This window comes from Nostoc sp. (assembly GCF_036917375.1).
Lineage (GTDB): Bacteria > Cyanobacteriota > Cyanobacteriia > Cyanobacteriales > Nostocaceae > Nostoc.
In genome coordinates, this window is the sequence record NZ_JBALDN010000065.1 from 1 (window position 1) to 57671 (window position 57671).

Consider the following 57671-nt stretch of genomic DNA (forward strand, 5'->3'; position numbering starts at 1 on the left):
CCGCCTACCAAAAAGCGATTCAACTCAACCCTAACGATGCTTATGCTTACAACAATCTCGGCAATGCCCTAAAAGAGCAGAAGAAATTAGATGCAGCAGTTGCCGCCTTCCAAAAAGCAATTCAACTCAACCCTAACTATGCTAATGCTTACTACAATCTTGGCAATGCCCTAAAAGAGCAGAAGAAATTAGATGCAGCAGTTGCCGCCTTCCAAAAAGCAATTCAACTCAACCCCAACGATGCTGATGCTTATTACAATCTTGGCAATGCCCTAAAAGAGCAGAAGAAATTAGATGCAGCAGTTGCCGTCTTCCAAAAAGCGATTCAACTCAACCCCAACTATACTGATGCTTACACCAATCTCGGTATTGCCCTGAGTGACCAGAATAAGTTAGATGCAGCAGTTGCCGCCTTCCAAAAAGCAATTCAACTCAACCCCAGCTATGCCTCTGTTTACAACAATCTGGGTATTGTACTGAGACTCCAGAGAAAATTAGATGCCGCTATCGTTGCTTACCAAAAAGCCCTAACATTACCAGAAGATAATTCTGGAACTCCAGCCAGCGCTCACACTCTCGCTCACAATAATTTAGGTTTTACATTCCAAGAGCAAGGAAAACTTAAAGAAGCCATAAAACACTTTGACAAGTCAGAAGAACTTGACCCCAATTTTATATATGCCAGTAACAACAATAGAGAAGCAAGGCGCTTATTGAAAGAACAAGAGAATAACCTAGCCAAAGGCATAGAAGACGATCGCCAATGGCTGCCTAAGAATGATCCAACTGTATCCATAAAACGTTCTGTAGTTCTCATCACTGCGGAGTTTTTGAACAGCGATCGCCAAGGAACAGAGATCGGCACTGGTGTAATAATTAAACGAGAAGGCGATCGCACATTAATCCTTACTAATCGTCATGTAATTTTTGATGGCAATGAACAAGGTAAAAATATCCAAGTAGAATTTTTCAGTTCACCGCCATCCAACCGAGTGCGAATGCGGCGAGATGCCAAGCTGTTCAAAATGACCTCTGAAGAACAACTCGATTTAGCCGTTTTGGAAGTTATTGGTAAACTGCCAGAAGATATCCAGCCTTTATCTATCTCCTCAACTGCGATCGCCCCGAAAATGCCCATTCGGATTATCGGTCATTCTGCCCAAAGAGGTGAAGATAAATCTTGGTCTATGCAATCAGGACAAATCAACTATCAAAACCAGCGATTAGAAATATCTCAAGCTGCACTCAAACCTGGTTATTCTGGCAGTCCGGTAATTAATTCACAAAATCAACTTTTAGGTATCGTCTTTGCAAAAAAAGGCGAAGACCGGGATTTGGCTTATCCTATGTCTGAGATTCAAAAACAACTGCTTACCTGGAGCATTCCTTAAACAAACTATGAATTATAAAATTATTCTTACCAGCCTATTAATTCTCAGCATCAGCCATCTTCCTGCTGCTGCTTGCCCAGAAGGGAACCCTAAATCTACCGATTATATCCAGCGCAAACCACCCAATCGATGTGAAGGCATCAAAGAAGAACAATTAAGCGGCAATAGCTTGAGCCTGATTTCCATTGCTACCAGAAACTTAACCAGTTTTGGCAAAACCCTCACGGTGCAAATTCCCCGCATCAGTGGTGGTAAAAATCCTCAAGTAATAGTGAAATCTTTGGGAGATAATTATCACTATCAAATGGATGACTTGTTATTGTCTAATAATGGTTCGCGTTTCAGCTTTAGCTGGGATACTTACGTTCTCAGGCAAGCAAAAATACCAGCTAACAGCCTTCGCGCTGTGGCATCCTATAACCTTGATTCCCAGCCTGTGTATGTTCCAGTCATTCTAGGGCAAACTTCGGGTAAGTATGAATTTGTCTTTTATTCCCAAGACAGAGTGAGATTTACCAACTTTGAAATCCTCTCCAAAGGTCAACCAGCAATCTATAGCACTTCCCGTCCCAACCCGAAAAAGGGCGAAACTATTTTTACCTGGGATGGTCGCAATGCCCCATCTGGGCGCTATGAACTGCACTATGTTGCTAATATTGACCGAAGAGATGAACCTAGCGAGCGCATCGAAAGGCGAATTGTATTTGAACATAACCCAAATTGGTTAAAATAAATCATGGCATCTCGGCAAAAAGCCAAACAAAATTTTCCCAACTTTATCAAGATTCGCCAATGGTTAAATTTTCTAAAAAGAAATTTAACTGCTTTGTTTGTAATCAGTATTTCCGGGCTAAAGCGCTTACTACGGGCAATTTCAAACCATCAAAATTCATTTTTGGTACTACTGTTACTTTTATTTTTTACTTTCCTCACCTTTGCCGCTATTGTACCAGGCACTCATATATTTGAAGGTAATATCATTGCTCAAGAAATGAGTTTTGTCTATAACGGAGAAGATTCCAAACTCTTTCTTCAAAATATTGGCGGCATCAATAAACTTGAAAATCAAGGCAGACAAACCATAACTTTCACAGGAAATTTTCAAAGTGAAACTTGGCCAGAAATTAATAAATTAAACTCTTTAAAAATTCAACTTAAAGACGGCGAGAGTAGATGGATTATGGCGTCGGCTAATCCTCAAGATACCAGTGAAATCAGCCTTGATGAACTACGGCTACAACCAAATACAAAAGTAACTGGACTCAGTTATGACTTTTATCGTAATCAACTAGCTTTTTCTCTGCAACCTAACTCTAATTTAAACCAAAAAATTAACCCAAATACGTTAGACCTAGATTTAGGTGAACAACCAATCAAAGTTATACTAGAAGGTTACGAATTACTAGATTTTAAATTACCAAATCAGCCAGACACCCAAGTACCATTAGAGTTTATTGTCAACCCAAATAATAAAAAAATTAACTTAGAGATAATGCAAAAAACCAGTATTGATATTACTGTAGCTAAAACTCCCAAATATGAATCAGAACAATGGTTTAGAGGAAAGATAAAAACCGAAAATCTACAATTTATAGATGTAGATAGAACTGGTAAAGATGTCAGAGACGATTTAAAAATTTCTACTATTGTGGAAGGTAAAATCCGCATGGCAGAACAGGAACGAGATATTAAACAAAATCAGTTTCTTATGGGAGAAGACCCTAAGATTCCTCTAAACATTCAAGAAATACGCCATCTGCAAATTGTCCCTAAAAAAGGTATAGAAGCCCGCTTTTTTGGGAAAACTAAAGAGATTCAAATCGGTCTAGATCCAGATTTTCCAGTTTCCAGAATACAGGGTAGCTGGTTGGATGGCGTTTTACCTCGTGATGCAATTATTGCGCTGTTCTCTTTTGGGGCTGCTACAGTTGCAAATCTTTTATCTTGGTTATTTAGTAACGCTTCTAAATCATCGTCAAAAGCATAGCGATCGCGTTGATGAATAATGTGGGGTGAAGCGATCGTCAAAAATAGAATTTTGCGGTAATTCCTTAGGTGTTGGTAAGCGTAGGCGCAGCCCGCCGTAGGCATCGCATTCTCGCTCAATTAGCCAGAGAATATGGTTTGGAGCTATATTTACTAGTTGCTAGCAGTGCTACATCTGATAAATGGACTTTTGACTCAATTACTTCTTAAAAGTCCCATTTGCACAAACTCCTCCTTTTGGAAGACTTACCAAGATAGTTTGCAGCGGCGAAAGACGAATCTCGCAAATCTCATTTCCAAAGAGCAACTGGGACTTCGGGAGTTTTTGTTTCTCTACCTCTACTTTTACAGACTTGTTGATCCCCAAAGACGGACTTCCTCCAGACTCCTGTAGGCTGGGATAGCGGCTTGCCTTTACTGGCTCATTTCCAGAGGAGAATCCTAAATCCCCAATATTTGCTTCTTTGTTTGGAACAGCTAACAGCGAGATATCAATCAAAGGTAAGGTAATTTTTAGTGTCGTACCTTGATGAAGCCCCGCACTCTCAAGAGTAATGCTACCTCCCATGAGTTCAATTAAGTTTCGTGAAATCGCTAGTCCCAGTCCAGTACCTTCAAACTGACGTGTTGTAGTGCCATTCACCATTACAAAGGGGCGAAATAGTTTGTGCTGTTGAGTCGGATCAATGCCTATACCTGTATCTTTGACAGCTACTACCACCTGAGATTTACCATTACTAGATTGAATTTCTGTAGCAATGGTGATGCTTCCGGTGTCGGTGAACTTGGTGGCGTTGCCGATAACATTAATCAGCACTTGCTTCAGTTTTCCCGCGTCTGCCTTAATTGGTATCACTTTGGAAGCTAATTCACATTTCAATTGCAAGCCCTTTTGTTGGACATTAACTGATTGTAAATTAATCACTTCTAATAATAGTTGTCGAAGGTCAATAGGCGTGGAAACAACTGAAAGCTTACCTGCTTCGATTTTAGAAATGTCGAGTAAATCATTAATAATACCTAACAAGTGAATCGTTGTTTCATCGGCACGTTTAAGAAACTCCATTTCTTCTTCTCGGTCATCACATAAGCCTTCTTCAACCAGGCGAATACAGTTAATAATAATATTTAATGGGTTTCTCAATTCATGGGAAGTCGTAGCCAAAAACTGGCTTTTAATTTGGTTAGCGCTTTTTGCTTCTTTCCAAGCTATTTCTAATTCTTCCGATCCAGCTTTCAGCCGTTCTACCATTTGGTCTAATGCTTGGGCCAGTTGATTGAATTCTCGAATTTGAAAATTGTGCGGAACTGGTTGTGCGGCATGGTGAGAGTGAATATTGAGAGCATAGTCTCGCAATTCTTCTACAGGACGGGCCAAGTAAGGGGCTAAATATAGGGATGCTAACAAACTTGCGCCAATCAAACCAACTGTCAGAACGATAAGAATTAATTTGATTTCTTCTAAACCAAACAGCGCATTATCGACACTACTAACAGCTAAAACTATCCATTTTTGCTGTTGCTGTTGAGTAAGTGGATTTGCAATAACTGTATAGCCAGCGACTAATTCTTCTCCCTGTCTAAAAGACAAACTTATCGAATCGTTTTTTCCCGTAATTGCATTTTCAATTATGCTTTTGATTTGGGAAGCATGAGGGTGCTGATTAATATTAGTTCCTACCCAATCGGTGAACGGGTGTGCCAAAATTGTGCCATCTTCAGCAATCACTACCATAGCGCCCGTGAGCGATCCCGGCGGATTTCTGGTTTGTTGGTACAGTGCAGACTGAATACTTAAACTGTAAACTGAATTTTTTCGGCTATCGGAAACTGGTGCAGATAAAACTACTTGCAGTTGATTTTGTGGATTTCTTTTTCCAGTCGTTCCTGCCTTTGGTGGAAAGATTGCTTTAACATCAATTCCATCACTAGGCAAAGGTAATCTTAATTCTCCAATTTCTCGATCCCCGCAGCTACTGGCAATTATCTTGTGGTTTTGGAGATTTGTTAGTTGGATGCACTCAATACTGGCTGGAAGTTGATGCCTTAACTGCGTGAGAAATTCTTGCTCTTGTATAGGCGAACCCGACGGAATCACCGTTGTTTTGCTTACACTCTGCAAATTAGCTTTTAAGATTGCGATCGCATCACCAATTCTCTCCCCTTTGCTGATGGCGCTTTCGGTTAAATTTTGCCGTGCAGTTCTCAATATACTAGTACGTGCCTTATTCAAGGCAACAATTTCCCCTACAAGTAAAACTGGAACAAACAGCAGCAATATTCTCGTTACTAAAATTCGACGGAAGGAAGATTGGCGGGAATTAGTCATCAAGTGTCTCACTTTGCACCTGCAATCTACAACACCAAAGATATGCAATTAAACCAGCTAGATGAGACATTTTATTAAATTATCAGAATTTTATTTTCAATGTTTAAAAATAACAAATTGCTATAATTCAAAAAGAAACGTGGTATACCAAAACTCGTATATGCTAGATGTAGAAGCGATTTGTGTTGCATATCAATACAGTGGTTAAATGATAAAACAGTAGCTTGCAGGTATGGTTTTTTGGAAAATCTACACACGACTAAAGTAAATATTAAAACTATCAAATCAATTTAATGTTGCAACATCGTCCTCATACTACAGTTGTTTTAGCAATGAGTGCAGATGGCAAGATAGCAGATTTTAAGCGATCGCCTGCTCGGTTTGGTTCAAGGGTTGATAAAGCGCACTTAGAAAAACAAATTGCTGCCTCTGATGCCGTTTTGTTCGGTGCTAGGACTCTGGATGCTTATGGAACAACACTTACTGTAACCGATCCAACTCTAGTGCAACTCCGGGCGCAAGGAGGGAAGCCTCAGCAACCAGTTCATATAGTGATTACAAACTCTGCAAACCTTAATCCGGAAATTCACTTTTTTAAGCAACCAGTAAGACGCTGGCTACTCACTACAACAGCAGGAGAATTTTTGTGGAAAGAACGCTTACAGACGCTTCACTCAACTCTGGGAATCGGAGTACAAGAGTACCCTCCAGAATTTGAGAAGATTCTGGTTTTTGAAACACCAACACGAGAAATTGACATTCTCGCAGCCTTAAAGCAACTAGCCACTCTACATATAACACGCTTGGCGGTCTTGGGTGGAGGAGAATTAGTAGCTTCCTTGCTGGAACTAGATTTAATTGATGAATTATGGCTAACTGTCTGTCCGCTGATTTTAGGTGGTAATACTGCACCCACACCCGTCGAAGGGAAAGGATTTTTACCCAATTTGGCTCCCAAGTTACAACTTATAGAAGTTCAGACAGTTGAGCAAGAAGTGTTTTTACACTATCGCCTGCAACGACCAGCAGATTAGATTACGCTAAGTTAAGTTATTTATTGGGCATTGGGCATTGGGCATTGGGCATGGAGAAGAGACAAGGTAGACAAGGAAGAGGGGGGAGACAAGGGAGAGACTTGTTCAATAATTCCCCCTTGTCCCCCTTGTCCCCCTTGTCCCCCTTGTCCCCCTTGTCCCCCTTGTCCCCCGCTCCCTACTCCCTACTCCTCTAAGATGGTGGAACAACTTAAGCCTCGCTATTCTGTCGTTTGGACGAACAAAATTGCTGAAGTACCCCAAAATGCTTGGAATGCTTTGGCAATGCCACTCAAAACGCCATTTTTAGAATGGGAATGGCTGAATAATCTCGAAACTTCCCAGAGTGTTACGGCTAAAACTGGTTGGTTGCCAAATCACTTGACACTGTGGCGAGATAAAACGCTGATTGCTGCTGCGCCACTTTATCTTAAAGGACATAGTTCTGGTGAATTTGTTTTCGATCACCAATGGGCAGAGTTAGCCGATCGCATCGGAGTTCAATATTACCCAAAATTGCTGGGAATGACACCATTTACCCCAGCGGAGGGTTATCGCTTCTTAATCGCCCCAGGAGAAGATGAGGATGAAATCACAGGGCTGATGGTGCATGAAATTGACACTTTTTGCTCCAAAAATCGGATTTCTGGGTGTCATTTTCTCTACGTCGATCCCCAATGGCGTCCGATGCTGGAACGGCATGGCTTTACAACTTGGCTGCACCACAGCTATATCTGGGAAAATGCTGGCTTTAAAACTTTTGATGATTACTTGAAGGTGTTTAACGCTAATCAACGGCGCAATATCAAGCGGGAACGCAAAGCTGTGGAGAAAGCAGGTTTACGATTGCAACCACTAAGTGGCGATGAAATTCCTCAGTCTTTGTTTCCCTTGATGCACCAATTCTATGCTGACACCTGTGATAAGTTTGGCTGGTGGGGTAGCAAGTATCTTACACGGAGATTTTTTGAGCAGCTACACACCGATTATCGCCATCGAGTCTTGTTTGTTGCTGCATATAGCGAGGAAGATAATTCTCATCCTTTAGGAATGTCTTTTTGTTTATTTAAAGATGACAAACTCTATGGACGCTATTGGGGAAGTTTTCAAGAAATAGATTGCTTACATTTTGATGCTTGCTATTATGCGCCGATTGAGTGGGCGATCGCTAACAATATCCAAATTTTTGATCCTGGCGCGGGCGGGCGACACAAAAAACGGCGCGGTTTCCCCGCTATGCCTAATCACAGTCTGCACCGATTTTACAATAATCGTTTAGGACAAATTATCCGTCCCTATATTAAGGAAGTGAATCAACTCGAACAGCAGCAGATTGAGGCAATTAATGCAGAGTTGCCATTTAGTGAGAAAAATGCTTGAGGAAAAGGAAGTACTTTTATAGCAAAATTTGCCGAATAATTAAGCTTTATTCGGCAAATAGATCCAAATTTTCCTTATTTTCAAAATTGTGAAATTATAGTGTTGGCGATCGAGACGATATTTTTGCTACCATTCGTCAAAATTCACCGTCTTGAATGCCTTCTTGAATAATTTCTTCTTGTTGTCGCATTGCCGCCGCCCATTCTAATTGTCCTCTAGATTCTAAAATCGCAGCAGCTTTCTGTAAATCCTCAATCCCCTTTTGTGGTTGCCCTTCTAGAGCCAACGCATTACCCCGATAAAAATAAGCCTCAACGTAATTAGGATCGAGCTCAATTGCTCGCGTGTATTCAACAAGAGCCTCTTGATGCTGACCTTTGACATCAAACTCGCGTCCCCTTTGGAAAAATTCTTGTGCATTTGCCATAGATTCTGACTCTTGTCCTTGACTGGTTGAAATACACAAACCATTTAAATCTCTGATTTGCCCCGATGGACAAGCTGATTGTTCCTGAGCTTTTGCTACAGAGTCAAGAATTGCAGGGCAGACAATAATCGCAGAACATAAGCCAAATATAAGCGACAGACGTTTTATTCGTGATTTCATTGAATATTACTCTTCATCTTAATAGTTTATAGTTTATTGTTGTGCTAAGTAATCCATCCGTTCCACTTCATTAAGCATCAAATCCTCAATGCGTAAAGTTGTGCGTTGACCTGCACTTAAACCTTCCACCTCAATTAGACAGGGGATATAAGCATCCTGCTCGCGGATGAAGTTCATTGTAAATGCGTATGCACTTTGAATATCCTTGGCTTCAACTTGGCGAAGCTGAGACTGAAATTCAATTACGACTTCCTCTTCATAGGACAATTTTTCTACAGAGATACCATTACTGTAAAGCTGGTATTCAATAGTGCCACAAGTATCGCTAGCTGCGTAGTAAATAGCAGAAGTACCTAGTGATTCTGAAATACTGCGAGCATCTTCTTCTGTCAAGTAAATTCGTATCGACGATATATGAGGCTTATAAATTAAGCTCCAAGGATGCCCTCGTAACTGAAAAACAAAGATGCTTTCATTCTGAATGTCTATTTCGCGGTCATAGGCATTGTGTACCCAGATATTCATCTGCTTTAAGTTGCTAAACGTTTGTGCAACTGGTTCAACAGATGATCGAACAAGGACAAACAGAATATTCGCATCAATTGTTTCTACTCCTCTACGCTGTTCTAGAGAGATACCTTCGTCTCTGACAAAATATATCAACATTGCTTAAGATTCTTCTAAATTCTTCCAAAGGTTCCAGGACCACCATAACCTCTTGGGAACCTAAAACTTCTGAAATAAACACCTGGATTTATTAATGCTGCTTCGCCAAGTTGAAGATTACCAGACAGTGGAGCTACTTCGCAGGCTATAGAATGCCAAACTCCTATATCTCTGCTAGTAGCTTCAGCAATTGTTTTTCTACTAATTTTACGTACATCAGATGTAGTCATGAAAACAATTGCTGGGTTTTCACCAGCAGCACGTGCAGGATTTCCACCAAGAACATCTAGGAAACCAAGAATTTGATAATCTTGATAGCTTGGAGGCAATAACGTGCCCTTTACTGCCTTTGCCTCATAAAAGATAGCATCGGCGAAATTTTGGAAAAATGGAGGAAATGTCGTAATAACTGGAAGTGGAACTACCCCATCTGGTTGTACATTACCTATGCCTACTTTGTTTTCCCTTAGCGAGGATTTAAATTTTCTTCCGTTTTGAGGAATTGGATTACCTGGTTTAAGTGTACTCAGTGCAAACCGTTCAAATTTTACTCCAACTTCAGATAGTGGTATACCTTGATTGGTAGCAATTTGATCGAGTCTGCTTTTAGTCAATGGTGTTTGGCTGGAATTAGCGCAGGTTTGAGCTTGAACAGCAAATGGAGTCATAGTAACTGTAGCTCCTACCCCGATGAATAGCGCTATTTTTGGGATGTAATTCATGATTATAAGCTGAAGTAAGTAAGCCTTTAACAGGGCTTTTTAATTTCATTCAAAGGCAAGTATATAGTTTTTTTTTATAACAATTTACACAGCAAAATTACGCAATAAGCTTATTGCGTACTTGTAGATTTTCAGTATAATTTATGGCATTTTTAAGTAAAAGTATTCACAGAAATATTAAAGATATGAAGAAGACTAAGGAAGATAGGAATTACACTTGATATAGAGTGTAATAACCCTGAAGAAAGAAAATTTCTTTTTATAATGCTTATGGATTTAATAGTTGAAGATTTAGCCGCGATTGATGATAAACTTTCCCAGCGTCATATTGACCTCGATCCCGGTGGATATTTCATTATTTACTTGGATCGAGACGCGGGGTTAATTTATGCCAAGCATTTTACAAATGTGATTGACGATCGCGGTTTAGCTGTCGATCCCGAAACGGGAAAGGTAATTCCAGCACGAGAAAAGGTAGAACGAACTCATACAACAGTTTTTAGCGCCAGAACGGCAAAAGAACTTTGCGTGAAAATTTTTGAAGAAACTCAGCCTTCTCCTGTAACTCTATTAGATCATGCAGCTTATTTAGGTCGAGAATTTGTCCGGGCTGAGGTAGCTTTAGTTACAGGACAAGAGTATGTTCAAGATTAAAGTTAGGAGTGAGGAGTTAAAAGTTAAGAGTTAAAAATTCATAACTCCTAACTCCCAACTCCCAACTCCCAACTCCCAACTCTGCATTACCCATTAGAAGAGGGCTGATTAATCTGATAGATATAGTAAGTTGCCATTGGGATAACGGTGGCAGCAATTAACAACCCTACTACCCAAGCAGTAGCGTTACCTTGGTTGGTTTCTTCTGCTTTCTTGAAAGTGCCTCCAACCTGCACATTGTCAGTTATTTGGGGTGGCCCTGGATCGGCTTTGCCAGAGAGTACGGCGACAAGGCGATCGCTGGCATCGAGAAATGCCTGATTATATTTGTCACCATTGCGTAACGGCACACTTACTGTTTCAGTCGCTACACTCTCGGCAATAGAGTCAGTAAGCATTGGCTTGACTTCATCCCCAGTAATAATGGCGGTACCATTGGTAACTGTATCAAGAACCAATAAAGTTTGATTAGCTTGGGCTGCTTTTGTCGGAAACCATTTTTCAAACAGTTCTTTAGTAAAGCTTTCTGGTGTTTCACCGTAGTCAAGGCGGCGAACAGTAACAATTCTGACTTCCTTATCTGTTTGCTTTGCCAAATCCTTAAAAGCGCTGCTAATCTTGCCTTCATTCAGACGGCTGATGACTTCACCTTGATCCAAAACCCAGGTGTCATTCCCTGCTGTCAGGCTGGGTATTTGATACACACCTGTGGCTGAAGCAGGTGTGGCAAACAGCGAGGCTGCGAAAATAACTGTCACCAAAGGTAGAATTAGCCAAATGAGGTGTTTTTGACTGCTAAAAACTTGTTTGAGGAGCTGTTTCATCGTGTGATCCCTAAGACAGACTTGCACCAAAAATACTACAGAACCACTGCAAAAATCACCTCGTTCCCGATTTTCTTCAGTGTAAAATTTCTGATATTCCCAGCAAATATGTATATTGTACGGGATTTTTGATTACACAAACTTGTTCTGAGGGCGGTTGCAAGCATTAACCTGACGCTAAACCCCTTACTAGTCACAAGAAATACCGCCCATTTTGGGAATTAACCCAAATGCTGAGGGCGGAATTTGCAAACCATCTAGGAATCATATCGCATGATTCATATTTTGGTTCAACAACGCCATATTTTTTCATATCTGCAAGTAACTTTTTTTGACGTACTCATTAGATATCTGAGTGAAAAAGAATGCCAAGACGTTATCCTGCTACCTCTCTACAGGGGTTCTAGACAATGCATATTTAGTTTATATAGATGTCTATATGATGGTTGATATCTGCATTTTTCTGATATTTTTAGCTAAATCAATATCATATATACATGACTATACTTTTAACTAACGACGATGGCATTGATGCCCCTGGTATCCAAGCGCTGCTCAAAGCTGTAAACGGCAAAAATTCTATTATTGCTGCTCCTGCCGATCATCAGTCTGGCTGTGGACATCAAGTTACTACCACTCGTGCTATCAACCTCCAGCGGCGTTCTGAGACTGAGTATGCGATCGCAGGTACTCCCGCTGATTGTGTGAGAATTGCATTAACACAAATTCCCGCAGATGTCAATTTTGTACTTTCGGGTATCAACGCTGGGGGAAATTTGGGAGTCGATGCCTATATTTCTGGCACAGTTGCCGCCGTGCGAGAAGCCGCGATGCACGGTATTCCCGGAATTGCCATATCTCAGTATCGCAAAGCCAAGCAGAATTTTGATTGGGATCTGGCTGCCAAATTCACAGCTGAAGTTTTAGCGGATTTACTCAAGCGTCCCTTAGAACCAGGAAGCTTCTGGAATGTGAATCTACCGCATCTGCAACCAGGAGAACCACATCCTGAGATGGTATTTTGCCAAGCCTGTACCAAACCTTTGCCCGTGAACTATCGAATTGAAGGCGATAACTTTTATTATGTAGGAGAATATGGCAAACGCGATCGCACTCCTGGCAGCGATGTAGATGTATGCTTTTCTGGTAATATCGCCGTCACCCAGTTAAGAGTTTGACATCAGCCATCAGTTACTAGTTAGCTGTTACCAACTTTTAATGGATATTGAGAAGAGCTTGTAGGGCTATCAATTAATCTTATGGGTATGTGGTGCGATCGCGATCGAAATTTTCAAGGATTTGAAATCTGGTAAAGTTTCAGTGGTACTGAATACTAATTTCAAACAAAGGAGAAATAGATGCAGTTTCTCAAAATTGTTCTTGTCGCTCTCGTATTGATGGTGAACCTGCTAATTGCTCAACCCTCTTGGGCAGGCAAGGATTTCACTAAAGGGGCTGACTATGCTGAGGTAACTCAGGCGCTCAATCAACTTCTAACTGTAAAAAATACACCTGAGCAAGCTGGTTATACACCTGAGCAGTTCCAGCAGCGACTGGCACAATTGCAGCTTCAAAAATATGTCATAGAAACAGCTAGAAAGCGGGCACAGTGTCGCAATGAAACTGGAAAGACTTTGGCAGTCTATGCCAATAAACCAAAAAAAATTCCAACCCAACTCTACTTTCTGGGCGCAGGAACAATCACCGATGATGATTGGGATTGCGATGGCATTTACTTACCCGCAGGTTCTCAAGTGGTTTTAGGCCCAAATGCTCAACTACAACAACTGACTGAACCCATCGCCGTTAAGTTTGTCGATGGTACACAGTCTCTTGCTAGAACCAATCCAGCCACTGGTGCAATTGAATTGAATGTTGAACCTGCCAAAGTATTCAAGGCGGGTGAGAGTACCTGGTTACTCCCTAATTTTTCCCAAGCAGATATCGATACGCAAATTCCCACCCCACAACTCATTGACTAATCTCATCTAAATAATTCAACTTTTATGCGGTAAGGTATTAAGCCTTACGCCTTTCTTGCCAATCAACATAGAAAAAGAGAATTGCTTGGGAGAGGGGAGCCAAAACCCTAATTTCTCGTTGCTCCTCCCTTTCCCTGTGGGAGAGGGAGGTTCATCGAACTTACTTTAAATTAAGTACCTCCGGGCAAAGGCAGAGGTTTATGACGCTATGCTATACCGCCCAAGGCGGTTATTATTTCATACTTTCATCTAATCTATCCGAATATCTTCTTTTTTCTGATTTCAGATAGATATACTCTCGAATTTTTCCTTCCTCACTTCCGAGGGTGAATACAAAGTATCCTTCAGCCCAGAAACTTTCTTTGACGAAGTTCTCCAACCCCTACCATCTTCGATGGTGACCCCATCCGTGAAACCCTCCTCCAAATCCGAAGTGGAAGCCTCTTCCAAATCCGAAGTTGATGCCATAAGTAGGATAGGGCGACACATAGATGGGATAAGGGTTGTAGATGTAAACAGGAGAAGGCGCTACGGTGTAATCATCATCATCACAAATCTGAGTAGTATGTTGCACAATTGTTCTAGGTACAACATTCTCTTGCCCAGCATAAGGTAGATTCAAATAACCATCCTGAAAACCACGAGCGAATTCGCCTCCCGCACTCCGAGGTTTATAAGCTTCTCTGTTCCGAGCGCTTTGTTGTCCTTCTCGAAAACCATTTGTATAAGCATTGGGGTGGTTAGCCGCCGATTTGAGTACCCTATTATCAATAACAGGATGACAGTAAACAACCCTATCAGCTTTAGCGGCTTGGGGAAAAAGTAAAGACGTTGAGCCAGCTATTAAGCTGAATAAAGTAGCAACAACTATTTTCTTCACAGCTTTTAACCTCATCTATGCTTAATACTCTAAGCCCTTTAACTTTAATTATAAAACCTGAATTATCAGGTGAGATGAGCCAAAAATCATAAATCCTTTGTCAACACCCCTGCCTTTATGCTAGGGGATTCTAGCCTAAAGTCTTAGGAATACCACGGCGCAATAGAGCTTGGATATTGTTGTTTTGGAAATATAAGCGATCGCCTGACTGCATATCTCCTTCAACAGCAGGTTAAGTGTTGATTATTATTAGTCTTAATAGTTATTATTCTGGTTTACCGAACAGAGAAATTAGAGTAAACCGTAATTTTATTTTAAGTCTAATTAAGTGCGGTAATCATCCTTTTGTTAGGTGATAATAACCGAATTTACACAAGTTGGAACCATATTTATCATAAATACATAAGCACAAAGGCAAGTGCAAAAACGATTAAACAATAGCTGAATTTTTCCGAAAAAGAATTATGGTACTAGTTCGTTACAACCCCTGGCAAGAATTGAACGCTTTAGAACGTCACATCAACGGTTTATTGGGAGATACCAAAGTCCCATCTGCACGATTGGAAAAAGGCTTTATCAGAGTTCCGGCTGCTGAGTTGTATGAAACTGATGATGCGATTCATCTCAAGCTAGAGCTGCCAGGACTAGAAGCTAAAGACTTAGATATTCAAGTCACCCAAGACGCTGTTCATATTAGCGGTGAGCGTAAATCTGAAACTCAAACCCAAGACAAGGGTATTACCAAAAGTGAATTTTACTATGGCAAGTTCCAACGTGTAATTCCTCTATCTGCTAGAGTTCAAAATACCAATGTTACCGCAGATTATAAAGACGGTATCTTGAATTTGACACTGCCTAAAACCGAGCAAGAAACAAACAAAGTTGTCAAGGTTAATTTAGAACAACCTGCTGCATAAGTGCGAAACTACTCACCTTCAATAATTGATTGAGATAGCTAAAAGCCCAGTCATTTCTAACTAGGCTTTTAGCTATCTCTACTTTAAGGGGCTGCTCGGTGTCGCTTTGAGAGTTTCATCAAGACGATCCTTGATTTTTGATTTGTTTAGATGTAGCTTCCATAAAATCAATAAAAACTTTTATGAGCTTATGAATTCCCTCACTACCTCCTGCAATTAAACCTCCTGTCAGCAGTGCATCTAAACAACGGAAAATAATTACTTGTATGGGATTATCTAAATCAATAACTACAAGTGGTTCGATTGAGCGAATACCTATTGCGCTCATTAAAAGACCGAATAAAAGAGATGTCCATAGAGCAATTGTTCGTGTATCAGATTTATAGGCTGTTCTTTGACGCTCTTTTTCATTTATATCATCCATTTGTGGCTGGAAAATTTTTAATGAATTTTGTTGATTTTGTGTAAAATTTTGGATGATTTGCTGTTCTAAACTCATTCCTTCAGGTGGGAGTCCACTGATTTGATTTGATCCCAAATAAGGAAACTGTTGCTGTTGTCCTTCCATAAGTCTTATCTTCTCAGATATTAGAGCCTTTTCTTGCTGAATACTAATATCTAATTGTTCGACGAATGGCCCACGCCAAGTAGTTATAAAAACTTCTAAAGAACGCTCTAACAACAAAGAAATAAATAATTGTAATGTGAGTAACTGGACAATATCATTAACTCCAAATGGTTTTAAAACGAATGGTTTAGATGATAACCAAGTTGACAAAGTTACTACTAAAAAACTAATAATGATTAATACAATAAATAGAGGAGATTCGGGAGAAAGCTTTAGCAACGTATCTATACTCCTGTTTCGCGTCACAATATCTAACACAGCCTGGAGGTGAAAACTACACCTGCTGAGTAACTTAACAACGTTAATTTGATAGAACAGTAAATAATTTATGTTTTCTAAAAGTGTGATGAGTCACGCCGTTGTGAGAGCAGAAAGCATTCTAGTGCTACTGTGCATGGAAGACGCTAAACCAAGTAGCAACCGTAGCACCAACTAAAAACCCCTCCAAGGTGTTGGAGGGGTTAAAGTTATTTTTGCGAATGAGATGGTAATTGGGGGGAGACAGCAGTTTTTCCTGCTCGGTTACGCATTTTCTTGTCAAAGCAACCAGATGATAGTACAGCATTTTATAAATCCATTACGAACCTCTGCAAGTCTGTACTTAGTAAGATAAATCGTTAGTGCTGTCGTCTGATGTCAGCTGCGACTCGACAGCGTTTAGATAACCTTTATCATTTAAAGCTTTTTGTACTGGTAACTTTTTAGCGTTGACAGCAGTCTTAACCACATTTAATGCAGTCAGGTTTCCTGTTTGGTATTGAGATACCAAAGCGTTACTGCTAAGACTATCCTGTGCTTTCAGATTAATTTGATAAGCTACAAATGCAGCATCAAAGGGTTTGAGGTAGCTGACGTTAGATGAATTGTTAGAACTGATAGCTATAGGTTCGCCACTATTGGTAGTAGCTATTTGAGTGCCACCCATTCGAGGCAATAAAGCAATAGAAGTAACAATGAGTACAGAATCAATCAAGATAGAGAGTTTCATAGGATTATCCTTTGTTATAGGAAAGTGCAATTAGTGTTGTTGAGTAATAGAGTCTTATTTTTTAGCTGTCTTAACTTCCTGCACCCAGTTCACCTGAACGGTTGATTTGCTCCTCACCCATTCGGGTGATTTAATTGAGCGCATCCTGCGGTTCATTCAAAGTTGCTAAGACCCATCATGTGATAAGCAAGAACAGCAGTATCAAAGGTTTTGAGGCAATTGCTATCTGTAGAATCTTTGCATAAAGTATCATATTTGACAGATGGGTTGATTGATGTGCCACTTTTGCGAGAAGTAGCTATTTGGGTTCTAGCAATACTAGGTAGGATACTAGAATCAAGAAGGTGTGCAAAATTGAGCAGGGAGAGGAGTTTCATTATTGATGCTGTGTTGGTTAATAAATCGGGAGTAAAGTTCAGGACAAACTTGAACAGATATATATTTAACTGAGGTTATCTAAAAATTTATGCAACGCTGTTACTCAGTTGTAGATATAGCCTAACTTAGGCATCGTATTTCTACGCTATTCCTTCAACAGCAGATTTTTTGATTTAGTATGATTGAATCTAATTTGTCTATTCGGGTTTACCGAACAGACAAATTAGAGTAAACCGGAAAACCTTTCTATCTAATTTAGTACGGTAATCATCAATTAACTGGTGTAAAAAACCGAATTTGCAGCAGCTTTAACTATACATAATATGAATATGTAAGCACAAGATTAAGTGCAAAACTTATTAAACAATACTAACTGATGCGAGGAAGGGTTATGACACTAGTTCGTTGGAATCCTTGGAGAGAAATTGACACTCTACAACACCAAATAAATAGTTTATTTGAAGATACCAGACTACCATCTACATTGTTTGACAAAGGCTTAAGCAAAGTTCCTGCTGCTGAAATTCAAGAAACTGAAGATGCGATTCATCTAAAGCTAGAACTGCCAGGAATAGAAGCTAAAGACCTGGATGTGCAAGTCACAGAAAATGCTGTTTACGTTAGCAGTGAGCGGAAGTCTGAAACTAAAACAGAGGAAAAAGGTGTTACCAGAAGTGAGTTTCATTACGGTAAATTTCAACGCGTAATTCCTCTATCGGCTCGGATTCAAAATACTAACGTTACAGCAGATTATAAAGATGGTATCTTGAATCTGACACTGCCTAAAACTGAGCAAGAAAAGAACAAAGTTGTCAAGGTGAATTTGGAACAATCTGCTAACTAATAGTTTGCTTGCGATGTCTACGACGGGCTATGCCTACGCACTACTTTACCTGTAATAATTGATTGAAATAGTTAAGAGCTTGGTCATTTACATGACCAAGCTTTTTTATTAGATTTTAGAATAAAAAAAAGTACTAAAGACTTTCGAGATTTTTAAGCACCTCTGCGGCTGACTGACATCGTTGAGTGAAGTCGAAATGTACCATTTTATTTAAAATCATCACTAACTCGTCTGTAGCCTCAGTGAATTCGCGCCAATGTAGCCAAATCTGTTGATTAGCATCAGCTTGGCTTTGGATAATTATTTCACCAGTATTTGTATCTCTACGAAACTCTCTGGGTTCTACCCCAGTTAAGCCTTGTATTCCCATAATTCCCAAGGCATAAATATCGCTGTTGAGTTTTGGCAACCCACTCATTTGTTCAGAAGGTGCATAATTAGGAGTGCCAATTGAAATTGTTTGAGCTTCTTGCTGCTGAGGTTGAATCTGTTTAACAGCGCCAAAGTCAATTAAAACAATGTGCCCATCTGATTCTCGCCTAATTAAGTTACTAGGTTTGATATCTCGATGGATTACGCCATAGCTGTGAACAAAAACCAGCACATTTAAAACTTCTTTCAGTATCTCCACAACTTCAGCTTGTTTTAGTCGCTTACCAGCAGTTAACTCTTTATCCATAGCGTGCCCTCGAACGAATTCTTGCACTAAAGAAAATTGCCGATTTTCTTCAAAAAAAGCTAACAGTTGGGGAATTTGTGGGTGCTTACCTAAAGTTTCTAAAATTTCTGCTTCAGCGTCAAATAGGCGTCTGACAACATTTAAATATTCTGCATCTTGGCGAGGAGGTCGCAACTGTTTAACCACACACTGCGGATTACCAGGGCGCTGGATATCGTCAGCTAAATAAGTATTGCTAAATCCTCCAGAACCCAAGGGTTGAGTAATTTTGTAGCGGTTGTTTAGTAGCGTCCCTACTGCAATTTCCTGACCGATGGAATCAACAATTACCGTTGGCGCTTCATTTGAGGCATTGCCACGCTGCCGTAAAAGACCTTGCAATTCTAGAATTAATTGTTGGTGTTCTTGAACCCGTTGGGTAATTTCTTTTTGCTCTTGTTTGGTTTGATAAGCACTATAGGCAAGGACACTGCCGGCAGTAAATACTAACCCCAACGCCGGAGGTATGACTGGGAACCATCCAGCTTGGGTAAAAATGACAAAATTGGCTCCAAATAATACTGCCAGGGCTGTTGCTGCTGCCAATCCTAAGCCTAGCGGATGTTGAATCCGCCATACCAGCAAACCACCAACTACAGTCCATCCCCATATCCAAAGGACTTTACCCCACTCAGGCAAAAACCAAAATAGAGGCTGTTTGTTCAGAACAGCACTGAGAATTTGACTAACGCTTTGGGCATGAATTTCAATTCCGGCCATTTTGCCAGAATTATCTGACTTACCGCTAGCAAAGGGCGTATTAAAAATATCATTTAAACTATTGGCTGTTGAACCAATCAAAACGATACGGTCTTTAACTAAATCTGGTTTAACTTGATTTGCAAGTACTTCTGTAATAGTTACCTGCTGGGCAACCTGATGACCAGAACGGTAATTAAGCAGGATTTGGTAGCCATTGGTATCTGCTTTTTCATAGCCGCCAGCGTTACTTTGCAGGGGTTTAAATACAGTATTACGTAGTTGTAGTTCCTTTTTGGGGGTAAATTCTAGTTGGATGCCTCCAACTTCTAAATATTTGAGTGCTAGTTGTAAGCTAAAAGAATAGGTACTTTGACAAGAATCGGATTCTTCTGCACTTACTAATAAGAGGTTGCGGCGAATTGTGGCATCAGTATCTTCTACGACATCATTAAATCCCACTCGCTCTGCTTCAACACCCTTTGGAGGTGCTACTCCCGGATTGTTAGAACCAGAATGTTTGCAAATAGGAATGATGATATCGCTCTGTTGGAGGCGTTGTAGTAGCTTGTCATGACCAGGCGGTACTGGTAAGTCACGAAAAATATCTAGACCAATCACTCGCGGTTGATATTCTTCAAGTTTGCCTAATAGTCGGTCTAGAAGTTCGCTAGACAGGGGCCAATTCCATTTTTGGATATCTTTTTCACTTAAAGCAACAATCAATAAACGAGTGTCTGGGCCTGGGTCGGCACGTAATTGCATCATTTGGTCGTAGACCTTCATTTCTAGAGGCTCGAAAACCCCCAGTTTTTGAATTCCTACTAATAGAAGTGTTGCGATCGCACTTGCAAGAATAACTGGCTGTCTAAATAAACTTTTAAAAGTTACAACCATTTTTTTAAATAGGTTTTACTTTAAAATATACGTATGTTTTCAGATGAATTTTTCATATTGAAATTATTCTACGCAATTTGCAACTTTTCAAAAAATATAGTAATTATATTTTACTTGTAAACACCAAAATGCTCAAATCCCCGACTTCTTAAAAAAGTCGGGGATATTTTTGTTCATAACTCATTTAGAATTGTTATATGTGTTTCAGATAATGCACAATCGCCTCTGCTGTTGACAAATTAGTAGCCAATAAAACTTGATTAATAGTGCATAATCTTAACAGTGCTTCTTCATTTGCTTGACCAGGCTGAGGTTGCAGCAAATCTCGCAGGAAAATAACTGCTACAATTTCTCCGGCTCCAACCAATGAAGCAATTGTTTGATATCCTCCAGAAGTTGGTGCAGGGGTTTGTTGACTAATCGTTATCCCTGCTTGCTGATGTAAAACTTCACTAACCGATGGCCAGGTAATTGTAAAGCTCTGCGAGAAAAATTCTTGATGCTCAGAAACCAATTCAGCAAGTTCTGATTTCTTGCTTTCATGAGCAATCAGTACTATGTTTCTTTCAATGATTGCTTGAGGAGACTCACTAACATTTGTTTCTGCTGGAGTTTCATCAAAACGATCTTCTTCTACTTGCGGAAATTCTTCAATAGTTTGACTGATGCTATCAGTAGTGCCACTTTCTGTTGTTTCCAAAAATGGAATATCAGCTGAGTCAGAAATTTCACTGACTTGAGGAGAAACATCATCAACATCTGCACTGACTTCTTCAGTACTTCTATTACTCAAATCAATGTATTGATTGCTTAAAACTTCCGCAACGGCATCATCAGGTGCAGTTGATGCTTCAGAAACTTCGCTTATTGTTTCATCCACCGCAGAAGTAGGTTCTAATTCGTCAACATCTGCGGTGTCTGCTGCGGTAACTGAACTATCCCAATCTATTGCTTCATCAATAATTCCCCGTGTAACTTGGCTCTCTTCCTCTGCTTCTTGTGGCTGAATCTCTTCGTTTTCAACAACTCCACTGGTTTCTTCTGCAACTGGTGTATCCAAATTCACTACTTCATCGTGAGTAGTTTCGGGAATGTTACTCTCCTCCTCAGATACATGGTGGAAAATATCGCGCGGCTGGACGGAGGTAACTTCTGCTGCTAGTGCTGCCTCCAATGCATTCTCGTCGTAGCTAGTTTCTGGAGTAGCACTTTGTGTAGGAACTTCGTTGAAAATATCGCGTGGCTGTACGAAGGTAACTTCTGCTGCTAATGCTGCCTCTAACTCTGCATTCTCGTCGTAGCTAGTTTCTGGAATAGCACTTATATCACGCTGTTGTACGAAAGTAGATTCTGTTGCCAGTGCTGCTTCAAAATCTACAGCCTCATCGTGGTTAGCTTCTGGAAGGACACTTTCCTCTTCAGGTGTTTCAATGATGTTTTCAGGTGCAGCTATAGCGTTATCAGGTTCAGTTAAAGAAACTTCTGAGGCTTCGCTGACTTCTGGAGCCTTTACTTCCTCACTATCGGTGCTGACTTCTGGTGTAACTAATGTCCGCAAATCCACAATTTCATTACGAACATCGTGTGGAACTTCGCTGACTGCTTCTGGTGGCTGAATGATGTTTTCAGGGATGACATCATCAGTTTGAGTCGAAACAACTTCTGAGATTTCGCTGATTTCTGGGGAAGGGGGTGCTTCTACTTCGGAACTAATTGGTTCGGAACTAATTGGCGGTGGAACTTCGCTAACTACCTCTGGGACTGGATTAACGACATTGGCAGCGCTGACATTTTCAGGCGATCGCGGCCGAGAAAACAGTGAAGGATCTATAATTCTAAAGACTGTCTCTGGTTGCTCATAAACGGGAGCAACTGCTTCCAAAATCAAAACATAATCTGCAATCCGAATAACATCTCCATCGCTCAAAGAATATGGTCGATCTTTTTCAGCCTGTTTCCCATTAAATATTGAGCCATTTCTACTGCCAAGGTCAGAAAAGTAGTAATTTCCATTTTTAACAAAAAACTTAGCATGTACCCGACTGATATCAGGGCTGTCTAAGAGTAAATCAGAATCAGGAGAACGACCTATTAGCCATTCTCCTCTCGTTGGAGTTTCTGTGGTAAGGTCAACTTCATTGACTTCACTTAGATTTGGTGAGTAGCTAACTTTAACTTTCATATTAATTTTTGGTTAATTTTATTGATTTCTGCCACCCAGCGCTGACGGGTAGTATGTTCTAAATTTAAAATATCATCTTGTGACCAGTGGAAATGATAAGCAATAAAAGCTACCTCCTCATATAAAGTATCAGAGGGGTAGCTTACGACTCCCCCGCTAGTTCTAGCTCCACTGAAAATTGAGTATTGCAGTGGGGACATTGTGTCGGAATGTGTACATTGCCTTGTTGATTGATTCGATTGTAAAATTCTCGGAGATAGGCAATGTCATGTAAGAGCAGTCCTTCGAGTAAATCAGGACTAACAGAGTTGAAACTGCCCAAACGAGTGATGACCCGTGCTAACATCACCAATACACCGTAAGCCGGATTTTCTTGAACTTTGCGCTCTTGTTGCACCAAAATTTCATCTTTGGCGGTGGCTAAACGCATCACCCCATGACGATGTACTCGTTGTTCGCCATCACTCAATCCTCTAGGAAGAGTGAAAGCAAATTCTGTGCAGAGAGTATCCTTTTTACGGCGCATAGGTTATTGGGGAGTGCTGAGTTAAGAGTGCTGAGTGCTGAGTGCTAAGTGCTGAGTTAGGAGTTAGGAGTTAAGAAGAAATATTATTGTTTTAAGCTTAAAACTCGGAAGTTGAGCCTTTTTGCTTGAACGTTGAGCCTTTGAACTCGGAAGTTGAGCCTTTTTGCTTGAACGTTGAGCCTTTGAACTCGGAAGTTGCATCTTTTTACTTGAACGTTAAGCCTTTGAACTCGGAAGTTGCACCTTTTTGCTTGAACGTTGAGCCTTTGAACTCGGAAGTTGAGCCTTTTTGCTTGAACGTTGAGCCTTTGAACTCGGAAGTTGCACCTTTTTGCTTGAATGTTGAGCCTTTGAACTCAGCACTCAGCACTCAGCACTCAACACTCAGCACTCCCCAATTCAATTATGAAGAAGTGCTTCGGGAGAATTTACTGTATCTTCCGGTATGGAAGTTTCGCCTTCCAAGCCATTGATGCGACGGTAAAAATCTTGGAGATAATTTAAATCTTGGGAAAAAAAGTTTTCCACGATTGCAGGAGTAACTTCTGATAAAGCACCCAAATGGGTAATCACTCGCGACAAGATAATAATTGTGGCATAAACGGGATTCGCTTTAACACGTGGGTCACGCAAGGGTGCAATCTCGTCTATCGCCGTTGATAACCGCATTACACCTTTGCGATGGAGGTTGCCTTCAGAGTCTAGATACCCCTTTGGCAGTGTAAATTCAAACTCTGTGGGAAACATAATTCTCCTAATTATTTCACGCGTTTAAATTCCTCAAAAGCAACCTCCACCTCCTCAATTTCGATGTCATGGCTGCGGGCGTTGACATCGGCAATCTTGTAACTTGCGGGCCAAGCACCGGCTAACTCAAATCTAGCTACTTCTTGATTTGCCTGATTGTAAATAGACAAAGCAACAAGTCTACGTTGCTCAGACCAATTACCCTGTTGGACTTTTTCAAACCACTTCCAAAAATCCATAGAGTTAGTGGTACCTCTACGCAGAATGAGATTACCACTCTTGGGATTGCTAGGAAGCTTGGTTCTTACTACCTGACCTTTTGATTGCCCTTTTGTACCCCAGGTTTGAGAAGTGACTTCAGTAATTTCAATAACCTCTTGTGTTCTTTTAAAGCCTTGACACTCCAAAAAGAAACAATTGGCATCGTTTTGACCTTCTAATGTCAGTTCTAAATAGAACCGATGGGCTGTCAAAACTTCTGGAATTCGGCTTGCGGATTGTACCACTGTTAATTACTGCAAATGCTAATTATTTGATTCGTTTAATTCCTTCGTGAACCAATTCAACTGTTTCATTTGCCATATCACCACCAGAAGCAGTTAAGGTAGGCCCGGTGTATTTACAGGGATAACAATTGACAATGTTCCACCGTGCTTTTTCAGAGCCTTGTTGGTCGTAAGCAACCACTGAACCAGTCTTACGATTCTGTGCCCACTTCCGAGGGTCTCCCATGTCTTCGTTACAATCTTGATACCATTTATAAAGGTCTATATCATCAGTGGCGATGACTTTAACTGTAATGTTGGTAAATTTAACAACAGTTGGTGTAGCTTGACGCATTAGTTTAGCGCCTTTGGATGAACCGTGAACTTCTTGCGCTGGTGTATTTTCAACGCCTAGTCCGCTAATTTCTTTGATGAATTTATCTGTAATTCCGTCAGCCTCGAAGTAAAACTTACAAGAGGTTAAAAATTCGCCTGCCATACTTTTAGACTCCTTTGTGTGTGATTAATTTTGAAATTGGGAATGAGGAGAGACGCGATTTATCGCGTCTCTACAAGAGGAGGATTCTTGGTCTATTCGCTATCTTCAATGCCATTCCATTGGCTGATGCGGAAAACAACAAATTCCGCCGGTCTGACTGGACAAACTCCGACTTCAATATATAAACGTCCTAAAATTCTGGTTTCTGGTGGGTTCAATTCTTCGTCGCACTTGACATAAAATGCTTGGGCTGGAGATGCCCCAAATAAAGCACCTTCACGCCAGATGCGCTCTAAAAAATTACTGACGGTGCGGGTGACACGCGCCCATAAATCTTGGTCGTTTGGTTCAAAAACTACCCACTGAGTCCCCAGTTCTAGGGATTTTTCGATATAGCTAATTAATCTACGCACACTAATGTAACGCCACTCTGTTTTATCTGGCTCAACTAGAGTGCGTGCGCCCCAAATGCGGATACCTCGATTGGGGAAGCTGCGAATGCAATTTATTCCCAAGGGATTTAATAGTTCTTGTTCGCGGAAGTTGGTGTCATAGCCCAAACCAATTACGCCTCTGGGAACTTCATTTGCTGGGGCTTTGTAAACTCCTCTGGTTTCGTCGGTGCGGGCCCAAACACCCATCACATGGCCACAAGGAGGTACTAAAATTGGATTACCGCGATCGCGTGGATTCGGTACTTTGATCCAAGGATAATAAAGGGCCGCAAACATGGAACGACGGTTAAATCTATTCAACCATTCCACTACTTGTTGCGGTTTGACGGCTTCCGGTGGCGAATCAAGTACAACCATGCGGTTGGGCGGATTGGGAATATCGCCACTGGCAGACCCCTCGCACATACTAATCATCAACTCGATGATGCCGTGAACTTGATCTAAATTCAGTACTTGCTCTTGATAAGCCCGCATCACATCAGGACAAGCCAGCATTGTGATTTCATCAACTTCAAAGATACCGCGTACCCCGGTGCGATCGTCTCGAACCCCTTCTAAATTTTGTGAAAATCTATCGGGTGGAGCAGCGACAATGGGCGGCGCTAGTTCATATTGACCATTAACCGGACGACGAGCTAAAGGCTGTCCGCTTTGAGTTATGTCTTCTACAGTGACATACATGGAATTTCTCAATGCCGTCAGCGCATAAGTTGCAACTTGAGCATTAGGTTCGCGGTTCATGCTCAAGTTTTCGTATTCTTCTAGAAGCTCATCTCCCCGACGGATTTGGATGGTGAAATATTCACCCGTATTTGGAGGCGCTTCTCCTTCAGTACCTTCAGGTAAGGCGCGGGGCGAACCATCAATGATTACAATATTTACTAATCCACCTGATGCTTGCTCAGGACGCAAAGTAAAACGGAGGGCTGGACGATTACCTCTAGAGTTGATTCTGAGGGTAGCCGGTTCTGGAGTTGCAGGTCTAGGTGCGCCTGGTAGCTGAGTTCCAATGCTTGTTACCCAGCAACGACCGCCACCATTCATAAAATAGCCGTAGACTGAAAAGGGTAAATAGGCGTTGAAGTCGGTGAAGCCGTCAGAGTTGGGACGGGCAAAGTAGTTTAAAAATTGCGTCCAAGTGGTTACTAGCATGGGCTTGTATAACTCAGCCCCACCGCGAACGTCTTCTGTAAAACCTACAAATCCGGCAACTGCTGTGCTAACACCTTCAATTGGTCGGCTACCCCGGTCAATTTCTTCGATGTAAACACCAGGAGCAAAGTAATCAAGTCTAGCCATGAAAGTTTCTCCAAGTCAGTAAAAATCTAATTATTCAGGAGTTAGAAATATTTCTTTGAAAGTATTACTTTGGTTATCTACCAATGCATTGACGTTTTGGGGTAAATAGCCAGGATGATTCAGAGTCAAAACATAATTACCTAAATGAAGGTCTTCAAAGAAGAACAGCCCTTCTTTAGTAGTTGATATGGACTTGTCAGTTCCTCTCACAGCCACTTCTGTTGCTACCAACGGCAAATTTGTCACCGCACTTTTGACAATACCCGCGATCGCAACTCGTCTGGTTAATACTAGACTGTCACTATCGCGAGACAATTGATTTCGCAAATTGAAAATTCGCTCCCAAACCAAAGGCACTGGAGTCGGTTGTGGCTCGAAGGGTATTGTAACTGTCAAATATAAGGCTGAACGCAATGGCACACTGAGAGCGCTCCATAAAGAGCCAATCTCAATTGGTGGCTCTAAGGCAACTGTCATGTTCAAATTACCATAGCCCCGTAATTCAGGAACCAAAAACTCCTCTTCCAAGGTGCGATGGCGCAACAGCACAGTCAATGCCTCACTAATAAAGTGATGCTCACCTAAAGCTGTTCTATCCCAGGCTGTTAATAGCAGGGAAACATCAAACCAAGCTGGTGCCCAATTTACAGTGGCAGGTTGTAGAGCGCGTGTTAGCTTGCGTTCTACTTGCCTGCCAGAATGTTGTACCTGCTTACTCTCACGTATATCAAAAATATATAAATTGAGAGTCGGGCCTGCTCCCTCTTCCCTACGATTACCAGGATGGCTAAAGTCAATTTGCTCTGTACTGGTAAGTGAGGTTCCTCCAGCGAGAATTTCGGCTAAAGTTTGAAGAACGAAGATAAGCATGAAGGTGTTCTGCTGGTAGCTAATCCAGATGCCTCTACAGTATATGTATCGGGCTTCTAAAGTTAATTAGACTTTTGTCGATATTTTTAAAATCGGGTATTGGGTCAACAATCCGTAAAGTAGCGACTTCAGTTTGTAGATTAATCTGAAGCAGTTATTAATTGGACGCACTAGATTCTTTTCTTGTGGGGTGGGCTGAAAAACCGACCCAAGTAGTCCATTAAACTAACGAAAGCTTGGGTACGTAGTAAGTATTTCAGTGCTTAACATCAGGGCTAAAGTCCTTACTACAAACTTGTTTACACAGCGAAGGTAGCTTGATACACATTTGAATACAAACCTTAATGATTATTTGTATGAATTATCCCAAAAGATAACTTAATAAAAAAATAAACATTCCTGAGACGGCATAATTTTATACTGGTCAGCAGAAGAGTAAAAACATTTGGTTGCAAAAAGCGAGTGAAGCTATGACACTAGGCTTTTCTGTACAGAAACTAGACAATGACTCTAATTATTTGAGTTCCTCAGACATCCAAAGCTTTTGTCAGCTTGAGTCTGAGCAGTTAACTAGTAAGTATCCAATTTTTTTCGCTCGAATTGTCTATCATGATTCATTATTAAGAGCTAATCAAGAGGTGATAAATTATGGTCAAGACCAAGTTCCTTTCTCTCAAAAAACTTTAGCTTATTTGCGCTCGGAAGCATGGCTTACAGATTTTCCACCTGTTTTGAATTTACAAGAATTTAAGCTTAAGGACTTTTCATCCATTTCTTACATTTGCCCCATATCCTATAGAAATCAAAAAACTGAATATATTCAAATCATTACTCATGAACCTCTCTCGTCGAGTTTACAACTATATGTAAAACGCTCTGCTATGTTGCTGAGTAAGTATGTAGATATTTCCTTGGACTATGGCAGACAAAAAACTGAAATTAAACTCCTAGAAGATATCTTGCATCGAGTCGGTCATCAATTGCGTAACTCTCTAGGACTTATAGGATTATATGCACATAATTTATGCTTAGGTTTAGAGAATAGCCCTTGGCAAGAGCAAGCAACAATCATCGGCGAAAGTATACAAGATTTAGATACTAATTTAAATGAACTTATTGATTGCGGTCAAAGTGCAAAATTAAGGGTAACACTTCAAGATTTAAGAAGCTTAGTGATTGAAAGTCTCACAAATTTACAACCTTTAATTAATCAGAAGAAACTTGAAATATTGATTCCCGATACCTCGACAATACTGAAGATAGACAAATTACAAATGAAACAAGTTTTTGATAATATCTTCAGTAATGCCGCTCATTTCAGTCCTAATTCAGGAACTATTACCTGTAGCTGGCAAATTTTTCAAGATGAAGTTTTAATTAAAATCTCCGATCGAGGACCAGGATTGTCTCAAGAAGACTTACAAAAAATATTTACCCCATTTTATTCCCAGCGTAAAGGAGGCACAGGACTCGGTTTAACTATTGCTAAAAAAATTATTCTAGATCATCAAGGAAGTATCTGGGCGCAAGTTTTATCAGAAGGTGGGGCACAATTTTCGATTATTTTACCTCGACCAAGGAGTGTGAATTAATTGATAATAAAGTTCTCTAGGAGACGCGCGTGAAATCTAACATCATAAAAATATGACTTATGACTGATGATAATAAAAAACTTTCAGTTTTACTCGTAGATGACGAAGAACGCTTTCGTCAAGGGTTACGTACTCTCCTAAATTTTTATAGTATTAATTCTGCGTTACCTGTAGAAGTTATTGGTGATGCTGATTCTGTTGAGCAGGTTTTAAAGTTTACAACCCAGAAGTGTCCAGATTTAATTTTGCTGGATATGCAATTGAAAGGATGTGATGGAATTACAGTTTTGGCACGTCTTAAAGAAGCTGGTTACAGTGGCAAAGTTTTAGTATTGTCGGCTCATCAAGAAGACGACTGGATTTTTAGAGCGATGCAGGGAGGAGCCGCAGGTTATGTGTTTAAAAATCGTGTAGCAACCCAATTATGTGAAGCTATTGACACTGTAACTAGATCGGAAATTTATCTACCTTCAGAAGTTGCTAGTCGATTTTTCCGGTTTTTTCAGGCTTATTCAGATTCTTGTGTAAAAGCATGTCATGAGGTGCATTTAACTGAAAGAGAGCAAGAAGTTTTATACTGGTTAACTCAAGGTGCTTCTAATGAAGAAATTGCTAAACATTTGTATGTAACAGTTGCTACTGTTAAGGCGCATCTCACCAGTATTTTTGAAAAATTGAAGGTTACTAGCCGGACTCAAGCGATTGTGACTGCCCTCAAGTTAGGATTAGTTCATGCTTGAGCGCGACGGAAGTAGTCGGCGCAATTCACGAAACTTTTTGTATATGGCTTCATTTGAATCTTTTTATCAAGAATACCCCTGCTCGTACAATTCTCCCTTAAGTTGCGATCGCCCCTTCCAAACGGCGCAGCAAATCAAGGGTGCTAAGTTTTGCTTGGAATGTGGTTTTCCAGCGACTTTACCACAGGAGGCTGAGATTAAAGGAAGTCAGGGAACTTATCAAATAACTAGTTTTGTCGGTGTGCGCGGTTTAGGCCGTTTATATTCAGGTGTTCAACTTAAAGACAAACAACCTGTAATCATCAAAGAATACTTGCTCCCCAATCGTTCTTTTAATGAAAGCGAGACTCAAAAGCGGAAAGAGACTTTTAAACGGGTGGGTGGGGTAAGTTTAGCCGATAGTCGAATTCAAAATTTTCGTCTGGTGGAAACTAAAGAAGCGATCGCAGATGAAAAAGGAGAACGCTGCTATCTTATTACTCAAGGCATAGAGTCATCCCAAACTTTAGGTAAATATCTCATAGAAAAGGGAGCAATGACATCTCTTGAGGTGCGTGAGGTACTAAATCAAGGTTTACAAACTCTCCAGTTTCTCCACACTCAAAAGCTGCGTTTTCCCTCCAATCAAACACAACTGGGCATCACTCACGGCAATATCAATTTAGATAGTACTTTAATTAAAGTAGAAAATAATCAAAAGTTTTCTATATATTTTTGTGATTTAGCTATCTGGGAAAACTTATTTATTCCCCCGATTATTCCTCAACCTGCTGCCGCTAGACCTGAGCAAGATTTAGAATCATTAGGATTATTAGCCTTTTATTTATGGGTAGGGCGGACAACTAATTTTTCATCTAACCAGCCTCTCGATCCTAGAGATAATCAACAATGGCCGGATACTGATAGCTATTTAAAGCAATTTATTTATCGTTTAATTGGGCTGGAAACTCCTTTTGAGAGTGCAGAAGCGGCTCGTAAAGCACTACTAGAACTTCCCAAAGAAGATCGTGGCAAAAGTTCAGCACGTTCTACAGCTTCTCAAGAAATAAAAAAGCCTTTGCCAATGCCCTTAATTTTGTTATTAATCCTATTTTTATTACTACTTGGCGGGGGAATTTGGTATTGGCTTTGGGGTAGGAAAACAGATAATCTTAATCAATATATCCAATGGTCTAGACTTGTGCGGAATTTTTCCGAAGTCCCCAACGTTCCTTCTGGACAATTTACTTACACAGGAGAAAAAGATAGTACATGGAGTTTTGTTTTAACGCAATTAGTGGACAACAGTCGTTTAGGAGATTTATTGACCAGACCAAAGCCAGATGCAACCGCAACATTTGACTATAAATCTGTTTTATCAACAAATATAAATAATCCGATTAAAAGTCTCGAAGAAGTTCAAACAAACAAGAAAGATTTTGCAATTACTAGTTTGGCAGACAACATTACAGATAAACTTGCGAAAAAACCAGTAGCCTATGATGGTTTACTTGTTTTTGTCGCATTTAATAAAAGAGACTCAAATCTTGCCAATGCTCTTGGGGGGCAAATCAATCTTGAGCAATTACGTCAAATTTACACAGGTAAAATTACTAATTGGCAGCAGATTAGTCCCAAACTTCCAAATCTGCCTGTGAAACCTTTTGCTCCAACCGAACCGGAAGCAATCAGTAAATTTCAACAAATAGTTTTGCAAAATGCCCCTCAAGACGAAGCTTTATTTGCAGCGAAAGTTACTAAACTTGATACAACAAAAACCCAAAATCTAATACGCAGTGAAACTTTAGATGGGCGAACTACTGGTATTATCAGTTTTGGGATTATCAGTAAAACTTCGAGTCAGTGTACTGGCTATCCTCTAGCGATCGCAGATGGTAAAAAGTCCTCTATTCAACCTCTGTTTCAAAAGCGCGATCGGCGCTCAATTAATCCCTCAGATGATTTGTGTCAACATGATGATTATTATGTTGATGTCACAACTTTCCAAAGCTACCCCTTGGGATACCCTATTTTTGTAGTGTACCCTAAAGACAGCAACCGCCTACCTGGTGGTTCTACATTTGCCCAGATGCTAACAACTCGTCAGGGTCAGTGTTTACTTAGTAAAGTAGGTCTTGTAGCTTTACAACCTATGCCTGATGATATAAAGTCTTATGCCTGCAAATCGGTGCCCTAATCCTAGTTGCGAATATTTTAACCGCGCCCTGCCTAACAATGCTAAGGTTTGTCCCTGGTGTTCCACTCCTGTGGGTAATGTAGTTTCTCCTACACCACAACCACCTAGTCAACCTCCACCTATTCAACAACAACCTAGTCAACCACCTGTTCAGTATCAGCGACCGCCTACAGACCAACCTAACTACCAAGCTCCCCAACAAGCCCCCATTGATTATTCAACAGTCTATCAGCCACGAGTTTCCTATCAACCAACACCACCTGTTTATACCCCTCCTCCGCAAAGAGCGCCAGCCTTAAAGCTGATTCATAGCACCGGCAGAGAATTTCACCTCATTGGGGAAGGAGGTTATATTGGTCGCCGCAGTCAGAGTCCAGGAATAGCACCGCCAGAAATTGACTTGACCGGCATTCCCAGTGAGGGAATAGTCTCTCGTCGTCATGCGCGAGTCGATTGGGACTGGTCGCAAAATTCTTACATGATTGTTGATATGAGTACAAATGGTATTTATTTAAACAATAATCCTCTGACTCCTGGTATGCAGTATCGCCTGCTTAACGGCGATTTGCTACGATTTGGTCAGGATAACCTAGTTAATTTCACTGTATATATTGTGTAGTAAAAAGCTGATTTTGTAATCAGCATTCTCTGCTTTGGAAAGAGATGCGATTTATCGCGTCTTTGTGATGATTAGACTTCTTGCATAAGTCGGGAAAAGGGGAAAGGGGAAGGGGAAAAGGTTCTGCAAAAGTCCCTTTCCCCTTTAACCTTTACCCTTTTCCCCAAGAGTGCAAAAAGCACTTTTGCAAGAGGTCTATTTATCTGGGAGCGAGAAAAATATTAAGCTAATGTGAGTTCGACTATTGATAAAGCCTGAAAAATTTGACAGGTATAGGTTTGAAGAATTAACGTACTTGAAAGAGTCTTGAGTTTATTAAGAATCAAGTCAATAAAGTGCTATACATCTTACAGCGATTTTCAATCGGGCACTTGGCTTCTATTGTTTCGCAACACTGACCTTAATTTTAATACCGTCCTCTTCTTGCAGTGCTTGGCGTAGACGATCGCGAACCTCTGTAAAATCTGGCTTTAGTCCGATCGCTCGCTGATAGTATTTAATTGCAGCCTTGATATCTCCTGATTGGTAGCAAACCTTGCCCAAATCGTAATTGAGTGCAGCATAGCGATCTCGATCTGCTGCGGACAGTTTGTCTTGTGCATAGAGGACGGTTGCGATTCCTACCTCGGCTTCAAGGTAGTTGGGTCGCAGGGCTTGGGCGCTTTGGTAATGTGCGATCGCGTCGTCCAAGTTTCCTTGTTCTTGTAGGACAAATCCTAGATGATAGTGAACTTCTGGTTGGTTTGGATTGAGGACGAGAGATTGCCGATAGTATTCTGTTGCAGTTTCTAAATCATCTGCCTGTTTGCAGTGGTTGCCTAATTTATAATTGAGGGCAGCATAATGCGCTTGTTTTTCTAAGGGCAGCTTTCCCTGAGCATAAAGAGCATTCGCTAAACTCACTTCGGCTTCAAGATAGTCTGGTTGCAGGTCTTGGGCGCTTTGGTAATGTGCGATCGCCTCATCTAAGTTTCCTAGTTTTTGGAATGTGATGCCGAGGTGATAGTGAGCATCTGCTAGAGTGGGCTGCATTGCGATCGATTGGCGATAGTATTCGATCGCAACCTTGAAATCACCTACCTGTTTTCGTTTGCTACCCAATTCATAGTTGAGGGTGGCGTAATGCAGCTGCTTTTCTGGGGGTAATGTACCTTGAGCATAGCGGGCATTTGCCAAAATTACTTCTGCTTCGATGGAGTTGGGCTGGAGTTCTTGGGATTTTTGGTAATGGGCGATCGCGGCTTCCCATTGATTCTGTTGTTGCAACGTATAGCCAAGATTATGATGGATTGCTGATGAGAGCATTGAGGATTCGGAGGGTAGCACTAAAGCTTGCTGATAGGCTGCTTCTGCTTCTGGTAATTGATTTTGAGCTTGATGCAAGTTGCCTAAACTAAACCAGGCTTTCACATATTGAGGTTGCACTTGAAGAACATTTCTGAACAACTCTTCAGCGATTGAGTAATTTCCTTTCTGGTGCATCAAGACTCCTAACCGATAGAGTGCGTCTGGGTGTTGAGGTTGCACGTTGAGAATTTGACGATAGCCTTGCTCTGCTAGATCGAGTCGGTTGGTTTGTTGGTAATGGGTAAAACGGTGGAGCGCTTCCGGAATTGTTCTTAAATTTAGCGCTTGATTTTGGTGCGATCGCTTGGGCTGGATCAGCATGGTTTTGATCTGACGAGCTTTAGCGCCAAACGAAAACTTGTATGCCTCGTTGCCCATCAGGAAATCATAGACTTTAAATTCATTCTCTATCGCATATTTAATCCCATAGGCATGAAGAACCAGACCAGAAGAAAACTCTTTTACTGTGTCGTCACGACCTGCAATGAAGAAGAGAACCGTTTTGCGATCGAAATCCATTAGGTTAGCGATCGCGCCCAACGGTTGTTTCCCTTGCCAGAGAACTGGTAAGTATAAGCTTTGGTGCTCAAAGCTATGACGCAAAACCAACCTGATACTCTCTGTGGCTTTTTTGCAGTAGTCCGCGCCTTTTCTGCCTTCCCAATTGGTTTGCCAAAATCCTAAGAGGATCTCTAGATGAATATCTAAATTCTCTGCGTTAACCTGAGTCAGGTGGAACTCGTTGGAGCTTTCAACTTTTCTCAAGAGGCGTCTAATTTTCTGTCGAGTGTTGGAGCTAACGACGGTTTGCAGGTACTCTTCCCAGTCGTCTGGCAAAGCGATGTACGGAACAATGCTATTGTCGATTTGATCTACGAAATCGCTCAACCGTTCCTGTTGTGCCAATTCAAAGGCTTCTGTGGAGAACTGATCCAGGAATCGGCTCATTCGACATTTGCTCGTTTGAATATTGTCGACTTCAAAAATAGACCAAGTTTCCTGCTGTTGCTGAAAGAATTGGGCAAAGGCAGAAGTGACTGCTGCTTCGTATTCTGGCAAGCAAATAAACCCAAGACGCTCTGAATCTGCAACTCCCATCATCAACAGACGACTCTGGAGCCAGCCTTCGGGATGTTCTGCGATCCCAATTTCTAGCGGAAAAAATGCCACATACTTTGAAGTTGGGGCAGTTGATTTTGCCGCTAATATAAACCACGCGGCACGGGAATGGCTGCACAATCTTTTCACCACACCAGATAGCCAAGTCCAAGACAAAAAGAATTGAGCTTCCGGATCGGTTTTGTATACGGAGTCCCAATGGTTTCTGATCGTTTGAAACGTTTCAAAATTATCAATGATCTCAATTTCGATGTCTTTCATATTGACTCTCTAGCAGATGGAAGGTGACGCAGTTGCCAAAAATCTCCTAGCTGAAAGCAGCCAAGTTTCGCTTTCAAGAGCCAGGAGATTTGTGAACTATCAAAAGCTAAAGTGGAAGAACCCAGGTTTGCAAGTATGAGGTTGCGGCGATTCCGAAATGCTAGAAAACGTAATCCGGCACGCTGGGAAGGTTATACAACCATTTGGGTTCCACAACACTCACTCAATTTCTAGTCTTTGCTGTAGTATTTGCCGTGGTCTTTACCGTGGTCTTTGCCTCAGTATTTGCCTCAGTATTTGCCTATTAAAGTGTTTGCGGATTCAGCTTGCTCTAAGTAGGTCAAGTCGTTAATAATCATTTAGATTTCTCTCCTGAATCAAAAGTGATTTTTGTTAACTGTTTTAGTCTTGACGCGTCAACTTTACTTGGACTTAGGACAAAAAATTTCTTTTCTTAAAGTGTAGAAAAAACCTGGATTGTTGCGGCGGCGACCGCGCTTACACAAATGATGTGCTAAAATCCCTTGCCCTCAGGCGCCTGTTCTTTTACAACTACAGTAATAAAACATGTAATACAATCTATCTAAAGAGGTAGAAAAATTTTGGTTCTTCAGTAGATAGTATGCGAAAAGGTTTGCAAATAGCCTGAAACCTTTGCTTGATAATGAAATTAATGCTAAAACTGCCTATAAGTCCTGATTATCAATGTATTTTACGGACTTTAGACATCGTAATGCTTTCAATTTTATCGTCAAGTTAATTGCAGGTTTTACTGCTTATACTTATACCAATTTGAAAAATAATTGCGACAGATGGGAAACTGAAACACTTATCCAATGGATGTTTCACAATCCAAAATCTAAAATCCAAAATGGTATTATTTGCCTTAACAACAATTTCTTGATATCTACCCCCAAGACTTACCTGCTCAACATCCTACTATTTTTAGTTAGTCGAACTCATATTTATTAAATCCAAAATCCAATATTCGGCCATTAGTCATTTTCAGTTATCCCGAAAGACAAAGGACAATAGACAAATGACGCTGGACAGAGGACAAAGGAAAAATGAGCAATGTATTTCGGGAATTTCTGCAAAAAGTAGGCAGCGGAAATCACACATCTAAGAATTTAACTCGTGTTGAAGCAGCCACCGCTACTAAAATGATGCTGCTGGGTGAAGCGACACCAGCCCAAATTGGAGCCTTTTTGATTGCTCACCGAATCAAGCGTCCTACGGGAGAAGAGTTAGCCGGAATGTTGGATGCTTATGAGGAACTGGGGCCAAAACTGCAACCCATAGCCTCTGGGCGACCTGCGATCGCTCTTGGCATTCCTTATGATGGTAGGACACGCACAGCACCGATTAGTCCCGTCACAGCTTTATTACTCGCCGCAGTGGGACAACCAGTGGTGATGCATGGTGGCGATCGCCTACCAACGAAGTACGGCTTACCGCTAATAGATATTTGGCAGGGTTTAGGAGTCGATTGGACTACCTTACCCTTAGCACAAACTCAACAAGTGTTTGAGCAAACGGGAATCGGCTTTATTTATCTACCTCAGCATTTTCCCTTAACTACAAGTATTTGGGAGTACCGCGAGCAAATCGGCAAACGTCCGCCGTTGGCGACAATGGAGCTAATTTGGTGTCCTTATGCTGGGGATGCTCACGTAATTGCTGGATTTGTCCATCCGCCAACAGAAGGGATGTTTCACACAGCTCTAGGACTGCGGGGAGTGACAAAATTTACATTAGTCAAAGGATTGGAAGGTAGTTGCGACTTACCGCGCGATCGCACTGCAATCATCAGCTTATCTTCATCCGTAGCACCCCAAGAGGTAGAACGATTGCACCTCGTACCGCGCGATTACGGTTTTATTACCAAGAACGTACCCCTTGGAACTACTGAAGAACTGGTGGCGGATATTCAAGAGGTTTTGGCAGGTAAACCAGGTGAATTGATGCAAACAGCCTTGTGGAATGGCGGATTTTATCTATGGCGGAGTGGTATTTGTTCAGATATGGCAGAGGGTTTAGTGAAAGCAGAAGAATTATTAACCAATGGTGTAGTAGCAGCTAAACTCCAAGAACTAAGCCAGGTCGTAAATTCAGTGTCAGCAGATATACCCTTTAAGGTGTCAACGACTTCTCCAAAATAGATTTTTGTTCCAACCAATCTTTACCTACCTGGATACTGATATCTGAGCCAAGATTGCCAGTGCTTTCCACCCGCACTTCTCCAAATCCCAAAGTACCGCGAATTGATTCTGCACTGTCACCATCTCCCTGTTGGGCGACAATATGAGTTACATCTAGTGGTTCACCCCATGCCTTAGCCACATAGATATTGCGATATCCAGATTTTTCCAACGCTCTAATTAACGGTTGCAGGTTAGAGCGATCGCCACCTGTACTATCTTGAATTGCTACACGCAAAGAGCGGGGGTTAGTTGTAGTTGCCAGCTGTTCTTGTTCTGACTCCAAACCAAAGTGTTGAGCCATCAGTTTTGCAATCCCATCTTTGTTGGGCAACCAATAGCTAGCATCAAACTCGCCTTTCTCGCTAAAGCGACCTGGCAGCATTAACATTTGCATATTAGAGCGATTTGTCCGCACTCCAAAACCCATTAGTGCCACTAACTCTTCAACCGTCAAGTTAGTATCAATGTGGTCTTTCACAACATCAAGAACTTTAGGTAATTGAGCAACAGTAGCCGGGTTGAGTGTTTGATCCATTAAAGCGCGGATGACCATTTGCTGGCGCTGAATCCGACCAATATCACCGAGTTCGTCATGGCGAAAACGCAGCAATTGTAATGCCTGATCGCCATTGAGATGCTGCTTACCAGCCTTCAAATTGATGTACAAATGTTGAGAATCATCTTGATATTTCATATTTTTAGGGACGTAGACAGTCACGCCACCCAAAGCATCAATTAGCTTGGCAACTCCCAAAACATTAATTCGGATATAGCGATCGATTCCCACCCCACCCAAGAGATTACTGACAGTTCTGGCAGTCAAAGCTGGGCCACCGTCAACATTGGCAGCATTAATTTTTTTCACTCCATACCCCTCTATTTGCGTGCGGGTATCTCTGGGAATGGAGAGCATATTTATTTTTTTCGTCTCTGGATCGAATTTGACCAAGAGCATCACATCGGAAAGACCATCAAAAGAGTTGACTTGGGGCAGGTATTTGAGATTTTTGGTATCTTCAGGAGGGTTTTGGATATCTGGCGGAAGTACGCTCATTCCCATCACCAAAAGATTCACTGGACGAGTTAATTCTGAAAATCGCAGCACACCTCCAGAAATGCGATCGCTATCAAAGGCCGCCTCATCCTTTGGAGTTAGCTGCGCTTGTTGCAAAGGCGTACTGGTCAAAGACACTGCTAAAAGCGCCCCCGCAGTTGCAGATACCATCGCAATACCACCCATACCTACCCAAAACCACAGCCACCGTCCTGATGTCGAGCTTTGGGGAATTTTTTTATTGGACTTTGAGGCTTTTCCCGACTGGTTTTCTTCCGCCGAACTTCTTTGAATGGTCACAGACTTCCTCACACTTACTCACTAATCAAATTCAGTAATTTTGCAGACTAAAAACACCCAAACAAATCAACCCATAATAGCTAACTCTTAATTATCGGTGCTAACTTTTTTAATGTAGTGTCAACCACAACACTTATAGCAGCATTTATTCTTTTTTTGGGACAACCTGGAGATGTTTTACTGAAGTATGGCAATAATAAACTGGATTTGACTAGATATATAAATAAATCTGCCAGAAATTTTCCAAAATTCAGTAAAAACACCGACAATTTATCGCTTTAAAAAATTAAGATAAATACTTGCCAAGCACTCGTTCAGCTAAACTACTAAACCCTGGTAAACGACTAGATTTGCCTTGCATTAGGCGCAAAATCAACCAAATACTTACTAAAAAGTAACCTGACGTAAGAAAGCTATTGAGAATAAATAGACGTAGCGGAAAAAAATCTGAAGTTGCTGCCCCGGTGGCTAATAATAGATAACTCAACAGCCAAGTAAGTGCCAAAGTAATAGACAGACGACTAATAGCAAGTTGTTCCCGATTACCCTGGCCTCGATAGAGCGTCCACAAAGATGGAAAAAAGCCGACGATCGGAACTAAATGTAAAAGCAACTGTGTTTTGGACATTGGGGATGGAGCATTTGGGAACGGGGCATAATTATTCTCCCCCTGCTCCCCTGCTTCCCTGCTCCCTTGCTCCCCTGCTCCCCACTCCCCATTCTCTTTTGGTTCAAAATTTTCCATTGGGGTTAGTCTAACTCCTAAACTAGAAGGATGAATAAGACTCATATAGTTAGAGATAATAAGCTGTAAAGAAAAATTTCATTTAGTTCTATTCCGCAATCAGCTCAAAATGCAGACACGTAAGCTACTCGACTGGTGGCAAACATTTACTCCAATAGCGCGAATCGGGGCGATCGCGTTATTCCTGCCGCTGCTAGTTCTCAATGGTTGGGCACTTTCGGTATTCTTTAATTATTTCCATTCTCTCATAGTCATTTTAGTGGGAGCCTCAGTGCTAGCATTTCTGCTCAACTACCCCGTGAGCTGGATGGAGCATCATGGTGCGAAGCGAGAGCAAGTTGCTATTTTAGTATTTCTCTTGGCTTTATCGATTTTATTGGCGTTGGGTGTGACACTTTTCCCCCTGGCCCTTACCCAAGCTCAACAATTGGTGGCTCGTTTACCGGAGTTGATCGACTCTGGACGCTCTCAATTAATGATCTTAAATGAAAAAGCTGAGACTTATGGTTTACCGATTAACCTCGATGCTCTGGTAGTGCAAATCAACGATCGCGTCAAAGGACAATTACAAGCGATCGCTGGACAAGTTTTAAATCTAGCTGTACTGACAGTCACTAGTCTGCTAGATATTCTCTTGACGATGGTTTTGACTTTTTATCTTTTACAGCACGGGGGTGAACTCTGGGAAAGTTTAGTCGAATGGCTACCGAATAAATTTCGCGATCCTTTCTCTAAAACAGTCCGCCTAAGCTTCCAAAATTTCTTCATCACCCAGTTGATTTTATCTACCTGTATGGCTTCAGCCCTTATTCCTACCTTTTTGTGGCTGAAAGTGCCGTTTGGATTGCTATTCGGACTAACTATTGGTCTGATGGCTCTTGTCCCCTTTGGTGGTTCTGTAGGCATCGCCCTGACTACACTGTTGGTAGCGTTGCAAGATTTTTCAATGGGTGTGAGAGTGTTGATCGCAGCGGTAATTGTACAGCAAATTCTCGAAAACTTAATTGCCCCCCGAATTTTAGGCAGTTTTACTGGTTTAAATCCAGTTTGGATTTTAATTTCAGTCTTAACAGGGGCAAGAATTGGCGGACTGTTGGGTGTAATTGTGGCAGTACCTACAGCTGTTGTAATTAAGACTGCTTTAAGTGCCTTGCGTCCTGGTAGCGGGACAAACGACAGCGCCATTGGAGAGATAACTGCATCCGTCCCAGGAAATGAGTCCTCGAAAGCCGACGCCAACAAAACTTTGAGCATTTCTGAAGCAACATTGCCTTAATACAAGAAGGCAGGAGCAAGAAGTGTATCATCAGTTATTTATCAGGAACGGTAAGGGGCAAGGGAAAGGGTAAAAAACTATTGCTTCTATGGTGGGAGAATATTATCAACCTTTTTCCCTTTACCCCTGTTATTTCTTAAATTCTGTTGCAACCGATTGCTTAATATAAAAATTTTCCAAATACTGTGAAAAGTCAGTCATTGCCACAATAAATGAATGCCAATTGCTGTTTTGCTTCAATATTCTAAATAGCTTTTAAGCTTTTAAATAAATCTAATTTTCATAATCATTATCTAATTTAGAATTTAGGAAAGGAAACTACTTTGCAAGAAGTGCTTTTAAATTGCAGCAGGGGTGAAATTGCTAGGTTCTGCACTTGCCGATCGATACCATCTCCCTGAATAATCACCTGGGAACGTGACTGAATTAATTCCCGAATTTGTGGACAACCTAGAACAGAATTCAGTTCTGTTAAGGCAAAGAGAAGTTCTATATTTAATTTATCTAACGATGGTCGCAATGTCTGGTTTAAGTCTGGCACGTTAGGAAAAGATTTAATGCCTTGCTTTTGCCAGTTTTGAAAATCAGTGGTTTGGATGAGTTTTCCTGCTTTTATTTGTGCTTGAAAAAAAGCTGTAACTGTATCAGGATCTAAACTATGGTTTTTTGCTTGCTGCCGAACTTTTAATAGTAACTCTTGTTCGCGCTTTAGATCCTCAATAGGACGTTTTTGATTCCATTTCCATCGGGCTACATCATGTGCAATTAACAATCGCTGCTGGATCAATTTTAGTAATTTATCTACAGGCAGTTGTTGTTCAGCTACCCTAATAGCTTGGATATTTACTAATTTTACTGGCTTAGAGTTTTGAGCAACGAAATATAATTTTAACTTTGCAGCAACTACTGTAGTACTGAAAAAAATCCCAAAGAAAATTATGATGAAAAACAACAGTGGATGCTTTCTAAAAAAACTTAAATTCATAGAAAAAAGTTTATACACTCTGCTAACTAGCACAAATTATCAGTAAATCGATAAAAATACAGTATTTCCAATTTCAAACAAAATATCTCATAGTTACTGACAAAAAGCAAATTCAGGCTTATGGGGGTATTCCCGCATTTCTCACAAGCTTGAGGTGCTGAGGTGCTTCAGAGGCAGAGGGGAAAGAACTTGGTATTTGAACTCTCCCCTGCTCCCCTGCACAAGGTTTTGAGAGATATGGGTGGTGGGAAATCCCGGTATTGTCTCCCTCAGCAGGGATTACCTGCTGCTCAAAGAGATGCTAAACGCGGTCGTAAATTGTTCCAAGCAGAAATTCAGCGGATTTGGGCATTGATAATGTAGGTAGATGTAGAGGCGATTTCTTTGTTAAAGATGACTTTTCTCAGCACTGACATAATTCACGCCTTGAGATTACAGCTTGAAATGAACTCTGCAAGAATTGCTATTTGCTGAGTAAATTGGGATATAGATGCGGAAAATTTTTCTGGGTAAACTTGACCAGCAAATGGTAATGAAAAACTATTATCAAGATTTTTTAATTCGTGATTGGGTGAAAAGCGATCGCACAAGAGCCGCTGAAGTCATCAGTTATGTATTATCAGAATACGGTCTGGCTTGGGAACCCAAGGGTGCTGACCAAGATGTGCTGCGTGTAGAGGAATGTTATTTAGCTACTGGGGGAGAGTTTTGGGTAATCGAACACCAAAGTCAGTTAGTAGGTACTGGAGCATACTACCCCATACACCGAGGCGAAAAAGCTGTAGAAATCCGCAAAATGTATCTTTTGCCCAGCATCAGGGGTTTAGGATTAGGGAAATATTTGTTACAACAGCTAGAAGCAGCGATCGCAAAGCGTGGTTTTCAACAAATTTGGATTGAAACCGCCAGTGTTTTGGTGGAGGCAGTCAAGCTGTATGAAAGCAATGGCTACACTCCAGCAACAGGAGTGGAAACAACAAGATGCGATCGCGTGTATGTTAAGTCATTGGTCAAAGACTAATGACTAATGACTAATGACAAAGGACAATTTTAAATGCACGCTTGGATTAAAAACCTCACAGGCTTACTCAATCTTTTTCTCCAATCCCATTGCCCTCTATGTCAACGCGCAACTTCCCAAGAATTCTGTCATAACTGCACCAGACAACTGCAAAAATGTCAACGTAAAGACCCGATTTCTCTATGGCAAGAGCCTATACCAGTGTTTGGCTGGGGGGAATATGGTGGCCCAGTGAAACGAGCGATCGCAGCGATGAAATATGAAAATCAACCCCAAATAGCTCGTCCTTTGGGTCAATGGTTAGGGGAAGCATGGTTGTTAAATTCACCGAAGCGAGATAGCCAGCCTGTAGTAGTTCCTATCCCACTTCACGCTAGCAAACAAAAACAACGTAAATACAATCAAGCCGCACTGATAGCACAAAGTTTCTGCGAAATAACTGGATTAAAATTGAAACTAAACGGTTTAGCAAGAGTGCGAGAAACGGAAGCGCAGTTTGGTTTGTCGGTATCTAAACGAGAAAAAAACTTGAACCAAGCTTTTGCTATTGGGCAAGAATTTCGCCATCGTCCTCCAAATGTCCCAGTGCTGTTAGTGGACGACATTTATACTACTGGTGCTACTGCCAGGTCTGCTGTGCAAACACTTCGTCAGTATGGAATTGTGGTCTTAGGATTAGTAGCTGTAGCCACTGCTGTCAAAGACGGATAAATCAAAAGTTAATAAGCTAACTTTGGCATATAAGTGCATAAATTGACCTAATTACCCTATTTTTGTAGAAAAATTGCTTGAAATGTATGAATAAAGTTTTTGCGGCAGGTTTAAAACAACTCATCATCATTCCTGCCACATTGCTGGCAATAAGCATAAGTACAAGTGCAGCTTTTGCTCAAAATAAGTTGTATAGTCCAATTCCTTTATCTAACAGTACTGAAATTGACGATCGCCTTTCAGACAAAGATATTCCCACAGGTCAAGGTGGGTTTGCCCGTGATTACACTGTGAAGTTGCAGAAGGGCGATAATTTAGCAGTTGACCTGTCATCGGAAAACTTTGACAGCATCATCACACTGCTGGCACCTGATGGTTCGACTCTGGCAGAAAATGATGATGGCCCTGATGGTAGTAGCAATTCCTTACTCTTTACTCGCATCGTAGAGACAGGGAATTATGTTATTCGTGTCCGGTCTTTTGGGGAAACTGGAATTGGGGCTTTTAAACTCAAAGTGACAAAGTTGCAACCGATTAAATGAGTGCTGAGTGCTGAGTGCTGAGTTAGGAGTTAGGAGTTAGGAGTTTGGAGTTTGGAGTTTGGAGTTTGGAGTTTGGATTTTTAACTCCTCACTTTTCACTCTAACTTCCCAGAGCGGTCAATGCGCAGAGAAATAAGGCTTCAGTCCACTCAACGACTGCACCGTAGGTATCTCCGGTGTGTCCACCTAGTTTGTAGTTGAACCATGCACCAGTTAAAGTGGCGATCGCACTTCCAGCAATTATCATTGCCAGTGCAAGAAATAGCTGCTGGTTATCTATTAGCCAAAGTAAACCACTCAAACTAAACAACAACAACAATCCCGGTAACAAATCTTTGTAAGAACGAATGGCTTGTTTGTGAAATGCGCCTTTACCAGTTGCTTTCAGATAAGGATATCGGGCGATCGCTAGTTGTTGTCCCCAACGTCCCCAGCCACAAGCAGCCATCAGCAATAACCAACGGTTTTCTGGCATATCCGTCAAAGCTGTTATTTTCAGTATCACCAAGGCGATCGCAGCCATTGCTCCAAAGGCTCCTGTAGCACTATCTGCCATCACCTCCAATCGCCGATCTGGGTCGCCCACTGCTAAACCATCGGCAGTATCCATTGCCCCATCTAAGTGCAATCCTCCAGTTATGGCAATCCAAACACTTACTACCAAAGCACTACGAGTTAACACGGGCATACCAATATAATCCATCCCCGTATCTAGCAACCCTAAAATTCCCCCAATCATAACCCCGACAAGCGAAGCAAGAAGTGCCACTCCCTGAAAATCCAATCCGTTCAAATACGGTAGTGGAATACTTGTGTAAAATATAATACTAGCTGCCAGCTTTAACAGCAGCTTTTTCCACCACTGTTGCTGTTTCGTCATCTGAATTACATTAATTTTTGGTAAATTGCTGGATAATAGTCATAATTTCGGTACAACCGATATCAGTAGACTTTAAAACTTTAAATAAGATTTACTTCTATTAAACATTCTCGTTGAAAATTTTGTTATGCTGGTCTAAGTGGTAAATAAATAACTTTGGGTAGTTTTTTATACAAAAACGAGTAACTTAGGAAGTCAAAATTCCATCAGGGAGCAAAATTTGTGTTTTGTATTCGTTAACTAAAAACTTACTCCAAATTATTAGACGATTGCCCCATAAAATTGATATTTTTTTAAATGTAGGGAGTAAACAAGCTATTCAATTATGACAGTTTAGCTATGTTGTTGCTCTCCTTAGCTCAATCGCAATTTTCCTATGAGTCATCATCTACCCGACACCAGGATACCAGCTCCGTGCATTATTAACACGGGCATCATTGTGAATAAGCTCGACATCCGGCGATTGCTGGCAGATTTAGGTCGAGTCCACTACATCTACACCCAAGAAGATAAGGTACTGAGCGAGGGTGAAGGGGATGTGATGGAAGTTTTTTCCAATCCGCAAAGGTCTACCTTAGTGGCTAACCGCGCGCTATATCTGAATGTTTATAGTTTTGATTACTTGGAACTAAAACAGTCGTCGCAACAAGAAACCTACTTCGATTTGATGCAAGAAGGAGTGTGTCTGCGGTTAATTCCCCGATCGACACCTTTACAAGAGCGACGAGAGCGAAGCTTCAATATCAGCGCCATAGAAGCGATGATGGAACAAGTACTCTCAGCCAGGTGGGATGCAGAAATTGACGATGACTGTTCTGATTCTTTCTAAATAACAATTATTTAGAGTATATACTCGTAAAGTTGGTAAATAGGTTAGTAATGAATGCTTAAGTGTTCGCTAAAACTCAACTACCAATCTTGATGTTTGTCCATAATTTAGCCAAATAATATTAATTTTGCCCTAATACCATTTGGTTTTATGGCTGCTAGTACCGCAAGGCGGAAGCCAAAAGTCAAAAAGCTTTCATTTTGGGCTTTCTGGCTGTAATGAAATGATACGTTTATTTCTGCTGCGTTGTACTAGTTATGGATTTTTGAAACTTTTTAGCGATTAGTGTTTCACAATCCAAAATCGTTCGACTGAGCGCAGCCGAAGTCTAAAATCTAAAATTCCAAATGGCATGAGTGCGAATTTTTCTTTTCAATGTCTTGCTTGCTGTAGTCAGACAAAAGCTAGAGCAGGAGTGTTTTTCACTCCTCACGGTCTTGTAGAAACCCCCAGATTTATGCCAGTAGGAACGCTGGCCAATGTCAAAACTATTACCCCATCTCAGCTACGAGATACTGGGGCACAAATGATCTTATCCAATACTTATCATCTTCACCTACAACCAGGGGAAGCGATCGTGGCTGGGGGTGGTGGGTTGCATAAATTTATGGGTTGGAACGGCCCAATGCTCACAGATTCGGGTGGGTTTCAGGTCTTTAGCTTAAGCGAGATGCGAAAAATTACTGAAGAAGGCGTAACTTTTCGCTCGCCCCATGATGGACGAATTATTAACTTAACACCTGAGCGCTCCATTGAGATTCAAAATACTTTGGGGGCCGATGTGATTATGGCCTTTGATGAGTGTCCGCCTTACCCAGCGACTCGCCAAGAGGTAGAAACTGCAACTGAGCGCACTTACCGCTGGTTAGAACGCTGTATAACAGCTCATCAACGCAGCGATCAGGCATTGTTTGGAATTGTGCAAGGGGGCGTATATTTGGATTTGCGTTGCCGTGCGGCGGAAGCTTTGGCTAAGTTAGATTTGCCCGGATATGCCATTGGTGGCGTGAGTGTGGGAGAACCGCCCGAATTGATGGCTGAGATTGTCAAAGTGACAGCACCGCTTCTACCTCCCGATAAGCCGCGTTACTTGATGGGTGTGGGTACTTATCGGGAAATGGCGATCGCGATCGCATCTGGTATAGATTTATTTGATTGCGTCATTCCCACCCGTTGGGCAAGACATGGTACGGCAATAGTCCAAGGCGGTCGCTGGAATTTAAAAAATGCTAAGTTTCGTGAAGATTTTACGCCATTAGATGAAACTTGTCCCTGTTACACTTGTCAAAATTTTAGCCGTGCTTATATATCTCATTTAGTGCGATCGCAGGAAATTTTGGCTTATACCTTGTTGAGCATTCACAACATTACCGAACTAATTCGCTTTACACAAAAAATTAGAGAAGCAATATTGAGCGATCGCTTTGTCGCAGAATTTGGTCACTGGCTCAACTCATCTGAATCAGCATCAGATGAGAGTGAAATTACAAATGACTATTGACCAATAATCGGGACTCAAACCATGTTAAGATACTTCTCAATTATGAAAGCTGTGTTGGATAGGTGGATTTAAACAAACATGGAAGCAGCACTTTTATTAGCAAAACTGCCAGAAGCTTACCAAATCTTCGATCCTTTGGTAGACGTTCTCCCAGTTATCCCGGTATTCTTCTTGTTGCTTGCTTTCGTTTGGCAAGCAGCTGTGGGATTTAGGTAAGTTAATCTATTTTTCAATTTATAGGACAGGTAGAGTACCTGTCCTATTTTTTTGTAGCTTCATGTTTTATAAAGTTAATATTTATTAATATTTTGTAATGAATTATTATAAGAAATAAGATGTTAATGAGTCCATGTCAATATAAAGCCTTGAAAGCCAAGCTTACAGTCAAGGAGGAATCAGTTATGGGTAATATCAAATTCGTTAAAGAAAATAAAGAAGTAGTGGCGGCAGATGGTGCTAATCTTCGGCTCAAGGCGATACAAAATGGCATTGACATATATACATTGATTGGTAAGCTGACCAATTGTGGTGGTAATGGTCAGTGTGGTACTTGTATTGTGGAGATAGTCGAAGGACTAGAAAATCTTTCTCCTCGCACAGACGTAGAAAACCGGAAATTCAAAAAAAAGCCGGAAAATTACCGCCTTGCCTGTCAAACTTTAGTCAATGGCTCAGTCAGTGTAATCACGAAACCTTAAGTTATCAAATCTGTCATTGCTTCAATTTATATCCAGTCAGTAGTCAAAATACTTAGCAAAATTGACTAAACTCATTTTGAATTTTGAATTTTGAATTTTGAATTGGTATAACTCGGTCATCGATGATGCTATCCTAATGTTGTTGACTGGAAATTAAAGAGAGGTTTTCTTGCCATGCAAGTTAATGACCTGGGGTTCATAGCGAGTATTTTGTTCGTACTAGTCCCCGCTGTGTTTTTACTAATTCTTTACATCCAAACTGCTAGCCGCGAAGGTGGAAAAGATAGTTAAGAGTTTGTGCATAAAATAAATAACCCCTGCACCAATAGTGTAGGGGTTTTTATTTATCAACCAGCAACTTAACGCTGAATAGTAAAGACAACACAAGTTTTACTTTACTATTAGACTTCTTGCAAAAGTCAGGGTAAAGGGGAAGGGGAAAAGGGTAAAGAAACTCAAAATCCTTTCCCTTTAACCTTTTCCCTTTTCCCTCTCTTGCAAAAATATATTTTTGCAAGAGGTCTATTCTATGACAACAATTATTATACTCAGCACTGTTTACTTTAAGCGATTGTCCGCGCCAACAAAACCGGACAAGTAGCATTGACTCGAACATAGTCAGACAAGGAAGATCCGATGAGCCGATCTATATCAACAAAACTCTTAGCGATCGATGGACGACGATCTGGAGAACCGAGCAATAATAAGTCTATATTCAACTCTTCTGCCAATCGACAAATTTCTTCGCCAGGTTTGCCACTGCTGATATAAGAACGAGATTGAATGCCTTGTTTTTCAGCTTCTGCAACAGCAGCTGCTAAAACTGGATTTTGATCTGGATTAACCTTGGTTATTTCCGATTTTTTACCGCCGAAATCTGTACTAATATTTGCCAAAATTAACTCACCACCTGGAATATCTCGCAGTAAAAACAGTGCCAATTTCAAGCAATTTTTTGCTGAATCAGAGTTGTCTATTGCCACCATAATGCGCTTAATTCTTTTAACATAAATGTCATCTTTTACCAGCAACATGGGGCGAGAAGATAGCTGGAAAACATACTGACTGACTGAGTTCGATAAAATCGATTGCAGCCGCTTCAGTCCGCGTGAACCCATAATAATCAAGTCAGCGTCGATTTCATCAGCGACTTGGCAAACCACATCTTTAGGGTCGCCTTCACGCAAAATTGAAGAAACTTGGCTAGGATCTAAGTTCAAGGTTTGAATGGCATTCGCCAGAATTTTACCACCATTTTCCCATTTACTTGTCATGGTAGCAGCAGCGTTTTGTGCTTGAACAACATGCAAAATTGTAACTTTTGCAGATTGAATAGAAGGGATTTCTTTCAGGGTTTTGAGCATTTCCTCTGCGTGTCCCAATCCCGATACAGCCAGCAAAATTCTTCTGATCATTTTACGTAATTTTTGTGAAGTTTACTTTTGTTTTCGCTGTTGGTACTTGGCTCTGGTCGGATTTTCACCACCTTGCTTGACAACCTAATTAGTAAGTTGGCATAAATAAACTTTGTTTTTTAGTATTTAACACTCAAACAAATGACAAAGGATAAAAAACTAAACAAATATTTAATTTTATTTGCACTTAGTTACTTAAACTTTCAACTGGATTTCAATTATTAAGCATACTCTCAATTTAGCCTGGATAACTTAATAAATTATGATGTTAGTTATCATTTTTAATCTATGTTTACTTTTTTTATTAGAAGTTAGTTAAGTATTGCAAAGAAATGCCAAAATAACTCTTCAGAAAGATTTATTGACTGTAAAACTTACCAGGCGATCGCTTCTGGCTTTCATAGTCATTTTCCCTATTCTGTGCCTTTTTTAAATTTCTTGCAGTTTTTGTAACTCAGATAGGATTTACTATATCCGCAAATATTAACAGATATAAATCACTTACTTACTACTGCCCCTTTGATGGCAGCACAGGATAATATTGACAACCTATCACACCCAGTCAGCAATATAGACAGGTCCAGTTTCGATACTTCCATCGGGCATGATGGTATTCCAGAAAAAAGTACCAATGTCGCTATATCTGTCTTGACGAAGTTCCAACCCATTCTTGTGCATAAAACCAACAGTGTTTCTGAGGTCAGCTTCAGCCAGGTTGGTATGATTGAGGATGGCTGGACCAATAGCTCCAGCCAAATTAGCCCTAGTCAAGTTGGCGTAACTCAAGTCAGCACTTCGCAAATCACCATGCAACCCAGTCTTGATCAATCAGATTGGCACCTCGCAAATCAGCCCTACTCAAGTTACATTCATAAACAGAGCCTTCCGAAAAGTCAATTCCAACCAAATAAGCACCATTGAAATTAATCCCAGTCAGGTTGAATTGGGCCAGGTTAGCCCCAGCCAAATTAATTCCACTGAGATCGGCTCCTTCCAACAAAGAGAAATTACCATCAATAGAATCAAAACTCAGTCCAGAGAAATCCCTTCTTCCAGCAGCATAAAGCTCAAGGAACTCTTCAATAAAACAAATTTCGGATCTCCTGTTTCCATCCATACCTTAACTCCAGAATCAATTAGTACCATCAACGGTCAATACTGCGTAGGTTTTGCCTAAAAATAAAAATATGTAGCTTGGGTTGAGGAACGAAACCCAACAAACCCCGCTAAATGTTGGGTAACGCATTGCTTTAACCCAACCTACAATATTCTTAACCGAGCAGTATTGCATCAACAGTACAGCACAAACCCTCTGGAACACCTTCTTAAGGGAATCAGTAGAAATTAAGATTTTGTTAAGTTTAAAATTGAATTAGGGGATTGGGCATTGGGACTAGGAGAATTTTGTGGGTAATTTAGACCCCCCACTAATATAGTAAAGAATTTATGACAGTTGACAATACAGTTTTGGGAGGGATTGAAAGAGTTAAGCAATTGCTAGCTTATGGAAAATTTGAACAAAAAATTGATGCCCTTCTAGATGCTTTTGAGTATGGAGAAGCTGCCTTAGACTTGATTATTCAAGCTTTACATAACTCAGAGGTTGATGTTCAAGAAGCAGCTTATTGGCTACTTCAGGAAAGTACAGGCCCAAGAGCTAAACTGGCATTACAGGCATACAACCCCTATTTATTTTTTAAGTATCTTTTTACTATTGAAAGATATACAGATGAAGTTCGTAGGATAGCTTGTGTAGATATAAGCCAAGAGTTGCAAACCTTAGTTACTTGTAATTATGACAACATAATTCAAGTGTGGAATATGCAAACAAAACGAGTAATATGCACATTTCAGCCAGAAGCAACGAAGGAATTCGATCAAATCGCGATCGCACCCAATAATCGCGTTTTAGGACTTTGGAATTGTAATGATTATGCTGAAGTGTGGGATCTAAAAACAAAAGAAAAAATCTTCGCTACATATCGGTGCTCAGATTGGTTTTGGGATATTGCCTTTAGCCCAGATGGTCAATCATTTTTAAATGCTGTTGACGGAGAAATTTTTGAATTGTGGGATATACAATTAAAAGGAATAATTTCCTATATTTATATGTCCGATCGGGGTCATAATTTTATCTATTCAAATTCGCAAGTTTTAGTAACTGAAGAACAAGGCTTTGACCAAAACTATGAAATATGAAATTGGCAAACACAACAAGTAATTTGCACCTTAAGTTTTTCAGGGTATATGCCTGTAATTACTGTCAGCTGCGATCGACGCTTTTTATTTAGTGGTAGTCGAGAAAATGGACTTATTAAAGTGTGGAATATTCTTACAGGACATGAACTTTGTAGTCTCACAAGTCATTCATCGTCAATTACTCGCCTTACAATTAGCTCAGATGGACAGAGACTATTTGTTTGGAGTGGAGACAGCACCGTTGAGGTGTGGGGAATTTAATTTTTCATGGTGATTGAGATAGTTTTACTTCAAAATTCAGGATTATATTATATAAATTACGAATTATTTAAAATCTGCCATTTCCCTGAACAATGTGCTTAACGGTGGTCAATGTTTCTAGGCTGATAAATCCTCGGCGATGACCTTTTTGGTTAGACATACCGAGAAATACTGAATCTCCCCGCGAAGGATTGCGGGAAAAACGCGGGGAAGTGTTGATGTATGTAGAGGCACTGTTAACTCCCAACGCAAACTGCCGACTTTCCTGGTAGGATTCAGTCACGATGGAGTCAGCATGACCACTGCTGTATTCATTAATCCAGGCGATCGCAGCCTCTAAGCTATCCACCAGTTTAAAAGCTACTGTCCTCGTTAAATAAGGGTTTCCCCATTCGCCTTCCTTTACTAGCTGCAACTGGGGAAAGGCTTGTACTAGTTCTGCATCCCCTTTAATTTCAAAGCCTTTTTCCATTAAGCTGTTCCACAAAACGGCTAAAGATGATGGCAAGGCTTGACGATGAATTAGTACTTTTTCAATGGCGTTAACTTGATCCGGTTCGCTTTGATGACTATTAAGAATCATCAAGCGCACCATTTCTAAGCTACTATTCAGCGACCAGTAGAGGTAACAGTTACCCATCGCCGACTTTAAAACTGGGCAAGTTGCCTGTCGGACTACCTGCTGCACTAAGCTAGAACGTCCGTAGGGAATAACTAAATTCACGTACTGGTCTTGGGTAACTAGATCCCGAACTGAAGCCCCATGTTCTGCTGTAATCAGTTCTAGACAGCCTGGAGCTAGACCAACTTCTGCGATCGCATTTTGCAATGCCTCAGCGATAGCGGCGTTGGTATGGCTGGCTTCGGTGCTGCCTTTGAGAATTATACAATTGCCAGTTTTGATACAAAAACCCGCTGCGATCGCCCCTAAATCGGGAAACGCCTCATAAATAAATCCAATCACTCCCAAAGGCATTAACTGGGTGTAACTTTGAGAATCTTCCAGTTGATAATCAGCGGTTCTGACGCGTCGCAGTGGATCTGATAATTCCCCCAACCGTTCTAAAATGTCTACTGTCATCTCCAACCTTGTGGGAGTCAGCTTCAGCCAGTCCAATATCAACTCAGGCACTGCCATTTCCCGACTTGCTTCTAAATCCAAGGTATTGGCTTCTAGAATGTCGTCAAATGAGCGCTCAATCGCCTTTGCCATTGCCAATACTGCACGACTTCGGTCTGCTCCCTTTGTGAGCGCCAACTTTAGGGAAGCTTGATACGCTCGTTGGGCACTAGTAATTGGTTCGGGGTGGTCATACAATTCAACAGTCATTGAGTTAACGTCTGTAGGTAAGCCAGACCATTAGTGCTGGTAAGATAGCCAATAGCACCGCCACCATTGCCCAAGCAATAATGCTGGAACCATTTGCCAATCGCAGTGCTAATGGCAGCCATATAATCACTAGCACGAAAATAATCCCCAGCGCTATAGGCAAATAGCTTTCTCCCAAGCGGGGATGGACAACATGCCAACTATTTCCCATCCAACGCCAAGCCCTTTTGTAGGGATAGGTGGTGGAAAGCTGTTCTAGGACATGACCATTATCTTCTACAACAAAGATTTGCTGACAGCGATCGCAACCAAATGCTTCTGTTAGCGTAATCGGAATTAGCTGACCCCGGCGACGACAGGGACAGGGGTATTCGGTATTGAAATCGATTTTTTCGGGTTTTTGAGATTGCACAAGCGTTCTAATAACTTGAGCGTGTTTTACACGAACTACGAGAATATAATGCCTTGGTAAACACCTTAGAGGCTTCTGTCTTTATATACATAGAAAGGCGATACAAACATTGCCCTGATTAAAAATAGTAGATGCCGCTAACTTTAAGTATACTATTTGCCAAATTAGTACAGAGTTATCTATTTGTAATCTTTCCCCATAGCTGGCGATCTTGTTTAAAAATGTCCTTCTCTTCATCTGTTGTTTTCAAGGTAATGTGGTTGCGTTTTTGGGGATTTATTATGCTGACACACCTGGTACAATTTTAAGCATAGGTGGCGATTCGCTTCTAAAGCAAATTCTTTGGGAAGGCTACACTCGTAAACAACACACATCAATAAACCCGCTAATTTTCCTTTGGGTCACTATATATTACTATCAGTTCTCAAGGTTAGATCGGCATTATGTCCAATCTCTATTCCTTGGGGTTCGCAATCGTTTGCAAAGCGGGAATTGCTAAAACATCTATATACAGTGTGTAAATCTTTATCCAAATGATATAGATTCTGACTAATTTTGACCTATCTGCCCACATTTGGAGGAGTTTACAAGAGTGCAGAGCTAATCTACGTACACTTCAACGCACCCTAAAAACACTAAACCTCTTGGAATTTTTAAATTCAAGAGGTTTTAGTTGGAAGCGGGTAACGCGATTCGAACGCGCGACATTCACCTTGGCAAGGTGACGCTCTACCACTGAGCTATACCCGCGATCATCACCCGAATATCAATATCTCAGATTTATCTGTAATTGTCAACCCCCTAATTTAGTCATTAGTCATTGGTCATTCGTCATTGGTGAATAACAAAGGACAAATGACTAATGACAGACTAGCCGAGTTCTTCTGACTCCAAAGTTAAATTGCCAACGCTGGCACTTGGAAAAGAAGGTGGCAGAGACTGGCTATTACGAGAATATGGCTCTGCCAGGTTAGAACGCAGTTGCCGCATCAGGCTAGCCATTTCTAAGGCATTCAGGGCGTAATCCCAGCCATGATTACCTTTTATGCCTGCCCGTTCTAGGGCTTGCTGCATAGTATCTACTGTCAAAATGCCAAAAATTACTGGCACTCCAGTTTGAAAGCTAGCGGCGGCAATGCCTTTAGAAACCTCTGAGGATACGTAATCAAAATGGGGTGTTTGTCCTCGAATGACTGCGCCAAGACAAATTACAGCATCATAACGATGGGAAAGTGCTAATTGGCGAGCTACTAAAGGTACCTCAAAACTTCCCGGAACCCAAACATAGTCCACTTGATTACCTTGGGGATTAGGGTCTACACCGTGGCGTTTTAAACAATCTTGACATCCCTCTAGCAGCTTTCCGGTAACGAGGTCATTGAATCGACCAATCACCACTGCAAACCGCAAAGGCTCCGTTTGGGTAAAAGTTCCCTCGAAAACTGCCATGATTGCCTCTTTATCAACTATACTTCTGGCCAATATACATTTCTTATTTAAATGTAGAGGAGCAGGAAAGCGCGGTCAAAATTAAGTTAGTAGGAAAAAGAAAAAATCCTTTGTTTCCCTTAACCTTTGACCTTGGCTTTTCTGCCCCTCTAGTTCTTATATTATGTGCCTGCGCCAGAGCGAAGCCGTCGCCTAAACGACAAAAAAGTTTAACAAACCAACTAAAAACACCAAACCAATCCAGACCCCAGAACCAACCCAGAGCAGTTTTTTAGATTCATTCCAGTTTTGGGGAGTGGCGTAAGCAACCGGAACGCCTACAACGAGGACAAAAGACAACAGTACTAGACCTATCAAGGCAAATTGGAATATTATGGTCATTTTTACTTCTCCCAATACAGCGAAATACTAAGGATAGAATATCCTAAAGGGCGACACTGACACTTTCTTATTATTTTTAAGCTAGCAGAAATTGCAACATTTTTGTCATTTGTCCTTTGTCTAAGTACATGTGACTAATGACTCTTAACTATGGATTTAATTCTTTGCCACACAACAGCAGATTTTGACGCATTAGGAGCAGCAGTAGGCTTGACGCGCCTACTATCGGGAAGCAAGATTGTGCTAACTGGCGGTTCTCATCCTCCTGTACGGGATTTTTTAGCATTGCACCGGGATGAATATCCACTGATTGAACGCCGTTCGGTGAATCCAGAAAAAATTCGCTCTTTAACTGTGGTGGATGCACAACTGCGCGATCGCTTGGGTAAAGCTGCTGAGTGGTTAGATTTACCTACTGTAAGAGAGATTATAGTTTATGACCATCACTTAGGACAAGAATCAGATATTCCCGCCACGCGATCGCATATTGACTCAGTAGGAGCCACCACAACTTTAATCGTTGAGCAATTGCAACAACAGGAAATTTCCTTGACTTCTGCCGAAGCAACTGTTATGGCTTTGGGTATCCACGTCGACACTGGCTCTTTGACATATGACCAGTCCACAGCACGGGATGCCCTAGCTTTGGCTTGGTTGATGCAACAAGGGGCTAGTTTATCAGTAATTTCCACCTACCGTGACCCCGGATTATCTCCGCAATTGCAGCAGCTATTAACTGAATCTCTGGAAAGTTTAGAATATCTTTGTCTACATGGATATACGGTTGCTTGGGTAACTCTGAAAACAGATGGTTTTGTGCCGGGGCTGTCGAGTCTAGCTTCGGAACTTGTAGAATTAACTGAAATTGATGCTCTACTGCTGGCTAATGAGTATCCTTTAGGTGAAGAGGATTCACGCTTAACTGTAATTGGGCGATCGCAAATTCCCAAAACAAATCTTAACCTATTATTCCAACTGTTGGGTGGCGGCGGTCATTCGCAAGCCGCATCCTTAAATCTAAGAGGAGTTGATTCGCAAGCAATATTAAAACAACTCCTTGACGGGGTAAAAGCACAAATTCCCCATCCCCTCACTGCTAGGGATTTGATGTCTTCTCCTGTCCGCACGATTCTGCCTGAAACCACAATTGCCGAAGCCCAGCGCATTTTATTACGCTATGGACACTCTGGTTTATTCGTAGTTGATACTCAAGGGCAACTAGTAGGTATTATTTCGCGGCGGGATATTGATATCGCCTTACACCACGGGTTTAGTCATGCCCCAGTCAAGGGCTACATGACCAAGAATCTCAAAACGATTACACCAGATACGACATTGCCACAAATTGAGTCGGTGATGGTGACTTATGATATCGGACGCTTACCAGTATTGGAAAATGAGCAGTTAATGGGCATTGTCACCCGTACTGATGTCTTACGGGAATTACATCAAGAATGGGATGAAGACCAAGAGGGACAAAAATTCAAAATTCAAAATTCAAAATTTAAAATTCCTCTCAGGACTGAATTGCAAAATCGCCTTGCGACGCAACTGTGGCAATTACTCACTACAGCATCGCAAGAGGCAGAAAAACGGGGTTGGCATCTTTATCTAGTGGGCGGTGCGGTGCGGGATTTGCTATTAACAGAAGCAGTCGCAGGCACTTTGATGATTAAAGATATTGACCTTGTGGTTGATGGCTTTCATAAATCAGCAGATGTCGGTGCTGGTGTGGAATTAGCCAAGGCACTCCAACAACTTTACCCTATGGCTCGCTTAGAAATCCACGGGGCTTTTCAAACTGCGGCTTTGTTGTGGCACAAAGACCCAGAATTAGATTCTCTATGGGTAGATATTGCCACTGCTAGAACAGAATTCTATCCTTATCCAGCCGCAAATCCAGAAGTTGAGGCGAGTTCCATTCGTCAAGATTTGTATCGCCGAGATTTTACCATCAATGCCCTCGCCTTGCGCCTGACTTCGCCTCGGACTGGTGAGTTACTCGATTTTTTTGGTGGATTACTAGATTTACAAGCT

Annotated in this window: 57 protein-coding genes, 1 tRNA gene and 1 pseudogene (1 of these 59 running past the window's edge); 29 read left to right on the forward strand and 30 right to left on the reverse strand. The window is 41.1% G+C overall.

The features are described 5' to 3' along the window. From V7K45_RS17770 to V7K45_RS17785, 4 genes and pseudogenes are all read left to right on the forward strand, one after another. The coding region (locus V7K45_RS17770; protein ID WP_335005635.1) for a tetratricopeptide repeat protein at positions 1-1391 on the forward strand (1391 nt) is incomplete at its 5' end. Positions 1392-1398: 7 nt separating this feature from the next. Beyond that, positions 1399-2124, forward strand: a complete 726-nt coding sequence (locus tag V7K45_RS17775; RefSeq protein ID WP_335005637.1) for a hypothetical protein — start codon at positions 1399-1401, stop codon at positions 2122-2124. Between the two features lie 3 nt (positions 2125-2127). Continuing rightward, on the forward strand, positions 2128-3378 hold the full coding sequence (locus tag V7K45_RS17780) for a hypothetical protein (RefSeq protein ID WP_335005639.1): 1251 nt from the start codon (positions 2128-2130) through the stop codon (positions 3376-3378). 104 nt (positions 3379-3482) lie between these two features. Beyond that, a pseudogene (locus V7K45_RS17785) lies at positions 3483-3560 on the forward strand (ribonuclease III); the annotation flags it as partial. 16 nt (positions 3561-3576) lie between these two features. Here the strand turns inward: V7K45_RS17785 and V7K45_RS17790 are convergent. After that, positions 3577-5706, reverse strand: a complete 2130-nt coding sequence (locus V7K45_RS17790) for an ATP-binding protein (RefSeq protein WP_335005642.1) — start codon at positions 5704-5706, stop codon at positions 3577-3579. Between the two features lie 293 nt (positions 5707-5999). On the opposite strand from V7K45_RS17790, the gene V7K45_RS17795 reads away from it, so the two are divergent. Both V7K45_RS17795 and V7K45_RS17800 read left to right on the forward strand, forming a co-directional pair. After that, positions 6000-6740, forward strand: a complete 741-nt coding sequence (locus V7K45_RS17795) for a RibD family protein (protein WP_335005644.1) — start codon at positions 6000-6002, stop codon at positions 6738-6740. A 198-nt stretch (positions 6741-6938) separates the two neighbouring features. Then, positions 6939-8120: a GNAT family N-acetyltransferase gene (locus tag V7K45_RS17800; RefSeq protein ID WP_335005646.1), complete on the forward strand. Its 1182-nt coding sequence runs from the start codon at positions 6939-6941 to the stop codon at positions 8118-8120. A 136-nt stretch (positions 8121-8256) separates the two neighbouring features. On the opposite strand, the gene V7K45_RS17805 is transcribed toward V7K45_RS17800, so the two are convergent. Genes V7K45_RS17805 through V7K45_RS17815 form a run of 3 tightly spaced genes read right to left on the reverse strand, consistent with a single transcriptional unit; the run spans position 8257 to position 10061 of the window. After that, a complete protein-coding gene (locus V7K45_RS17805; protein ID WP_335005648.1) occupies positions 8257-8727 on the reverse strand; it encodes a tetratricopeptide repeat protein in 471 nt (156 codons plus the stop codon). Between the two features lie 33 nt (positions 8728-8760). Then, entirely contained in the window at positions 8761-9393 is a 633-nt protein-coding gene (locus tag V7K45_RS17810) for a hypothetical protein (RefSeq protein WP_335005650.1), read from the reverse strand. Positions 9394-9407: 14 nt separating this feature from the next. Further along, positions 9408-10061 (reverse strand): hypothetical protein, encoded by a 654-nt coding sequence (locus V7K45_RS17815; protein ID WP_335005652.1) that lies wholly within the window; start codon positions 10059-10061, stop codon positions 9408-9410. Positions 10062-10385: 324 nt separating this feature from the next. Between V7K45_RS17815 and V7K45_RS17820 the strand changes: the two genes are divergently transcribed. Continuing rightward, positions 10386-10769: a DUF4346 domain-containing protein gene (locus tag V7K45_RS17820; protein ID WP_335005655.1), complete on the forward strand. Its 384-nt coding sequence runs from the start codon at positions 10386-10388 to the stop codon at positions 10767-10769. 86 nt (positions 10770-10855) lie between these two features. On the opposite strand, the gene psb32 is transcribed toward V7K45_RS17820, so the two are convergent. Further along, positions 10856-11593, reverse strand: coding sequence for a photosystem II repair protein Psb32 (gene psb32 / locus V7K45_RS17825; RefSeq protein ID WP_335005657.1), 738 nt, complete (start codon positions 11591-11593; stop codon positions 10856-10858). A gap of 497 nt (positions 11594-12090) precedes the next feature. Here psb32 and surE point away from each other — a divergent pair, with 497 nt between their 5' ends. Continuing rightward, on the forward strand, positions 12091-12771 hold the full coding sequence (surE, locus tag V7K45_RS17830; RefSeq protein ID WP_335005660.1) for a 5'/3'-nucleotidase SurE: 681 nt from the start codon (positions 12091-12093) through the stop codon (positions 12769-12771). A 180-nt stretch (positions 12772-12951) separates the two neighbouring features. Continuing rightward, positions 12952-13575: a hypothetical protein gene (locus tag V7K45_RS17835; protein WP_335005662.1), complete on the forward strand. Its 624-nt coding sequence runs from the start codon at positions 12952-12954 to the stop codon at positions 13573-13575. 382 nt (positions 13576-13957) lie between these two features. Here V7K45_RS17835 and V7K45_RS17840 read toward each other — a convergent pair whose 3' ends face one another. Next, positions 13958-14455, reverse strand: a complete 498-nt coding sequence (locus V7K45_RS17840) for a hypothetical protein (protein ID WP_335005663.1) — start codon at positions 14453-14455, stop codon at positions 13958-13960. A gap of 464 nt (positions 14456-14919) precedes the next feature. Here V7K45_RS17840 and V7K45_RS17845 point away from each other — a divergent pair, with 464 nt between their 5' ends. Beyond that, positions 14920-15372, forward strand: a complete 453-nt coding sequence (locus V7K45_RS17845) for an Hsp20/alpha crystallin family protein (RefSeq protein ID WP_335005664.1) — start codon at positions 14920-14922, stop codon at positions 15370-15372. Positions 15373-15490: 118 nt separating this feature from the next. Here V7K45_RS17845 and V7K45_RS17850 read toward each other — a convergent pair whose 3' ends face one another. Then, complete coding sequence (locus V7K45_RS17850) at positions 15491-16219, reverse strand: hypothetical protein (protein ID WP_335005666.1); 729 nt, start codon at positions 16217-16219, stop codon at positions 15491-15493. A 382-nt stretch (positions 16220-16601) separates the two neighbouring features. Beyond that, positions 16602-16988: a hypothetical protein gene (locus V7K45_RS17855; protein ID WP_335005668.1), complete on the reverse strand. Its 387-nt coding sequence runs from the start codon at positions 16986-16988 to the stop codon at positions 16602-16604. Between the two features lie 769 nt (positions 16989-17757). On the opposite strand from V7K45_RS17855, the gene V7K45_RS17860 reads away from it, so the two are divergent. After that, positions 17758-18210, forward strand: a complete 453-nt coding sequence (locus V7K45_RS17860) for an Hsp20/alpha crystallin family protein (protein WP_335005670.1) — start codon at positions 17758-17760, stop codon at positions 18208-18210. Between the two features lie 133 nt (positions 18211-18343). Here the strand turns inward: V7K45_RS17860 and V7K45_RS17865 are convergent, their stop codons facing one another. The 9 genes from V7K45_RS17865 to V7K45_RS17905 form a co-directional block, all read right to left on the reverse strand. After that, positions 18344-20524, reverse strand: coding sequence for a CHASE2 domain-containing serine/threonine-protein kinase (locus V7K45_RS17865; protein ID WP_335005672.1), 2181 nt, complete (start codon positions 20522-20524; stop codon positions 18344-18346). Between the two features lie 193 nt (positions 20525-20717). Beyond that, the gene (locus V7K45_RS17870) at positions 20718-22706 is read right to left on the reverse strand and encodes an FHA domain-containing protein (protein ID WP_335005675.1); all 1989 of its coding nucleotides are present in this window, start codon (positions 22704-22706) and stop codon (positions 20718-20720) included. Beyond that, positions 22703-22906 (reverse strand): DUF6760 family protein, encoded by a 204-nt coding sequence (locus V7K45_RS17875; protein ID WP_313931140.1) that lies wholly within the window; start codon positions 22904-22906, stop codon positions 22703-22705. The genes V7K45_RS17870 and V7K45_RS17875 overlap by 4 nt, the downstream gene beginning before the upstream one ends. Continuing rightward, positions 22849-23232 (reverse strand): hypothetical protein, encoded by a 384-nt coding sequence (locus V7K45_RS17880; protein WP_094347971.1) that lies wholly within the window; start codon positions 23230-23232, stop codon positions 22849-22851. The genes V7K45_RS17875 and V7K45_RS17880 overlap by 58 nt, the downstream gene beginning before the upstream one ends. Before the next feature lie 399 nt (positions 23233-23631). Then, positions 23632-23979: a hypothetical protein gene (locus V7K45_RS17885; protein ID WP_251959044.1), complete on the reverse strand. Its 348-nt coding sequence runs from the start codon at positions 23977-23979 to the stop codon at positions 23632-23634. Positions 23980-23990: 11 nt separating this feature from the next. Next, on the reverse strand, positions 23991-24485 hold the full coding sequence (locus tag V7K45_RS17890; protein ID WP_335005677.1) for a phage tail protein: 495 nt from the start codon (positions 24483-24485) through the stop codon (positions 23991-23993). Positions 24486-24507: 22 nt separating this feature from the next. After that, complete coding sequence (locus V7K45_RS17895) at positions 24508-24963, reverse strand: phage tail protein (protein WP_094331970.1); 456 nt, start codon at positions 24961-24963, stop codon at positions 24508-24510. Positions 24964-25055: 92 nt separating this feature from the next. Further along, positions 25056-26717, reverse strand: coding sequence for a phage tail sheath family protein (locus tag V7K45_RS17900; RefSeq protein ID WP_335005679.1), 1662 nt, complete (start codon positions 26715-26717; stop codon positions 25056-25058). Between the two features lie 30 nt (positions 26718-26747). Beyond that, the gene (locus V7K45_RS17905) at positions 26748-27587 is read right to left on the reverse strand and encodes a Pvc16 family protein (RefSeq protein ID WP_099100382.1); all 840 of its coding nucleotides are present in this window, start codon (positions 27585-27587) and stop codon (positions 26748-26750) included. A gap of 470 nt (positions 27588-28057) precedes the next feature. On the opposite strand from V7K45_RS17905, the gene V7K45_RS17910 reads away from it, so the two are divergent. The 4 genes from V7K45_RS17910 to V7K45_RS17925 are packed head-to-tail and all read left to right on the forward strand — an operon-like array spanning position 28058 to position 32714. After that, entirely contained in the window at positions 28058-29179 is a 1122-nt protein-coding gene (locus V7K45_RS17910) for a sensor histidine kinase (RefSeq protein WP_335005681.1), read from the forward strand. Positions 29180-29238: 59 nt separating this feature from the next. Next, positions 29239-29919 (forward strand): response regulator transcription factor, encoded by a 681-nt coding sequence (locus tag V7K45_RS17915; RefSeq protein WP_335005683.1) that lies wholly within the window; start codon positions 29239-29241, stop codon positions 29917-29919. A 43-nt stretch (positions 29920-29962) separates the two neighbouring features. Then, the gene (locus V7K45_RS17920; RefSeq protein WP_335005685.1) at positions 29963-32095 is read left to right on the forward strand and encodes a substrate-binding domain-containing protein; all 2133 of its coding nucleotides are present in this window, start codon (positions 29963-29965) and stop codon (positions 32093-32095) included. Next, positions 32073-32714, forward strand: a complete 642-nt coding sequence (locus V7K45_RS17925) for an FHA domain-containing protein (protein ID WP_335005687.1) — start codon at positions 32073-32075, stop codon at positions 32712-32714. The genes V7K45_RS17920 and V7K45_RS17925 overlap by 23 nt, the downstream gene beginning before the upstream one ends. Before the next feature lie 378 nt (positions 32715-33092). Here the strand turns inward: V7K45_RS17925 and V7K45_RS17930 are convergent, their stop codons facing one another. Next, complete coding sequence (locus V7K45_RS17930; protein WP_335005689.1) at positions 33093-35441, reverse strand: GNAT family N-acetyltransferase; 2349 nt, start codon at positions 35439-35441, stop codon at positions 33093-33095. Positions 35442-36508: 1067 nt separating this feature from the next. Here V7K45_RS17930 and V7K45_RS17935 point away from each other — a divergent pair. Then, on the forward strand, positions 36509-37603 hold the full coding sequence (locus V7K45_RS17935) for an anthranilate phosphoribosyltransferase family protein (RefSeq protein WP_335005691.1): 1095 nt from the start codon (positions 36509-36511) through the stop codon (positions 37601-37603). On the opposite strand, the gene V7K45_RS17940 is transcribed toward V7K45_RS17935, so the two are convergent. Further along, positions 37575-38999, reverse strand: a complete 1425-nt coding sequence (locus V7K45_RS17940; protein ID WP_335005693.1) for an LCP family protein — start codon at positions 38997-38999, stop codon at positions 37575-37577. The genes V7K45_RS17935 and V7K45_RS17940 overlap by 29 nt on opposite strands. A gap of 286 nt (positions 39000-39285) precedes the next feature. After that, positions 39286-39744, reverse strand: a complete 459-nt coding sequence (locus V7K45_RS17945; protein ID WP_442942008.1) for a hypothetical protein — start codon at positions 39742-39744, stop codon at positions 39286-39288. Positions 39745-39853: 109 nt separating this feature from the next. Between V7K45_RS17945 and V7K45_RS17950 the strand changes: the two genes are divergently transcribed. Further along, entirely contained in the window at positions 39854-41020 is a 1167-nt protein-coding gene (locus V7K45_RS17950; RefSeq protein ID WP_335005695.1) for an AI-2E family transporter, read from the forward strand. A 298-nt stretch (positions 41021-41318) separates the two neighbouring features. Here the strand turns inward: V7K45_RS17950 and aroQ are convergent, their stop codons facing one another. Beyond that, positions 41319-42005, reverse strand: coding sequence for a gamma subclass chorismate mutase AroQ (gene aroQ, locus V7K45_RS17955; RefSeq protein ID WP_335005697.1), 687 nt, complete (start codon positions 42003-42005; stop codon positions 41319-41321). Between the two features lie 189 nt (positions 42006-42194). On the opposite strand from aroQ, the gene V7K45_RS17960 reads away from it, so the two are divergent. From V7K45_RS17960 to V7K45_RS17975, 4 genes are all read left to right on the forward strand, one after another. Then, positions 42195-42368, forward strand: a complete 174-nt coding sequence (locus tag V7K45_RS17960) for a hypothetical protein (protein ID WP_335005699.1) — start codon at positions 42195-42197, stop codon at positions 42366-42368. A 169-nt stretch (positions 42369-42537) separates the two neighbouring features. Next, positions 42538-43026, forward strand: a complete 489-nt coding sequence (locus tag V7K45_RS17965; RefSeq protein ID WP_194045000.1) for a GNAT family N-acetyltransferase — start codon at positions 42538-42540, stop codon at positions 43024-43026. A 33-nt stretch (positions 43027-43059) separates the two neighbouring features. Continuing rightward, positions 43060-43737: a ComF family protein gene (locus V7K45_RS17970; protein ID WP_335005702.1), complete on the forward strand. Its 678-nt coding sequence runs from the start codon at positions 43060-43062 to the stop codon at positions 43735-43737. Between the two features lie 86 nt (positions 43738-43823). Beyond that, positions 43824-44279: a PPC domain-containing protein gene (locus tag V7K45_RS17975; RefSeq protein WP_335005704.1), complete on the forward strand. Its 456-nt coding sequence runs from the start codon at positions 43824-43826 to the stop codon at positions 44277-44279. 100 nt (positions 44280-44379) lie between these two features. Here the strand turns inward: V7K45_RS17975 and cobS are convergent, their stop codons facing one another. Beyond that, positions 44380-45159: an adenosylcobinamide-GDP ribazoletransferase gene (cobS, locus tag V7K45_RS17980; protein ID WP_335005706.1), complete on the reverse strand. Its 780-nt coding sequence runs from the start codon at positions 45157-45159 to the stop codon at positions 44380-44382. A gap of 376 nt (positions 45160-45535) precedes the next feature. Here cobS and V7K45_RS17985 point away from each other — a divergent pair, with 376 nt between their 5' ends. The 5 genes from V7K45_RS17985 (at position 45536) to psbM (ending at position 48478) form a co-directional block, all read left to right on the forward strand. Continuing rightward, positions 45536-45988, forward strand: a complete 453-nt coding sequence (locus V7K45_RS17985) for a hypothetical protein (RefSeq protein WP_335005708.1) — start codon at positions 45536-45538, stop codon at positions 45986-45988. Positions 45989-46340: 352 nt separating this feature from the next. Continuing rightward, positions 46341-47489 carry a tRNA guanosine(34) transglycosylase Tgt gene (tgt, locus tag V7K45_RS17990; RefSeq protein WP_335005710.1) on the forward strand — a complete coding sequence of 383 codons (1149 nt, stop codon included), beginning with the start codon at positions 46341-46343 and terminating at the stop codon, positions 47487-47489. 78 nt (positions 47490-47567) lie between these two features. Next, on the forward strand, positions 47568-47705 hold the full coding sequence (locus V7K45_RS17995) for a photosystem II reaction center protein K (RefSeq protein ID WP_006195022.1): 138 nt from the start codon (positions 47568-47570) through the stop codon (positions 47703-47705). 185 nt (positions 47706-47890) lie between these two features. Then, positions 47891-48187 carry a 2Fe-2S iron-sulfur cluster-binding protein gene (locus V7K45_RS18000; RefSeq protein WP_335005712.1) on the forward strand — a complete coding sequence of 99 codons (297 nt, stop codon included), beginning with the start codon at positions 47891-47893 and terminating at the stop codon, positions 48185-48187. Positions 48188-48361: 174 nt separating this feature from the next. Then, a complete protein-coding gene (gene psbM / locus V7K45_RS18005; protein WP_084227279.1) occupies positions 48362-48478 on the forward strand; it encodes a photosystem II reaction center protein PsbM in 117 nt (38 codons plus the stop codon). 272 nt (positions 48479-48750) lie between these two features. On the opposite strand, the gene V7K45_RS18010 is transcribed toward psbM, so the two are convergent. The 3 genes from V7K45_RS18010 to V7K45_RS18020 all read right to left on the reverse strand — a co-directional run bounded on the left by V7K45_RS18010 (position 48751) and on the right by V7K45_RS18020 (position 50719). Then, positions 48751-49602: a universal stress protein gene (locus V7K45_RS18010; protein WP_335005714.1), complete on the reverse strand. Its 852-nt coding sequence runs from the start codon at positions 49600-49602 to the stop codon at positions 48751-48753. A gap of 552 nt (positions 49603-50154) precedes the next feature. Continuing rightward, positions 50155-50430: a pentapeptide repeat-containing protein gene (locus V7K45_RS18015; protein ID WP_335005716.1), complete on the reverse strand. Its 276-nt coding sequence runs from the start codon at positions 50428-50430 to the stop codon at positions 50155-50157. Further along, on the reverse strand, positions 50405-50719 hold the full coding sequence (locus V7K45_RS18020) for a pentapeptide repeat-containing protein (protein ID WP_335005718.1): 315 nt from the start codon (positions 50717-50719) through the stop codon (positions 50405-50407). Before V7K45_RS18020 ends, V7K45_RS18015 begins: the two co-directional genes overlap by 26 nt. A gap of 329 nt (positions 50720-51048) precedes the next feature. On the opposite strand from V7K45_RS18020, the gene V7K45_RS18025 reads away from it, so the two are divergent. Next, complete coding sequence (locus tag V7K45_RS18025) at positions 51049-51801, forward strand: WD40 repeat domain-containing protein (RefSeq protein ID WP_335005720.1); 753 nt, start codon at positions 51049-51051, stop codon at positions 51799-51801. 21 nt (positions 51802-51822) lie between these two features. Next, complete coding sequence (locus V7K45_RS18030; RefSeq protein WP_335005789.1) at positions 51823-52062, forward strand: WD40 repeat domain-containing protein; 240 nt, start codon at positions 51823-51825, stop codon at positions 52060-52062. Positions 52063-52129: 67 nt separating this feature from the next. Here V7K45_RS18030 and V7K45_RS18035 read toward each other — a convergent pair whose 3' ends face one another. The 5 genes from V7K45_RS18035 to psbZ all read right to left on the reverse strand — a co-directional run bounded on the left by V7K45_RS18035 (position 52130) and on the right by psbZ (position 55634). Next, complete coding sequence (locus tag V7K45_RS18035) at positions 52130-53392, reverse strand: glutamate-5-semialdehyde dehydrogenase (RefSeq protein WP_335005722.1); 1263 nt, start codon at positions 53390-53392, stop codon at positions 52130-52132. Between the two features lie 4 nt (positions 53393-53396). Next, the gene (locus tag V7K45_RS18040) at positions 53397-53804 is read right to left on the reverse strand and encodes a hypothetical protein (protein ID WP_094348002.1); all 408 of its coding nucleotides are present in this window, start codon (positions 53802-53804) and stop codon (positions 53397-53399) included. Positions 53805-54482: 678 nt separating this feature from the next. Continuing rightward, positions 54483-54554, reverse strand: a tRNA-Gly gene (locus V7K45_RS18045). Positions 54555-54674: 120 nt separating this feature from the next. Continuing rightward, positions 54675-55253 carry a 6,7-dimethyl-8-ribityllumazine synthase gene (gene ribH / locus V7K45_RS18050; RefSeq protein ID WP_099103015.1) on the reverse strand — a complete coding sequence of 193 codons (579 nt, stop codon included), beginning with the start codon at positions 55251-55253 and terminating at the stop codon, positions 54675-54677. Positions 55254-55445: 192 nt separating this feature from the next. After that, positions 55446-55634 (reverse strand): photosystem II reaction center protein PsbZ, encoded by a 189-nt coding sequence (gene psbZ / locus V7K45_RS18055; RefSeq protein WP_335005725.1) that lies wholly within the window; start codon positions 55632-55634, stop codon positions 55446-55448. A gap of 150 nt (positions 55635-55784) precedes the next feature. Between psbZ and V7K45_RS18060 the strand changes: the two genes are divergently transcribed. Further along, positions 55785-57671, forward strand: the 5' portion of a protein-coding gene (locus V7K45_RS18060) for a CBS domain-containing protein (protein WP_335005727.1). 822 nt of this gene lie beyond the right edge of the window; 1887 of the gene's 2709 nt are visible here — the first part of the coding sequence; the start codon lies at positions 55785-55787; its stop codon lies beyond the right edge, outside the window.

Coding starts and splice junctions, on each gene's coding strand:
- V7K45_RS17775 (WP_335005637.1), top strand. CDS start 1,399: ATGAATTATAAAATTATTCTTACCAGCCTATTAATTCTCAGCATCAGC.
- V7K45_RS17780 (WP_335005639.1), top strand. CDS start 2,128: ATGGCATCTCGGCAAAAAGCCAAACAAAATTTTCCCAACTTTATCAAG.
- V7K45_RS17790 (WP_335005642.1), bottom strand. CDS start 5,706: ATGACTAATTCCCGCCAATCTTCCTTCCGTCGAATTTTAGTAACGAGA.
- V7K45_RS17795 (WP_335005644.1), top strand. CDS start 6,000: ATGTTGCAACATCGTCCTCATACTACAGTTGTTTTAGCAATGAGTGCA.
- V7K45_RS17800 (WP_335005646.1), top strand. CDS start 6,939: ATGGTGGAACAACTTAAGCCTCGCTATTCTGTCGTTTGGACGAACAAA.
- V7K45_RS17805 (WP_335005648.1), bottom strand. CDS start 8,727: ATGAAATCACGAATAAAACGTCTGTCGCTTATATTTGGCTTATGTTCT.
- V7K45_RS17810 (WP_335005650.1), bottom strand. CDS start 9,393: ATGTTGATATATTTTGTCAGAGACGAAGGTATCTCTCTAGAACAGCGT.
- V7K45_RS17815 (WP_335005652.1), bottom strand. CDS start 10,061: ATGACTCCATTTGCTGTTCAAGCTCAAACCTGCGCTAATTCCAGCCAA.
- V7K45_RS17820 (WP_335005655.1), top strand. CDS start 10,386: ATGGATTTAATAGTTGAAGATTTAGCCGCGATTGATGATAAACTTTCC.
- psb32 (WP_335005657.1), bottom strand. CDS start 11,593: ATGAAACAGCTCCTCAAACAAGTTTTTAGCAGTCAAAAACACCTCATT.
- surE (WP_335005660.1), top strand. CDS start 12,091: ATGACTATACTTTTAACTAACGACGATGGCATTGATGCCCCTGGTATC.
- V7K45_RS17835 (WP_335005662.1), top strand. CDS start 12,952: ATGCAGTTTCTCAAAATTGTTCTTGTCGCTCTCGTATTGATGGTGAAC.
- V7K45_RS17845 (WP_335005664.1), top strand. CDS start 14,920: ATGGTACTAGTTCGTTACAACCCCTGGCAAGAATTGAACGCTTTAGAA.
- V7K45_RS17855 (WP_335005668.1), bottom strand. CDS start 16,988: ATGAAACTCTCTATCTTGATTGATTCTGTACTCATTGTTACTTCTATT.
- V7K45_RS17860 (WP_335005670.1), top strand. CDS start 17,758: ATGACACTAGTTCGTTGGAATCCTTGGAGAGAAATTGACACTCTACAA.
- V7K45_RS17865 (WP_335005672.1), bottom strand. CDS start 20,524: ATGGTTGTAACTTTTAAAAGTTTATTTAGACAGCCAGTTATTCTTGCA.
- V7K45_RS17870 (WP_335005675.1), bottom strand. CDS start 22,706: ATGAAAGTTAAAGTTAGCTACTCACCAAATCTAAGTGAAGTCAATGAA.
- V7K45_RS17875 (WP_313931140.1), bottom strand. CDS start 22,906: ATGTCCCCACTGCAATACTCAATTTTCAGTGGAGCTAGAACTAGCGGG.
- V7K45_RS17880 (WP_094347971.1), bottom strand. CDS start 23,232: ATGCGCCGTAAAAAGGATACTCTCTGCACAGAATTTGCTTTCACTCTT.
- V7K45_RS17885 (WP_251959044.1), bottom strand. CDS start 23,979: ATGTTTCCCACAGAGTTTGAATTTACACTGCCAAAGGGGTATCTAGAC.
- V7K45_RS17895 (WP_094331970.1), bottom strand. CDS start 24,963: ATGGCAGGCGAATTTTTAACCTCTTGTAAGTTTTACTTCGAGGCTGAC.
- V7K45_RS17900 (WP_335005679.1), bottom strand. CDS start 26,717: ATGGCTAGACTTGATTACTTTGCTCCTGGTGTTTACATCGAAGAAATT.
- V7K45_RS17905 (WP_099100382.1), bottom strand. CDS start 27,587: ATGCTTATCTTCGTTCTTCAAACTTTAGCCGAAATTCTCGCTGGAGGA.
- V7K45_RS17910 (WP_335005681.1), top strand. CDS start 28,058: ATGACACTAGGCTTTTCTGTACAGAAACTAGACAATGACTCTAATTAT.
- V7K45_RS17915 (WP_335005683.1), top strand. CDS start 29,239: ATGACTGATGATAATAAAAAACTTTCAGTTTTACTCGTAGATGACGAA.
- V7K45_RS17920 (WP_335005685.1), top strand. CDS start 29,963: ATGGCTTCATTTGAATCTTTTTATCAAGAATACCCCTGCTCGTACAAT.
- V7K45_RS17925 (WP_335005687.1), top strand. CDS start 32,073: ATGCCTGCAAATCGGTGCCCTAATCCTAGTTGCGAATATTTTAACCGC.
- V7K45_RS17930 (WP_335005689.1), bottom strand. CDS start 35,441: ATGAAAGACATCGAAATTGAGATCATTGATAATTTTGAAACGTTTCAA.
- V7K45_RS17935 (WP_335005691.1), top strand. CDS start 36,509: ATGAGCAATGTATTTCGGGAATTTCTGCAAAAAGTAGGCAGCGGAAAT.
- V7K45_RS17945 (WP_442942008.1), bottom strand. CDS start 39,744: ATGGAAAATTTTGAACCAAAAGAGAATGGGGAGTGGGGAGCAGGGGAG.
- V7K45_RS17950 (WP_335005695.1), top strand. CDS start 39,854: ATGCAGACACGTAAGCTACTCGACTGGTGGCAAACATTTACTCCAATA.
- aroQ (WP_335005697.1), bottom strand. CDS start 42,005: ATGAATTTAAGTTTTTTTAGAAAGCATCCACTGTTGTTTTTCATCATA.
- V7K45_RS17965 (WP_194045000.1), top strand. CDS start 42,538: ATGAAAAACTATTATCAAGATTTTTTAATTCGTGATTGGGTGAAAAGC.
- V7K45_RS17970 (WP_335005702.1), top strand. CDS start 43,060: ATGCACGCTTGGATTAAAAACCTCACAGGCTTACTCAATCTTTTTCTC.
- V7K45_RS17975 (WP_335005704.1), top strand. CDS start 43,824: ATGAATAAAGTTTTTGCGGCAGGTTTAAAACAACTCATCATCATTCCT.
- cobS (WP_335005706.1), bottom strand. CDS start 45,159: ATGACGAAACAGCAACAGTGGTGGAAAAAGCTGCTGTTAAAGCTGGCA.
- V7K45_RS17985 (WP_335005708.1), top strand. CDS start 45,536: ATGAGTCATCATCTACCCGACACCAGGATACCAGCTCCGTGCATTATT.
- tgt (WP_335005710.1), top strand. CDS start 46,341: ATGAGTGCGAATTTTTCTTTTCAATGTCTTGCTTGCTGTAGTCAGACA.
- V7K45_RS17995 (WP_006195022.1), top strand. CDS start 47,568: ATGGAAGCAGCACTTTTATTAGCAAAACTGCCAGAAGCTTACCAAATC.
- V7K45_RS18000 (WP_335005712.1), top strand. CDS start 47,891: ATGGGTAATATCAAATTCGTTAAAGAAAATAAAGAAGTAGTGGCGGCA.
- psbM (WP_084227279.1), top strand. CDS start 48,362: ATGCAAGTTAATGACCTGGGGTTCATAGCGAGTATTTTGTTCGTACTA.
- V7K45_RS18010 (WP_335005714.1), bottom strand. CDS start 49,602: ATGATCAGAAGAATTTTGCTGGCTGTATCGGGATTGGGACACGCAGAG.
- V7K45_RS18020 (WP_335005718.1), bottom strand. CDS start 50,719: ATGGATGGAAACAGGAGATCCGAAATTTGTTTTATTGAAGAGTTCCTT.
- V7K45_RS18025 (WP_335005720.1), top strand. CDS start 51,049: ATGACAGTTGACAATACAGTTTTGGGAGGGATTGAAAGAGTTAAGCAA.
- V7K45_RS18035 (WP_335005722.1), bottom strand. CDS start 53,392: ATGACTGTTGAATTGTATGACCACCCCGAACCAATTACTAGTGCCCAA.
- ribH (WP_099103015.1), bottom strand. CDS start 55,253: ATGGCAGTTTTCGAGGGAACTTTTACCCAAACGGAGCCTTTGCGGTTT.
- psbZ (WP_335005725.1), bottom strand. CDS start 55,634: ATGACCATAATATTCCAATTTGCCTTGATAGGTCTAGTACTGTTGTCT.